Consider the following 48,651-nt stretch of genomic DNA (forward strand, 5'->3'; position numbering starts at 1 on the left):
TTAATGCATGCTTAAAGCTCACGCTATTTGGCAAACTGTAAGCAGGAATCATCTTTTTGATATAGCGTGCGACAAGGTTAACCACTGGTCCTTTGATCGTTCCTAGCATATCGCCAATCTTACAGACGATGACATGCTTAACTTGACCTTTATCTTCTGCTTCTTGGTATGTTTTTGCAAAATTTTCTACAATGAATAAGGCTTTTGTACCACTGTCATGCAGCTGATGCGATAACTCGCGGCTGGTATACAAAGGGTTGACGTTGACCAGCACCATACCTGCGCGGATAATCCCCAAAGCAACCACTGGATACTGCAAAAGGTTCGGCATCATTACGCCAACTTTATCGCCCTTAGCCAGTCCTAACGACTGCAAATAGCTGGCAATCTGGCGACTGTATAAGTCTAATTGCTTAAAGCTGATGGAAGCGCCCATACAGATATAGGCCGTTTTTTGTCCATAACGACTAAAATTACGCTCAAACACCTCAAGTAAAGAGGTGTTGTCATCTGGCATATCGATAGTAGCGTCAATACCATAGCGCTCATAAGCGCTCAACCATGGGCTGTCGCTAGGTATCGTCGGCATAGTAGGAAATACATTGTCTTGATGAGCGTTGTCTTGATGAGTACTGATTTTATGGTTACTGTTTTCTTGGTTACTGTTTTGTTGAATACTATCAGACGCATTGCTTTTATTGCTGGTCGCAGCTTTATCGTTTGTCGTCTTTTTATCGATTGTGTCGGTCATAACTTTCCCTAAATGTTACCGTTAAAAACGTAAAATAATCTCAGGTATGTCCTCATTTTGAAAATGATCATAAAAATGAGGACACGCCCTAATGAACACACCATTATTTTTTGTGAGTGGTCAATGACAGCAAAAACTTGTGAATAATAAACGTGGTAACACTCTAAAGTTTGTCATTCACAAGCTTTGTCGATCAAAGCGTCAGCTAAGCCAAATAGAGATGGCGTCATACTTCGGTAGCACCGAATCAAATAACTTTTTTCCATGACAGTTTTACCGGAATCAGAGCGTAAAACTGATGACATTTTGTAGATAAATACAAAAATATGTCGCTGAGCACTATAGCAGTTTTGCTAAACATTCTCTATCTATACTGGCGTCGTCCTAAGGCTAGCAAAGTGGCAAAGACAAAAAAATGATAAGGCAGCCTATAAGCAACCTTATCATTTTTGATTGGACTGTCATTCTGTTTGGTGCCTACCACTCATAGGCACTCGTAATAAACGTTATAAGTTCAATATGGATGGATTAACCGTGATTCTTTTCTTCAAGCGTGCGTAAATCTTTATGTAAAATCTTACCGACGTTTGACTTCGGCAACTCATCGATGAACTCAACATAACGAGGACGCTTATAACCAGTTAAATTTTCTTTGCTATAAGCAAGCACTTCTTCTTTAGTCAAACTGTCATCACTACGGACGACATAGATTTTTGGTACTTCGCCGCTCTTTTCATCTTCGACACCGATGACGCCACATTCCAGAATCTTTGGATGACCTGACATTACATCTTCGACTTCGTTTGGATAGACGTTGAAGCCTGATACCAGAATCATATTCTTTTTGCGATCGACAATCTTAAAATAACCTTCTTCGTCCATCACACCGATATCACCCGTACGGAAATAGCCATCTGCTGTCATGACTTCAGCAGTTGCATCATCACGTTTCCAGTAGCCTTTCATTACCTGCGGCCCGCGGACACAAATCTCACCGCGCTCTCCAAGTGCCACTTCATTGCCTTCTTCATCCAAAATAGCCATATCAGTCGCAGGCATCGGTAAACCAATATTACCAGAGAACTCACCAGTGCCATGTGGATTTGCTGACGCAACAGGCGATGTCTCTGACAAACCATAACCCTGCACGATAACGTTGCCTGTTATTTGTTGCCATTTAGCAGCGGTGTCTTTGAGTACCGCCATACCGCCGCCCATAGACATCTCAAGTTTGCTATGATCCATACCTTGGAACTCTTCATTATTAGCAAGCGCATTAAACAACGTGTTTACTGCTGGGAAAAACGCTGGCGGATAATCTTTGTAGGCTTTGATTAAGCTTGGTAAATCACGTGGATTCGGCACGAGCAAACCAATACAACCACGGTACAGGCCATACATACCACACACGGTAAATGAGAAAATATGATACAACGGCAGTGCGGTCATAATCACTGGTTGCTCATTTAACGTTTCAAACTTATCAAAGGCATTGCCCAAATACGTATCACATTGGATGAGGTTGGCGACCAAATTACCGTGGGTGAGCATTGCACCTTTGGCCACGCCTGTTGTACCACCGGTGTATTGTAGGACAGCCACATCGTCAAGACTGATATTGTTGGGACGCTTGTAGTTTTCGGCAGAAAAACGATTTAGGGCTTTTTTGAATTTTACACTGTCCTTGATATGATAATCAGGAACCATTTTTTTGATATGACGAACGACTGCATTGACGATAAAACCTTTGAGTGGGCTCATTAGATCGCCCATCGACGTGATTACCACATGGTCGACCAAATCTTTACCAATATCGTCATACGTTTTGGCAAAGTTTTCAAGCAAAATCAGGGCTTTGGTGTCAGAGTCTTCTAACTGATGGGCAAGCTCTTTTGTGGTATAAAGCGGATTGACATTGACCAGCGTCATGCCAGCTCTTAGTACACCCAACACAGCAACGGGCAGCTGCAAAATATTGGGCATCATCACCGCCACTTTATCACCCTTTTGTAGCCCAAGTGACTGTAAATAGGCAGCAACTTGTTTACTGTAGCGGTCTAATTCTTCGTAAGACAGTTTGACATCCATACATACAAATGCAGTTTTGCCTGCATGGGTAATGAAGTTCTGCTCAATGATATCGATTAATGAAGTATTGGCAGCTGGCATCTCAATATCGTATTGAATGCCAAGTTTTTCATACGTATTGACCCATACTTTATCATTGCGACGAATTAGGTTACCGTGATTTTCCATAATCTTTTTTCTCCTAGTAATAATGCGCTACCGTCAATCCATACCAATCACAGTGTGATAAAAATACGACAACTCAGAACACAAACTTGTCATCATAATGGCAAGCAAAGCTGCGACGTAATCGTATCGTGACGGACAAACGGTATAGCGGTAAATAGCCCTTTATTAATTAACATACACACTTTATATAGACTACTCAATACAAAAGATTGTTACTTGAGTTCGCAAACTGGCTTGACTAACCATTATCCAATACATATCAATCATTTAGCCATAGGTATCGAACAAATTACCAATGGTTTTTTGACGAACATTTATTCATGAAAATCTGTTAATTTTAAATTGAATCGGTCAGTACAGATGACATAATGGGCAATCTATATTATAAATAGAAAACCACATGAGCACGTCATACACTGTCGTCTATTCTGACTTATGCCTTTTTAATTCGGCCAATATCCTTTACGATAGCACTATTCTATTTGCTCGATTGCCCCAATTGTTGATACCTATTAAAACTCATAAGTGAACCCTATTTTATGTCCGATGTTATTGATCATACGATTGCCCCTATTATTCCTAATGAACCAATGGATACGCGCTCGGTCGCGGAGTTCACTGAGCAAGCCTATCTCAACTATGCCATGTACGTTATTATGGATCGGGCGCTACCCAATATCGCCGACGGTCTAAAACCGGTACAACGCCGCATTGTCTACGCCATGAGTGAGCTGGGGCTAAAATCAACAGCCAAAGCCAAAAAGTCAGCTCGTACGGTCGGTGACGTCCTAGGTAAATACCATCCGCATGGTGACAGTGCCTGTTATGAAGCGATGGTGCTCATGGCGCAGCCGTTTAGTTATCGTTATCCGCTCATTACGGGTCAAGGCAACTGGGGCAGCCCCGATGACCCCAAATCATTTGCCGCGATGCGTTATACCGAAGCCAAAATGTCTGCTTATGCCAATACATTGCTTGCCGAACTCGGACAGGGCACGGTTGATTGGCAAGATAACTTTGATGGCACGATGCAGGAGCCAACCACCTTGCCTGCCCGCCTACCTAATATTTTATTAAATGGTACGACGGGTATCGCGGTCGGTATGGCAACCGATATCCCGCCGCATAATCTGAATGAAGTAGTACGCGCGGCTATTCGTTTGCTCAAAAACCCTGAGCTTTCTGTTAAACAATTAACCCAGACCATACCCGCACCTGATTTGCCGACCCCAGCTGAAATTATAACCAGCAAAAAAGACTTACAGGCGATGTATGAAACGGGGCGTGGCAGCTATAAAATGCGCGCCACCTTTCATATCGACAGCAAAGAAAAAAATCTCGTTATCATTGATGCGCTGCCTTACCAAGTCTCAGGCAATAAAATCCAAGAGCAAATCGCCAAGCTCATGACCGACAAAAAGCTGCCTTGGATTACCGATATTCATGATGAGTCAGACCACGAAAACGCGTGCCGTATCGTGCTCGAACTGCGATCGGCGCGCGTCGATGTTGAGCGGGTTATGAGCCATCTGTTTGCCAGTACTGACCTTGAAAGCAATTATCGGGTCAATATGAATATGATTGGCCTAAATGGTAAGCCGCAGGTCAAAAACCTCAAAGAAATCTTAGAAGAATGGCTCATCTGCCGTCGCTCAGTGGTCACGCGCCGTTTGCAATATCGCCTTGATAAAATCGATAAGCGCTTGCATATCCTCGCGGGCTTACTGATTGCTTATCTTAATATTGATGAAGTGATACGTATTATTCGTGAAGAAGACGATCCAAAATTGTCTTTGATGCAAGACTATGATCTCACCGAGATTCAGGCCAATGCCATCTTGGATATTCGTCTGCGTCAGCTAGCAAAATTAGAAGAGATTGAGCTACGCCGTGAGCAAGATGAGCTGGCTGCCGAACGTGCCATTATTCAAGAATACTTGGACAACCCAGACAGTCTGACCAATCTGATGATCGATGAGATGACCGCCGATATGAAAGAGCACGGCAACGAGCGCGTATCGCCATTAGCAGAACGCGAAGAAGCACAGGCATTAAAAGAATCCGACCTCGTCCCGAGTGAGCCTGTTACTGCGATCCTATCAAAAGCAGGCTGGATTCGCGCCGCTAAAGGCCATGACGTCGATGCCGCTGGTATGAGCTATCGCTCAGGTGACAGCTATCAAGCGCACGTGCGCGGTAAATCCAATGAAAAAATCTACGTGCTCGACAGTACTGGACGCAGCTATAGTATCGATGCGCACAACCTTGCCTCTGCCCGTGGTCAAGGCGATCCGCTGACCAGCGTACTAAAACCACCAGCAGGTGCCAGCTTTGAGCAATTATTAACCGGTGACGATAATCAGCGCATCATCCTTGCCAGCTCAGCAGGTTATGGTTTTATCAATACGATTGGCAATCTCGATAGCAATCAGAAAGCGGGTAAAAACATCATTAACTTAGCGGCTGATAGTCGCCTGCTTCCCATTGTACGTATCGAGGCACCAGTAGATATGACTGCTAATAACAATGCTGAAGGCGAAAACAGCAACGCACGTATGGCGCCTGACCATATCGCTGTCGTCACCAATGCGGGATACTTGTTGATGTTTGCTCTTGATGATTTACCTGAACAGGCGCGCGGTAAAGGCAATAAATTGATTAAATTAAAAGAGAATGAAGAGGTATTAGTGATCACACCACTCAATCAAAAAGATAGCCTCGTCATTACCGCTGGCAAACGTCATGTGACCCTAAAGCCCAATGATTTAGCCAACTATACGGGCACTCGTGGTAATCGCGGCGGACAGTTGCCAAGAGGCTTTCAAAATGTGACGAGTGTTGAGGTTGGGTAGAATTTAATTCAAATTTGGAGTTATAAGTTTTATGTTTTTAAGAAGAGGTAAAACAAAATCAACCCTAGAAAGTTCAATTGATTCAGCTCTACTTGCAGTTGAAATTTATAATAAGCCAAGAACTCCATTTAGAGTAGAAGCATATATTACACATATGATAATGGCGTGGACGCGATTATTCCATGCCCACTTTCATCATACAATTGGGGATAAATACTACTATAAGAATATAAAAGGACATTATGAAAACATTGATGGTGAAAGAAAAGCTTGGGAACTAAGAACTTGCATCAGCAAGTATGCAAAAATCTCAATCCCAATAGAACATAATCTTTTATTTTTTATAAAATTAAGAAATAAAATCGAGCATAGACATATAGATAAAGATGAAGTTGGAGTAATGATTTTTGGTGAATGCCAGTCTCTACTTTATAATTATGAGACTATGCTAATTAATTTTTTCGGAGAGGAATATGCTCTGAATGAGAGTTTAGCATTTTCTTTACAATTTTCTAGGATGAGACAATCCTCACAACTAGAGTCGAGTAAAAAATTGCTTTCGAAGGAAGTTAAAGAACTCAAAAACTTCATAGAAACTTATAGGTTTTCATTAACTGATAGTGTCTTCAACACTTTAGAGTACAGTATTAAGCTGATTGAAGTTCCAAAAATATCTAATACTAATAGGAATGATTTATCAGTAGACTTTGTAAACTGGAACTCTATTTCTCAGTCTGATAAAGACAGCTACGATAAGCTTACTACTATTATAAAAGATAAAGTTATTAAAAAAGAGGTTATTAATCCAGGCAAAAGTAAGCCTGGTGATATAATTAAGACTGTTAATTCGAAAAGTGCATTCAAGATTAACCAACATGATCATATGTGCCTATACACATGTTTCAAGATACGTCCAACAAAAAAAGATGATAAAGATCCTTTTGATACCAACACTAATTACTGTCGCTATGATGAGGTACATAACGATTATGTGTATCAAGATTTATGGGCTGAGTTTATAGTCAAAGCTATTAATTCAGGTAAACTTGATCAAAACTTATGGAAGAGCAAACATAGTAAGAACCAATATTTAAATATTAAAGACTTTGAGTAATAATACTGTTCAGCTTGAAATGTCTTTCATAGAATCAAGACCTAAATATATAGACTCTCTTCATAGGTCGGAACTTTTACCTATATATGTAACCTGCTCTCATTAAAAAGCCGCCTATACACAATATATAGACGGCTTTTTTATACATTAGCTAAAACAACCAAGGCATCAATACCGACCCATCTCAACCGTTGTCTCAGCAAGTACCATATCGCCTTGCCACGCCTGCACATCTACCGTATACAGATGGTTTTTACCGCCTGAACAGGGTGGTTTATACGCTCCTCCCACTTCGCCTGCACGGCTACGGTATTCGGCGACCATTTCAATACCGACTGGCACTTCATAAGTATGACCAAATACGCGTGGTATTTCTGCGCTCGTGGCACCTTTCGGTAATGCAAACTCTACAATGCCATGTCCACCATTTTGCATACGTTTATTGCTCACATCGTTGTAAACGAATACCAAGCTCTCCGCGCCTACCGGAATATCTGTGACTGTCATGCTTGGCGTGGCTGGACTTTTGCCATCATAGTTTAGGCACTGCTGACCTTCAGGTATTTTTTTACCGTTCCAAGAGGCATCAGCAAACTTAACATCCATAGCGAATGTGCTGGCAGATAAAGCAAGTGCTGTTAGAGCGACTACTTTTTTGAGGGTAAAGACTTTCATATTTCTTCCTTTAGGTAGTTGATGCCTTAATAAAGAGAGACGCTATTATCTTGTTAACCGATATTGATCGTTAATCCTAACCTTATAATAAATAGATACTGTTAAGATAATTGGAATATGAACATATTCCGGCAGTAACATCATAGTATCAAGTTAAAAATCATGGTTTTTCGGTAAGTCGATAAGTGTTGCAGCATTTATTGATATGATTTATGAGAAGCAGGCTATGCCGATTCAATCAATTTATGATCAAAAAATAAGAGATTTTTTCGTCTTATATCTGATATAAGTTCTTTTAAATTATGCCTCTCAAATTTTTTCTTAAAAGTTTGGGCTAAAATCTCAGCCTACGCATAATTCTATCTCATATAATTTTTATTAAATTAAATGACAGTCACAGTTAATTGATATCGCTATCTTTAGATATGGTTAGACCTTTCTCTTCAAAAATCGATTGCATAAAGCCTGTGATTTGTGTTTGTTTCATTAGATAGGGGTTGAAGTCAGCACCTGCTGAGAAACTCTTTAATGTATATTCTTCATCTTCAGTGCTTGACGTTAAATATTTGATTAAATAGCCATTCCATTTACGTACGTCTATCTCCTCAACCTCAACGATATGAGGTAATACAGACAAATATTCGTTAATCAACTTTGCCAAAACTTCGTTGATAGCAGGCCTTGATCCCTCGAAACTTTGAATAAAATAATGATCGTTAATAGCAACCGCTGAGCTTACATCCATTTCCATCAAATATCTTCGCCAATGCTCAAGAGTGCGAGCCAGTTCTATTCCTGAATTTTCTTCGTTGTTTTTGCCAATATAGGTCAGGCTCATAAGAATATGTTCGCCATCCTTATTACTATTTTCTGAAATATTTTCTGTGATTGTTTGCATAAAAAATCCAATTAATAGAAAGTGAATTTAAAATATTCTTTATAACCGTGTTACCTCAACAATATTTTAAATATGAAATATAGTACTCAAACCTTCATCGGATAGATATTGCGAGAGTCGACCACTAACATCAATTAACGTCTTATGCCGTTGCTCAGAAAACGCTTCATTAAAACCAATGTCAGTTAAAAATAGCTGACCTCATCACCTTGGGAATCTCTGTCTTCAAAGATTGCTTCCATAAAGCTTATAATTTGATTTTTTTTCATTAAATAGGGATTGAAATCGGCACCTGCCGAAAGGCTTTTGAGTGTATATTCCTCATCTTGGGCGCTTGAGGTTAAATATTTGATTAAAAAGCCATCCCACTTACGCACCTCTATTTCCTCAACATCAATGACATGAGGTAAGAAGTACGAGTATTCATTAATCAAGGTTCCTAGTACTTCATTGATAACAGGTCTTGAACCCTCGATATTTTGAATTAAATAATGATCGTTAATGACAAGGGCTGAGGTTATCTCACTTTTTTCATTATTTCTTCGCCATTGTTCAAGGATACGAGTCAACTCTACTCCATTATTCTTTTCACTGTTTTTACCAATATATTTGCCAATATAAGTGAGGCTAACGAGAATATGTTCGCCCTCTACATTATTGCTTTCTGAATTATCGGTTATAATTGTCTGCATAAAAAGCCCCATTCATAAAAACTTTATTTAAATTAAGATACTCTTTAAAGTAGAATATAATCAACAACATTTTTTGTATTTTACTGCCTTTTTGCCTTTTAATGACAATAAAATAACCTTAAAAAAATTTCCAATCCTATCGACAGCATTACCCTAATCGTCAATGAGTCTGCACGGTATATCCCTATAATTTTAATTTAAACCCAAAATAGGAATCACCAAATCTTCTTCATCGGACAAATGCTGCGAGAGCAAATTACTAACATCAATTAATGTCTTGTGCAGTTGCTCACCCAGCACCTTATTTTCACCCTCACTGGTCGCCAGTTGACCATTCAGTGCTTGCAACTCATGCAATAGGCCATCCAAACGCACATGGTCACGGTCCAATATCTCAAAACCTGTTTTTAGTGGTGGATACATGCGAATAAAAGCTGGGAAATAATTGTTATCTTCGATACTGTGGTGTTGATGTAATTTGAAAATGTACTGATTTATCCGTGGTAAGATTTGTGAGCGGTACTGTGCCCAGTCAATATCACCAGACTGATAAGCGTCACTGATTTGCGTAAGGATATGCTGGCGTTTGCGTATATCGGCATGAATATTTAGCCAGCCCGACGTTTTGTAAACATACTCTGCACTGAACCACTTAGTAGGCGGAAGCGTCTCATATAGAAACAACCAATCTGCCTCAAGCCGAGTGTCAGGATGACGCGGTAATAGCGCGTCTTGAGATTTCATATTTTGAGTAGAAGCAGTCATGGTATTGTTCCTATAGGTGGTTTTTGCTTATTCAATTTTTTACTGATGCTAGGGCGTGTCCTCAATCTGAACGAGCGTGACTAAATGGTTTAAAATGGCTAAATATTGAAATCAAACAAAATACTCATTAGCCATGCTAAAAATTCGCGACTATATATGTAGAGTATATATAGAGTTGAAAGATGCGAAATCAATGGTGTACTTGGTTACGTGTTATGAATTTTTCTCATGGTTAACGTTAAAAACTCATTAATCAGCACGTTACACAACTTAGTCAAAAATTCTATTATTTTTGGCTGACGAGCCTGTAGGATAAAACGAATAATAACGAACAAAAATGGCATATAAAACACAAAGGACAACTATGTTTATTGTTGATAAAGCAGCGACAGCCAGTACGAATCACAAACTTCCCACACCCAAAATTATCTTTTTTGATATTGATGATACTTTGAGCCGTAACGGTATTATCGCCGAGCACAACAAAGCGACCCTTGAGCAATTGTCCGAAACGGATATTAAGCTGGTGATTTCAACTGGACGTTCCAAAGCCATCATACCTGATGATATTTTAGCACTGCTTGATGCTGACGTTTTAGATGCCATTATCTGTATGAATGGGCAATATAGCTTTGATAAAAGGGGTCGCATCAGCCACTATCCACTGTCCGCTGAGCAGACAGATAACATTGTCCAGCTTTGCCAACAGAGTGAGCTGATTCATAAGTTTGACTCTGCCACTCATATCGCTTGGTCCAGCGAAAATGAACGCTTACGCGAATACAATGCCAGAACGCCAAACTCTATCGTTGATCCAGTCTATTATCAATCAACCCCTGTGTATCAATGTTCGGTGTTTTTTAATAATCAACAAGACAAAATGCAAGACGTCAACTTTGCCCAGCATGATTTAAAACTGGTGCATTGGCATCAGATCGGTGCAGACATATTGCCAGTGGATGCGTCTAAAGCTCGAGGCATCAAAGATGTGTGCGAGTACTATTCGGTAGATGTCAGTGAGTGTATGGCGTTTGGCGATGGCATGAATGATTTAGAGATGTTTGACTTAGTTGGATTTGCCGTGGCGATGGGGGATGCGCAGCCCGCATTGATAGCACGGGCAGATTTTGTCACTGGCACGATTGAAGCGTTTGGCATACAAGCGGTGCTTGAGCAATTGTGTATAAAGCAAAAGGCTTAAGAGAAACCTCTGTAGACTAGATTTTTAGCTGTTGTAGGCTGATTTTTTAACTCAGCTTACAACCTACAACGTCCTAAGCTGAGCGATAGATCCAGCCTGCGTCACTCCATAAAATCTGTCCTGATTGATGTATACCTCTTTAATCTAGTAATCATTCTCGTCCAGTCATCTGATCATAAGCCCAAATACCGATTTTATAAAGTCTCATAATAATCAAAACGAATAATCCAACTGTGAGAACATAAACTAAAGTTGTCGATACACTCGTCAGTGTATCAATACTAGAGGCCACACTAAGATAAGCCTCTAACGGCCAGCTTTCTATTGCAGTCCCAGTGCCTGCATTAAAGTAGGCGATAATGCCGAACAGACCTATAAGGATAGTGGTCATACCAGCAAGTCTACGATTGTCCATTTCATCTCTCTTTTATCAAATTTCTTGGTGTTCCTAATAATTAGCTAACGCTCTCAGTCCCTTCTCACAACCAAACCATAAACCCAGCCGCCAACTTTATAAAACCCTATGATCATAAGCATAAGCACTAGCGCTGCCAGCACATAAGCCAGCCAGTTTGGTACGTGGCTCAACCAACCAATCGTAAATGCCAAACCCATATAAGTCTCAACTGGCCAATGGATGATAGGCATTGGTGAGCCAGAATTGAACAATGTCATAAAGGCAACCATACCGATTACAGCGACAATGAGTCCAGCACGCTTGCGATTATTCATCTTTTTCCTCTTCTATATTCATTATGCAGTGCTTATCGAATGTTCACAAATAAGCGCTAAGGCATCGTCAAACCACCATCGACAGCGATAGATTGTCCAGTGATAGCCGCACTTAGATCAGAGGCCATCAACAGCACTGAATTGGCAAAATCAGCCACTGAGGTCGCTTGACGCAGCGGGGTCGTCGTAGCAATATAATCGAACACCTCTTCAGTCGTTAGGCGGCTCGCATCCGTCGTTTTCAGTAGGCCACCTGCCAGCAAATTAACCCGAATACCATACTGACCAAGCTCAGCTGCTAGGTTGCGTGTCAAGCCAATCAATGCAGATTTGGCCGTGGTATAGTCGTAATAAGTGACCACTGGATTATAGACAAGGTTGATTGAGATATTGATAATCTTGCCCATTTTTTGCGCTTTCATCTGAGGTAGTACTGCTTGCACGGTGTTGACCGCACCCTTTACGATGCCGTCTATTTGCTGGGAAAAATGCGCCCATTTTACCGTTTCAATACTGGTATAGTCAGCATTAGGATTAAACTGGTAGCTTGGCAACGCATTATTGACCAATATATCAATGCGACCATAGCGTGCTACTACTTCTTTTGCCATATCTTGCATCTGCTCAAGCTCCGTAACATTAGCCTGATAACTAAATGCCTGTCCACCTACCGCAATGATGTCAGCAACCACCGTTTCGGCGGCTTCTTTGCTATTGAGATAATTGACACAAACGCTTGCGCCAGCTGCCGCCATTGTCTGAGCAATTTGTGCGCCAAGTCCGCGACTGGCACCAGTGACGATAACCACTTTATCGGTCAACAAGGCAGGTATAGCAGCGTTGGTCTGAGTCATGATGGGTCATCCGTTATTATGTTATGGTTGGTATAGCAGCATGGTGTCATATAAACCTGCGCTCATCATATAGTCAATCCACTATAAAATAAATACATAACGTCATATGCATCAACTTGCGTGATTGTTCACTCATATCTCAGTGACAGTGCTTATGACGCCCCTTTAAATTTTTAGGCGTCGTGACCATAATATAGTTACAATACTGTAAAACGCTACAGCGCTAGTGGGATGAATTTTTTGCAGCATCAAAACGTGCCAAGCACACCGCAAGCAAGAAAAAATTGATACCAGTAGTACAAAATTATCGATTTTACTTTTCATTGACTAGAATATGATCGCTTGTATTGAATGTTTATTATTTACCATATTTTACTGACTGCCTTATCTTTACTTAGGAGAGAGATTTTGACCCATTTATCGTCGCGCCATTCAGCCGCAAACACCCCAGCTCGTGTCGGTCGCATCGTACCAAAAGCATTATTGGCCGTGGCTGTTGGCTTGGCGCTTGCCAGCTGTAGTAACTCTGACAACGCCGCTGCTGATGGTAGTACCGCAACGAGTAATGAGACGCTCAATCTATATAACTGGTCAGAATATATGCCCCAAGAGATTCTCGATGGCTTTGAGGCAGAGACTGGTATTAGCGTTAATTACACCACATTTGACTCTAACGAAGCCATGTATGCCAAGCTCAAACTGCTCGATGACTCTAGTCAATATGATTTGGCCATTCCATCAACTTATTATGTCGAAAAGATGGCCAAAGAAGGTCTGCTACAAGAGTTGGATAAATCAAAGCTGAGCAATTTTAAGAATCTGGATACGTCATTTACTAACACCAAAGTTGATCCTGAAAACAAATACTCTATACCTTATATGTGGGGCAGCACCGGTCTGGCGATCAATGGCGATACTGTAGATCCTTCGACGGTCAACAGCTGGAATGACTTATGGCGTCCTGAATACAAAGGTCAAGTGATGCTGACCAATGACGTACGCGAAGTATTTGGTATGGCTCTACTGACGCTTGGCTATTCAGGCAACAGTAGCAACCCTGATGAGATTAAAGCCGCTTACGATAAGCTCACCACATTGATGCCAAATGTGAAAACCTTTAACTCCGATGCCACTCGTATGCCCTACATCGAAGGCGAAACAGCGCTTGGCATGACATGGAATGGCGAAGCCGTTATGGCCAATGATGAAGGCTTAACCAGCTTGGTTTACAAGTACCCTACTGAGGGTGCCATATTATGGATGGATAATTTTGTCATTCCAAAGAATGCAAAACAGGTCGATGCGGCGCACAAATTTATTGATTATCTATTGCGTCCTGAAAATGCCAAAATCGTCAGTGAAGAGATTGGCTATGCGTCACCAAACGTAGCGGCCCGCGAGCTAATGGACGAAGATGTACGTAATAATCCCACTATTTATCCAAGTAAGGAAGTGCTTGCCAAAGCCGAATTTCAAGAAGACGTGGGTGATGAAGCGCTACAATTGTATCAACAATATTGGGATAAGCTAAAAACTGGTCGTTAATAGTTATGGTGTAGCATTCACTCTAAAGATAAAAAACGCTGACACTCAACTGTCAGCGTTTTTTTGTGTGTTATAAATGCAAGTCTGTCTCGCCGCCTTGCTGTTTTATTCTGCGCTGCTCACGGCGCTGATAGCCCAAACCAGACGCTGCATACCAATTTGGCTTGGTCGCTTGCAACAAGTCACTCAATTGCTGCAACTGGGTTTGCAAGGTTTGGGTTAACCAAAAATATCCCTGCCATTCAAACGCCAAATGTTGGACACTTGGATACTCTGAGACGGCAATGCGAGTAATGGGGCGAAACATCTCATCGCTTGGACTACGCAGTACCGCTGCTATGTGTTGCATGGCTTGAGTCAGCTCATGTTGGTAATGTAACAATAAGACATGGTTCTCATCATCGATGTCAATGTTTGCCAAACGCGGTGCCGCACTCAAGAGTAAATCAATCGTACCAATGATATTACGGTGAGTACGCTGAATGGTCTCTAATGTCTCTTTCTTAATTCCTGACTCACTAGCCGTTGCAGCGATGTGAGGGCGTACGGCCAGTAGCCGTTTATTTATCTGTTGTAGTGCAGTGACCAACTGCTTATTCACAGGCACGCCATCAGCGAGAATAGCCACTGGATTCAGTGATTGAACAGCAGCATCCTTTATTACATCAGGCGCATCAATGTGATTGCCCACACCAGCATAAAGACTGCTACAAGCATCGAGATTACTACTCAATAAAAAACGCCACATCAAGGTCGACTTTAATGGCAACACCAGTGTCACTGCTACCGAGACGCCCGTTCCAAGCAAAATATTCAGAGCACGGTAAACACCATCTTGACCAATGTTATTATTGCCCAAATCTGAGACAATCATCAGCATGGTGATACCCGTCAGCAGCCCTGTATACCCAAGCTGTCTGACTGCTAGATAGCCAATGATGCCACTAATCAGACCTATCAAGGCATAATCTACCCACAACCATGCGCTCACATTTTGACTGAACCACAAAACACCAAGAGCAGCGCCGATTCCCAATAAAGTGCCAAGGACTCGCTCTTTTGCTTTGGTATAGATAGCCCCTTGATATTGCAACAACCCCAAGATGATAAAAACAGTAATAGTCGTCCACTCCCCATGTGGGAAGTTGGTGATTTTATTGACCAATAGCGCAAGTATGACGGCCGTACCCAAACGTATGGCATGCAAGGTATCTGCATATTGATAGCGGACATAAGGCTCAACAAACAGCGCGGTAAATCGCTGCCACATAGTTAATTTCACGCAGGGCTACTCTTCTTAGTTGATGGTTAGAATGATAGCAGCAATTATATGCTAACAATTGACATCCTAGCAGTAGCACCGCCATTTACAAAGTCATTCCCAAAAAAAACGTCTTTTGCCCATTAAAGACAAAAGACGCTCAAAATCAGAGCATACTTATCACTGATGTAAGTTAGACGCGCTTAATCATACTTCCAAGAAATCTAAAATACCTTCAGCCGCTTCACGACCTTCCCAAATGGCAGTCACTACCAAATCAGACCCACGCACCATATCACCACCCGCAAATATTTTAGGATTTTGAGTTTGAAATTTAAAGGTTTGTTTTTCTGCTGCCAACACACGGCCAGAGCTATCCATCGCTACTTGCTGCGACTCAAACCAGTCAGCAGGGCTTGGTCTAAAGCCAAAAGCCATAATTACCGCATCACAAGGGATAATTTCTTCTGAATTGTGAATTGGCTCAGGGCGTTGACGACCACGGTTGTCCGGCGCACCCAATTGAGTAGTGACGACTTTGACTCCCTTAACCTTACCATTTAAGCCAATAATTTCTGTTGGTTGACGGTTGAACAAGAATTCAACACCCTCCTCACGCGCATTGACCACTTCACGGCGTGAGCCTGGCATGTTTTCCTCATCACGGCGATAGGCACACACCACTTTTTCAGCGCCTTGACGGATGCTGGTACGGTTACAGTCCATCGCTGTATCACCGCCGCCCAATACCACCACTTTTTTGCCTTTGAAATCGATATACTCTTCGGGATTCTTTTCCCAATCATTGCAACGATTGACATTGGCAATCAGATAATCTAGTGCATCATAAACACCGTCTAGCTCTTCACCCGCAAAACCGCCGCGCATGTAAGTGTACGTACCCATACCCATAAACACGGCATCATAATCACTGAGCAGCTCATCGATGCTAACATCTGTGCCAATCTCTGTTTCAAGGCGAAACTCAATACCCATGTCCTCAAAGATGACACGGCGATTGCGCATCACGTCTTTTTCCATTTTAAACTCTGGAATACCAAAGGTAAGGAGGCCACCAATTTCAGGACGTTTATCAAAGACGACCGGTTTGACGCCATTTCTCACCAATATATCCGCACAGCCAAGACCTGCTGGCCCTGCACCGATGATTGCAACTTTTTTGTCGGTCCAAACCACATCTGACATATCTGGACGCCAGCCGAGCGCAAAGGCGGTGTCATTGATGTATTTTTCAACATTACCAATCGTGACCGCGCCAAAACCATCATTTAGGGTACAAGCGCCTTCACATAGGCGATCTTGTGGACAAACACGCCCACACACTTCAGGCAATGTATTGGTGCGGTGACACAACTCAGCCGCTTGAAATATCTGCCCTTCGGTGGCCAGTTTCAGCCAGTTGGGAATGTAATTATGCACTGGACATTTCCATTCACAGTACGGGTTGCCACACTCAAGACAACGATGCGACTGCTGCGCAACGGCCTCACTCTCAAACGGTGTATAAATTTCAACAAACTCCGTTGAGCGTGTTGCAATGTCTTTTTTGATTGGCTCAAGACGTGGTACATCTAAAAACTGAAAACTATTTTCTATGCGTTTTGCCATGGTGCTATCTCTTTTATATAAGGCTCTTTTATAGTGGGCGGTGACAGCGAACGATGCTCAATGAATTGTCACATTAGAATGTGTAAATCGCTGCTGTCACTTACCTGCTCAAAACCTGTGAGTTAAAGCGTATCTAAAAATCTATTGTCGGGTAACCCAATCCGCTATTGTGGGTCCGCCATAGTCGTTTTTAGAAGGCTCGCAATGTTCGCAGCTTTTGGTTTCACCAAGTAAAACTTACGGACGTAGTGTTCAAAGTCAGCCAATATCGTCTGACCCCATACACTACCAGTTTTATCTATATGCGTTTCAATCACTCGTTGCAAATGAATACGATGTTCCTCGGTTTGCTCGCTGGAGATACGATTCAGATCGATCAGCTCATGGTTACAACGATCAAAGAAATCACCTTCCATATCGAGCACATAAGCGAAACCACCAGTCATGCCTGCCCCAAAGTTGAGACCAGTACGTCCAAGAATGGTGACGATGCCGCCAGTCATGTATTCACAGCAATGGTCGCCTGTGCCTTCGATGACCGCATGCGCGCCAGAATTACGAACACCAAAGCGCTCGCCTGCCGTGCCAGCAGCATACAATTTGCCACCAGTTGCACCATATAAGCAGGTGTTACCGATAATGGCTGTCTCTTGTGCGACAAAGTTTGAGTCTTTGGGCGGATAAATAACAATTTCACCGCCTGCCATGCCTTTACCGACATAGTCATTGGCATCGCCTTCAAGCTCGATATTTAGGCCACCCGCATTCCAAACTCCCAAACTCTGTCCTGCTGTGCCGGTTAGATTCAATTTAATAGGCATATCACTCATGCCAAGGTTGCCCCATAGTTCTGCAATCTCGCCAGAAATACGAGCACCGATGGAGCGATCACAGTTGCCAACATCATAGCTATAATCTCCGCCTATACCTTGGCGAATATTCAATAACATATCGCTAATCATCTGTTCAGCGAGCAAGCCTTTATCAAATGGCGCATTGCGCTCTACTTGACACGTTTGCGCTTTACCAGCACTGGCTGGATGACTGAATAGCAACGGCGTTAGGTCAAGGTGACGCTGTTTCTCAGTCGTTCCTTCGAGTATTTCGAGCAAATCAGTACGTCCGACCAACTCTTCCATGCTACGGACACCCAATGCTGCTAGCCACTCGCGCGTTTCGGTCGCCACAAACTTAAAGAAATTGATCAACATCTCAGCTTCACCAATGAAATGCTCATCGCGTAACTTGGCTTTTTGCGTGGCAACGCCTGTTGGACAGTTATTCAAATGGCAAATACGTAGGTATTTACAGCCAACCGCAATCATCGGCGTGGTACCGAAGCCGAAGCTTTCTGCGCCAAGAATCGCCGCTTTTACCACATCGAGACCTGTTTTTAGGCCACCGTCGGTTTGTATACGTACTTTGTCACGCAGTCCATTGACGCGTAGCGACTGATGAGTCTCGGCAAGACCCAACTCCCATGGCGACCCTGCATGGTGAATAGAAGATAACGGAGAAGCTGCTGTGCCACCATCATAGCCTGAGATGGTGATTAAATCGGCGTAGGCTTTTGCAACGCCTGTGGCGATTGTACCGACACCAGGACGTGATACCAATTTAACCGATACCAAAGCATCTGGATTGACTTGTTTTAAATCAAAAATTAGCTGCGCCAAATCCTCGATAGAATAAATATCATGGTGCGGCGGCGGAGAAATCAACGTCACACCTGGTACAGAATAACGCAAGCGCGCAATCAAAGCATTGACCTTACCGCCCGGTAGCTGACCACCTTCACCCGGCTTGGCACCCTGTGCGACTTTAATTTGCATGACTTCTGCTGAACGTAGATAAGCTGGCGTGACGCCAAAACGACCCGAGGCAATCTGCTTGATTTTTGAGTTACGCAGTGTGCCATAGCGTACTGGATCTTCACCGCCCTCACCAGAGTTTGAACGCCCACCAATGGTGTTCATGGCCATGGCAATCGCTTCATGGGCTTCAGGAGACAGTGCGCCTAATGACATGCCAGCAGAGTCAAAGCGTGTCAGAATCTCAGAGATATCCTCGACGTCATTGACATCGATACTGTTGTCTGTTTTTAGCTGTAATAGATCACGCAATGTGGCAACTGGACGACTATTGACCAGATTTGCATACTGGCGATAATTTTCATAATCACCCGTTCTTACGGCGGTATGCAAGGTGTTGATCACGTCTGGATTAAAGGCATGGTATTCTTTGTTAAAGACAAACTTCAGCAAACCGCCTTGATCCAGTGGCGCGCGGCGTTTAAAGGCATTAGCCGCCAACTGTGCCTGATCGGCAGCCAAGTCTGCAAAGGTAGCACCTTTGATACGACTTTGTACCCCTTTAAAGCACAAGCTAACGACCTCTTCAGAGAGGCCAACAGCTTCAAATAACTGAGCACCGCGATAAGACACCACAGTCGAGATACCCATTTTTGATAATATTTTTAATAAGCCTTTATCCAAGCCTTTACGGAAATTCACCCGCGCTTGGATCGGATCACCAAGCAGCTCACCAGTTGCTACCAAGTCATCGATGACATCATATGCCAAGTATGGATAAACGCAGGTCGCACCAAAGCCAATCAATACAGCCACTTGATGCGAGTCGCGAGCAAGACCCGTCTCAATGATCAAATTAGCATCGGTACGAATACCTTGCGCGATGAGATAATGATGCACAGCACCCGTAACCATAATAGCGTTGGCAGGGACTTTGTCTGCATTAATGGCTCTGTCAGATAATACGATCAAGGTATGGCCAGCACGAATGCTAATCGCCACTTGCTCACAAATAGCGGTAATGGCATCGGACAATTCTAGCGTACGGTCATAGTTCAAATCGATACGAGCCATCTTGAATGCAGGATCATCCAAAGTTTCAAGCTGCTGCATTTTACTGGCTGACAGTACAGGTGACGATAAAATAATACGATGCGCGTCTCTCGCTGATGGCGAGAACACATTGGTTTCAGCGCCTAGGCATGTTTGTAGCGACATCACAATCGATTCACGCAATGGATCAATCGGCGGGTTGGTCACCTGTGCAAACTGCTGACGAAAAAAGTCACCAACATGGCGGATTTGCTGCGACAGCACTGCCATCGGCGTATCATCGCCCATTGAACCGACGGGCTCTTGACCATTTTCAGCATTGGGACGAATGATTTCTGTGCGCTCTTCATTAGTGATGTGATACATTTTTTGCAAGGCTTTTAGCTTATCTCCGCGGCAAGCTTGCGTTGCTAATGTTTCCTCTAAACGCTCATCATCACGAATGCGTGTCGCTTCATCACGTAACCATTTGCGGTACGGATGGGCATTTTTGAGTAAAGTTGCAATCGCCTTAGTATCTAAAATTTGACCGGTCAAGGTATCGATAACCAGCATCTGACCCGGCCCAACCCGGCCTTTTGCCAACACATCTTCTGGTGAGTAATCCCAAACGCCAACCTCAGAAGCCACCGTGATATAACCATTTTTGGTAGTGACCCAACGCGACGGACGCAAACCGTTTCGGTCGAGCATACAAACAGCATAACGCCCATCTTGAATCACCAAACCTGCTGGGCCGTCCCATGCTTCCATGTGCTGTGAGTAAAATTCATAAAACGCACGCAAGTCCATGTCCATGCTATCGACATTCTGCCACGCTGGCGGCACTAGGATTGACATGGCATGGAACAGATTCATGCCGCCTGACATCAGGACTTCGAGCATGTTATCTAAGCTTGATGAGTCTGAACCCGTACTATTTACCAACGGTGTCAACTCATTCAAGTTGGGCAGTTTTTCTGATTTTAATTTTGGCGTACGGGCTTCAGACCAGTTGCGGTTACCCGTGATGGTATTCAATTCGCCATTGTGGGCAAGATAGCGGAACGGCTGTGCCAATGGCCAGCGTGGTAAAGTATTGGTCGAGAAACGTTGATGGAACACCACGATATGCGATGCCAACCGCTCATCTTGTAAATCTAAAAAGAACGCGGGTAAGTCTGATGGCATCACCAAACCTTTATAAATAATCGTCTGGCAGCTCAATGAACAAACATAAAACAACTCGTCATCGCCCAAACGTTGCTCTGCTTTTTTGCGAGCAACAAACAGTTTACGATTAAAGTCGTCCGCAGCCAGATCATCAGGCGCATTGACAAACACTTGCTTAAAATCTGGTAGTGTCTCACGGCCAATTTCACCAACAATACTTAGATCCAGCGGTACATCACGCCAACCCGCAACGTCTAAGCCTTGGGCCGCAATCTCATCGCTCAGTATCTTTTGGCTATGCTTGGCTTTAGCTTCATCTAAATTGACAAACACCATACCAACTGCAAAGTTATCAGTAATGGCTAACTGCTGCTCAGCTGCAATTTTTCTAAAAAACTCAGTAGGCATCGCCAGTAATAGACCACAACCATCACCAGTTCTACCATCAGCAGCCACGCCGCCGCGGTGTGTCATACAACTTAGACTATGAATGGCAGTTTTTACCAAATTATGGCTGGCTTGGCCTTCGATGTGAGCAATCAAACCAAAACCACAATTATCAGAAAAGTCATCTGGCGTCGCCAGGTGGGAGTGCGAGGAAATCATTGACATAGCTGGTCCTTTTAATTAAACGGGCAGCTTATATATCCAATGCGGCACATAAGCTGGCACCCGTAAGCAGAACGGGCTGATAGTGAGTATTCATATATTCGAATTAATAAATCGTGCGAGACTCATAGACATCATCGTTCAAGAGCAAGGTAAAACCTTTAACTCTCCTATAAATAAGTAATGTCTTAACAGATAATTCGCGTATTAACAGATAGTAAGTCATAGACTCTAGCAGTAGGATAAAGTACAACCCTATATGCCAGTTACTTAATCACCAATAACATCATGTCGTTATGTTGAGTCTCGCCTGTCATGATGTCATGCCTAGCGCTTAAAGAGCGCTGGCTGGACATTGAATAACAGCGCATTTGATTAATGTTGAATATCTGACGCTCTATACTCAAGCGCTTTATGAACTCTAAAGAGAGTGACAATAAGAGAGGTTGCGCCACTTGTCATGGCTTCACTGTGAATGACAAGTGGCTTCGCTTGAGACAAAAAATGCTAGTAAGGTAGCTTATAAATAAGAGCTGCTTACTAAATGCTTGTTAGATAAATAGTTTTTTACGATAACTATACAGAACGTCGCCCTCAGTTATATTAGTTAATGCCACACAAAAAATCTAGTCTTTTCTATCGATTCATTAGCCATATTTTGTAAGAGAACTTATTACTATTGGTTATAGGACGACTAAAAACCTTGTGCAGATTTTAATAGAAACGAATAATAACGAGGTCTGAACGAGGACACTTATTCAGACTGGCGACATCTATCACCAATCCTAACTGAAAGATTGATAACCATCATAATGCATCGCTAGAATAATATTTTCTTGCTTGCTGTGCCTTCGCAGGCAGAGGCTACGAAAATATTATTCTAGCAGCACTGTATTTATTTTATAGTGGCTTGACTATAAACCTTCCTTTTTAACATTGGTAAAGAATTTATCATATCCTACAAAAAAACCCACCAATCATTTCTATTAGTGGGTTTTAAAAAAATACAATCACCGCTTCATCATAACGGCTATTAAACGCTAATTACTTTTGTCTTCTATCAAGGTTTTTATACTGTCGGTGCTATTCTTAGGAGCGCTGCCATTGGTATTGCTTGGCGGTTTAGGCGTTGGCACTACTGGTGGTTTTTTAGTCGTGCTATTATCAGTGTTTGAGGCCGCAGGCTTACTCGCACCCTCTTCATTTTTAGGTGACGTAATAGTTGTCTGTTGTTCATAGCCGACGATACGCTCTTCATTGACAGACAAGGTCTCAGAGGTATCAGCTGATTGACGAATACTTTCTGCTTCACTATTGGCATTTGCTGATTGTTGACTACTGCGATCTGTACTGTTACCTGCTGTCTGCTCATTCACACTATCACTGGCTGCTGGCGTAGCCTGACGCACAGGCACTTCACGTTTGGTCGGTTTTAAATTCACAGAACGTGTACGCTTGGTACTTAAATCTTTTACTGGATCAGGGCGTTCATAATTATCGATAATACCGACATAACGATTGATCTCTTCTGGCAACACACGCACATCAGCAGGCAATTTAAAATCGATGAGTTTGGCCGCTCCGACCGCTTCTTGCGGACTGCTCATGAGTCCATAAGTCAACATATAGCGCACTTGGTTTTCATCATCGAGATAGCGGAAATAGGCAAATTTATCACGATCCGCGCGACCTTCTAAATAGCTGACAATGACCTCATTTTCAGCGACATTCATTACCTGAACAGTCCATTTTCCTTTATTAGTCAACAAATAACGCTTGTCTTTAAACTCATCAGGGTAATTACGCAAATCCCGAACCGTGGTATCAAAACTAATCGGCTGTACGTCTGTGTCCAGCTCGTGTAACGACTCAATACTTAAAGGCTGCTCAAGCGCCGTGCTCAATGATTGCGGGGCGGATATCGGGGCATTTTCGATTTTGGCGCCCATCGCTGGTGTTTGACTAAGCATCCAAATTAGCGCGGTGACCACGCCCAACAGCAAGGTCATTATCAGCCAAATCAACGCTTGACGACGATATGATTGGCGAGCGTTACGAGGCGTTGGTCTTGAAGCTGCCATGAGGATGTCCTTGGTAAAAATATATTTAGCCGCATTAGATACAAGCGTATGCAAACGAGATGACGATGACACAGTGCACTTTGAGTAGTTTATCTCTATGAGTATTAAAGTATGTTTGACAATTCAACACGCTCTAATGATAACTAAAATTTTGATACGTTATGTACTATGTTGTGACAATACGTCCGTTAAAATCTCGGCATCAAAATCATTGGTCAGTACGGCGTCACCCAGTGATTTTAACAAAATAAGGCGGATTTGTCCGTGTTTCACTTTTTTGTCATGACCCATCAAGCTCAACGCAGTTTGTACATCGATAGACGGCGGCGTGATGGGTAAGTTGGCCAACGTCAAAATGCGCTTGATACGCACCACCTCTTCAACCGTTAACCAGCCAAGCTTTTGTGACAGCTCGGCGGCTTGTACCATGCCAGCAGCAACCGCTTCACCATGTAGCCAATTGCCGTAGCCTTCATGCGTTTCAATCACATGCCCAAAAGTATGGCCAAAATTTAACAATGCCCGTACACCCGACTCTCTTTCATCTTTCGCGACGATATCAGCTTTGTATTGACAGCAGCGCTTTACCGCCTCACCCAATATGGCCAAATCTAATGCCATCATTGCTGGTAGATTTGCCTCAAGCCAAGTCAAAAAGTCTGCATCCATAATCAGCGCGTATTTTATAACTTCAGCGAGTCCCGCCGATAGCTCCCGTGCAGGCAATGTTTTTAGGGTGCTCATATCAGCAAGCACCATCTGCGGCTGCCAAAAAGCACCAATCATGTTTTTGCCTTGCGCATGATTGATACCAGTCTTGCCACCAACGCTTGAATCCACTTGCGACAATAGCGTCGTTGGGATCTGGATAAAATTCACCCCACGCATAAAGCTTGCCGCCGCAAAGCCTGTCATATCTCCGACCACACCACCGCCCAAGGCTACAAGTGTGACATCACGATTGAAGTGCGACGCCATCAATGTGTCGTAAATTTGATTGATACTGGTCTGGTTCTTATATTGCTCTCCATCGGGCAACACACAGACCTTAACGGTAAATTGCTCTGTTAACTCTTCTTCCAACACTTTTAGATACAAAGGCGCAACGGTATCATTTGTCACAATCAATACTTGGCGGCCACCAATATGGGGTGCAATTTGCTTTGCCATACTGTTGTTCTTTATCGCACTGTTTTCAGTAATGACAATTGGATAATCATGACTCTGCGTATGAACCATTAAACCATTATGAAATAGTGGCACTGCCATGAGATACTCCTAAACATCTTTAATGGGATTAAAATAGCATATGTTAAATCATATGATTTATGACTTATGTTCTGGTGTTATAACAGTAGATAAACCAAACGACTGGAGTTGCTGTAAGAGTTGATTGACCATATGACGTGGGTAAGTATGACCCGTAGGCATAATAATATGCGCCACTTGCCGATATAATGGATCGCGAGTGCTGTATAAGTCTTGCAGTATTTTTCTGGGATTGGGCTGCTGTAATAATGGTCGTGATTTGTCTTTGGCAGTACGCGCCATTTGCACATCGACAGCGGCATTCAGATAAACTACAATGCCACGCTGTTTGAGAAAGGCTCGATTTTCGGCGCACATCACGGCACCGCCGCCAGTCGCCAAGACTATTTGGGATTGCTGAGTCAACTCGTCAATGGCGCGGGTCTCACGCTCCCGAAAGCCAGCTTCGCCTTCTTTGGCAAATATCCAAGCAATATCCGCACCAGTTTGTGATTCAATATACCAATCACTGTCTACAAAAGGGCGCCCTAACTGCTTGGCTAGCAATTTACCGATCGTGGTCTTTCCCGCTCCCATCGGACCTACTAAAAACACCGACGGTAATTCCTCCACCATAATAATCACTCAGCTAAATTAGATATGATACAACGTCATTGATATTCTGGCTAGTAATGAGCGGTGATTATTATTTGCCATCCTTAAATTTTGTGCACAAAAAAAGCAAGCACGACGCTTGCTTCTTTGTTTAAGTCAATCGATAACAGACTAATCCAAACGGCTGGTACCATCATTGATCAATTTAGGTGTCACAAATATCAACAGCTCTTCCTTATTGTTATTGCGCACATCTTTACGGAATGCGCGACCAACATAAGGTAAATCTCCTAAGAAGGGCACTTTACTCACCTCATTGTTAGTACGGTTTCTAAAAATACCACCCAATACTACGGTTTGGCCATCTTCGACGGTCACATTGGTTGATATAGAGTCTTCATTGATAGCTACGATACCATTGGTAAATACTGGTGTGCCATTGGTAATCAGCAACTGCAAACCAATCTTACCATCAGGCGTAATATTTGGTGTCGCCTCTAGACTCAACGCCGCTTCTCTAAAACTGGTCGTAGTCGCGCCACTGGCTGATGCTTCTTGATAAGGAATCTGGGTACCAGAAGAGACTTTTGCCGTTTGCTTGTCAGCCGTCAAAACTTTTGGGGTAGAGATAACCTCACCGCGGTTATCAGCTTGCAATGCTGACAATTCAAGATCAAGCATTGCATCGGATATACCAAGCAAACCAAAAGCGATACGGCCAGCAGGATTGGCAACGCCCAAATCAACGTTTAAGTTATCAGGGCGAGTGATATCATATGAAGGATAAGAAACCGTCTGACCATTGACTGTCGTCGTCTCTATATCAAAATCCTTTAAATCCCACAAGGTTTGATTACTACCGCCTACCAGTAAACTGCGATTATTGGCAGCGCCGTTTGATAAGATTCCCCAACGAACCCCAATCTCCTTGCTGAAACTATCTGTAGCGCTGACAATACGCGCTTCGATCATAACCTGACGGACTGGAATGTCGATTTTGCTAATTAACTTGTGAATATTTTCGATACTTTTTGCCACATCTTTGACAATCAGCGTATTGGTACGCTCGTCGACGGTTACTGTGCCACGATTGGATAACAATGTATTGTTGTCATCAGCACGATTGGCAATGCCGCCAGTAGTAGAGCCAGATGACCCAGACCCACTACCTTGAGAAATAAGAGTCAATACATCTTGGGCTTTGGCATAACTTAAGCGAATATATTCCGTACGCAACGGTGCAAAGGATTCGACCGCTTGTTGCGCTTCAAGTTCACGGGCTTCTTGTTCAGCAAGCTCAGTAGACGGTGCGACCAAGATGACATTACCGTTTTCACGTTTGCCTAGATTTTTACTTTTTAAGATAATATCTAGTGCTTGATCCCATGGAACATTGATCAAACGCAAGGTGATATTACCAGCGACCGAATCACTGGCCACGATATTCATTTCGGTGAACTGCGCTAAAATGTCTAAAACACTGCGAATCTCAACATCTTGGAATTCCATAGACAGTGCTTCACCGCTATATACTCTTTCTTCAAGCGTTGGCTCACGTAGCAGCTCAGGCTTATTGATACTGATATTGAGCTGGTTGCCTGATTGATAAGCTTGATACTCGTAATCATTTTTCATGTTAATGGTGATCACACCATTTTGGCTTTGGTTCTTGGTATCAATACTCTCAACGAGACCACTATTAATATTCAAGCGGCGTAATAGGTTTCTAGGTACGGTACTGCCCGTTAAGCGCACGACCAATTTATTGCCTTGGCGTTGTACATCAACCGGAATCGCTTCATTGGCAAGGGTGATACTGACATTACCGCCACCATCGTTTCCTGCTGAAAAATTCACCGCACTCAGACCATCATAGCTGTATTGCTTACTCACCTGTGAGGATGCCAGTTGTGGATTTAACAACGGATTAACTCTGACCACCATGGTATCGGCTGGTACTTCTTTTTTCACTACTGTCTTACTGGTTGTACGCACAGCTGCCACAGGGGCGCTACTGGTTTCTACAATTGGGGTAACAACTGCGGTAGTCGTGATGGTATTGTTATTATTAAGTACGTCTTGGATAGGATCATTGGTAATCACAGAGCGGCTAGGATCCGTAATCGTCAGCAATAAATCATTACCGTCAATCGCTGTCGTATAGCTGCCAGTTTGTTTGAGTCCCACAATAAGACGGGTTGTACTGTCGCTGTTTAAAGTGGTGACATCATTGACCATACCAATGTTATATTCATTAAAGCGATTAGCAAGTCCGTTTTGCACTTGCTCAAAATCCAGAACCAAACGGCTCGGATCATCAAGCTGATAAGCTGCAGGTAATACGGGTAACCCTGCAAAGCCCAAACGCATCTGTGTTACTGCTGGTGCTGTTTGTACCACAGAAACATTGTTAATACGCTGTGCAGCATGGGCACTATTGCTCACTGCTACCATGCTGATTGCCAATGCTGAAATGGCAAAAGCAGAAGACACGCGGTTGCTCATCATCATTACCTTGTTAGTGCGTACTGTCATTATTTATTCCTCAAAAAATCTGCCGACTTAGCTGATGGGGGAAACCAGCGACTGGGGTTTTTCAACGAACCCTGCGCGGCTGTCTGGCACAATTTCAATCAAATTAATCTGGGTCGGCGTGATTTCCACAATACGGCCGTCATTTAATCCAAGATAATCACCTACTTTGACACTAGCAACTGAACCATCAGGACGTTGTATCAATGCATATTGCTGGCCTTCAGGTGAAATCACCACCCCTCGAAAGACCAGTTGCGATAACTCATATTGCTCAAGAGGTTCTTTTACCCTTGTTATATCAGGACGCACACCATCAATAGAGGTGGTAGGACCGTCCACATTGACTAAACTTGGCGGCAAAAACGGACTACGTTGTGCGCTAGCGCTATAGACGAAGTCTTCTACCAGCTCGGCCTTAGGCGGTGGCTCAATAGGCTGTGCTGGCTGATTACGAATATCTACCATCGCCTGCTCTGCCATACCAATACGGTCCGTACAACCCGTTATTGATAAAACAGTAGCACTTAAAATAAGTAGCATGGGCAGTTTTTGGGTGCGCATTAATTGCCTCCTGCAGTATCAGTGGTAGCGGCGGCATCTGTAGTAGTGGCTTCTTCACCCTCAGGAGTGGCTTCTTTTGAGCGATACGTTTTGGTTTGTAGTACCAAATTAAGCTCTGGTAAAACATCCAAAGTCGGCTGCGGGTTACTCACCTCAAAGTCGTGCATAGTGATAATCCGTGGTAAAGCCGCAAGTCCACTGATAAAGCTACCAAACTGATGATATTCGCCTAAAGCAGCAATACGAATAGGCTGTTCAATAAAGAATTCATTTTCAATTTCAGGCTCTACCGAAATATCTTGGAAACGAATATTACTGCCAACGCCCGTCATGTTTATCCCTTCTACCAGCTCTGATACTCGCGTATCCTTTGGTAACTGATCCAGTAACGTATTGAACTCCGTTTCCATCTGGACAACTTGTTCCTGATAAGCAGTTAAATGACGGGCACGCGATTCTTTTTCACGGTAGCTATCAAGCAAGGTTTTTTGCTGACTTTCGGCGGCCTTGATCTCATCAATCTTGCTACTGATCGGTAATGCCCATGCCAATGCCGCTATAAAAGTGATGATAAGTCCAATCACGGTTACTTTTACTGGTAGCGGCCAGCTGCCATAGTTTTCGGAATCTAACGACTCAAAACTGCGACGGAATTCCTTTAGATCAAATTGTTTCTTTGGTTTCAAAGCCGTTTTCTTGGTTTTTATCAGACTTTTTTTGCGGATAAGCTTCATAACTCACCTCCAAGCTCAGGATCGGCATCAGTAGGTTTGGCCGTCTCTGACTGGACTTTGGTCGTTACTACAAATTGAACATAACTGTCTTCAGGATAAACGGGGCGTGGCTGCTCACCAGTGGTGACCGTATTATTGAGAACAGGTGCAGATTCATAAGCACTAATATTCTGTTGAATATTACTGACCGCTGAATTGTCCATCCATTTACTATTATCAAGGTTACGAATCAAGCTTGACACAACATTGGGATTGTCAGCAAGACCGGTCAACGTTAGCGTATCGCCTTCACGTTTGAGATTATTCAAATAAAGCGCAGGCGGAATGGCTTTAGCAAGATCATCCCATAGACGGACAGGTACAGGACGCCGACCCTGCAGGTCTTGAATCACCTGCATGCGTGAGATGATATCTTCACGGCGCTGCTCTAAACTGTCTATTTCAGTCAGAGCCGTATCTAGGCGTGTATTCTCTTGTTCAATCAAGGCATTCGCATCGAGCTGTTCATCAAGCTCATTATTGAAATAGCTCCATGAGGCAAAGGCCGCCAATAGAGCAAGCAAAGTCACAGCGACAACGAGCGTCATGAATTCTTTATTGCGACGTTCGCGTTCTTCTTGTCGCCAAGGTAAAAGGTTAATACGAGCCATTAGTCGAAGCTCCTTAACGCAAGACCGCATGCTGCCATTAAGCTTGGCGCATCAATGGCCAGTTGCTCATTATCAATATTTGGGGCAATAGTCATATTGGTAAATGGATTGGCAACACTGACGGACACGCCAAGTTTTTGTTGTGCCATACCTGCCAGACCAGCTATAGAGCTACTACCACCCGCAAGCACTATGTGATCGATAGTACTATATTGGCTAGAGGAGAAGTAAAATTGCAAAGAACGAGTGATTTGTTGAATGGTGTTTTCGATAAAGGGGGTTAAGACATCAATATAATAATCATCAGGTAAGGTGCGCTCACGCTTACTAAGCGTGGCTTCTTCAGCAGATAGTCCATAACGATTTTGTATCGCTTCTGTCAATTGGACGCCACCAAAGAGCTGTTCGCGGCTGTATATAAACTCACCATTCTTAGCAATATATAAAGTCGTTTGATTGTGGCCGATATCAACCAAAGCCACCAACTCTGGCGTGCCTGGCAGGTTATTTACCATCAATCCAAAGGCACGCTCAATGGCATGAGACTCGATATCCATCACCTTGGTTTGCATACCACCAAACGTTAGGGCGTCGACCCGTTGGTCGACATTTTCTGAGCGAGAGGCCGCAAGAAGCACCTGTACCATATCATCACTTAATAAAGACGGGCCTAAAACCTCAAAATCCAAATTGACGTCTTCCAGTGGATAAGGCACATATTGATCGGCATCTAGACGAATTTGAGCTTCGCGCTCTACATCGCTTAATGCCATGTCCATATCAATAATTTTGGTGATCACGGCCGACCCTGAGACTGCCGTCGCGGCTTGACTCCCAGTCGCTTGGCAACGTCTAGCCAAACTGGCAATAATATTGCCAACTGCTTCAGTGTCGACTAAGAGTTTATCGACGACCACACCTTCTGGAAGTCTCTCAATTCCATAAGATTTTAAGTGAAACATGCCTTGTTGGCGCTGTATATCGACCAACTTTACTGAAGTGGCACAAATATCTATGCCAATCAAATGTCGACTCTTTGAAGTAAATAGCCTCACAAACCCTATACCTTATATTAAGTGTACACTTTGATAGTTATTTGTAATAATTGAACACAATACTTTACTTGATAGATAGATTCAAGCGTTTAAATAGGTTATTAAGGCTAACTTACACATTTATTATGACCTCCCTATTTTGTTCAAGGTATAATGCCCCATCTGTTGCAAATTTTAATTGATAAGTCTTACTATGATCAAAAATACTGCTACCGCTCGTCTCATTCAATTTTTGGTGGGACTTTTTATCGCCTGCTTAGCGTTGGCAGTTATTTTAGCCCTTGCTGTGCCTATTGGTTTTTATGGTATGGCCATGTATCTATCGCCTACTTTACCCAGCACTCAAGAGATTAAGACCGCAAATTTTGAGATGCCATTACAGATTTATAGTAGAGATGACAAATTAATCGGTCAATACGGCAATCGCTTATCACTACCGATTACGTTTGAAGACATTCCTGAAGATTTGACGCATGCTTTTTTAGCAGCAGAAGATGCCTCATTTTTTCAACATAGTGGGATTAGTATTAAAGGGCTTGGACGCGCTGTTACCGAGGTAGTGACCGATGATGATAGCCAAACAGGTGGTTCCACCATCACCATGCAGGTTGCCAAAAACTATTTTTTGAGTCCAGAACGCACCTTGAATCGTAAATTAACCGAATTATTTTTGGCACGTAAGATCGAAGATGAGCTCAGCAAAAATGACATCTTGACGCTTTATGTCAACAAAATCTATTTGGGGGAAGGCGCTTATGGCGTCCGTGCCGCTGCCAAAAAATATTATAGTAAATCATTAGAAAATCTGACCATTGCTGAGATGGCAATGTTGGCAGGTCTGCCAAAAGCACCTTCTAAATATAACCCTGTGGCCAATCCTAGTCGCGCGCTGACTCGCCGCAACTGGATCATTGGGCGCATGCATGAGCTGGGTTATATCAGCAAAGCACAACGTGATGAAGCGATTAGCTCCCCAGTCGGTATCAACCTTTATCAAGAAAAGCTTGATGTCAATATGCCCTATTTGGCAGAAATGACCCGCTCAGCTTTGGTCGATCGCTATGGCGATCAAGTAATGCATAGTGGCTGGCGCGTACGTCTTACTGTCGATAGCAAAGCACAAACAGATGCAGAAGCGGCCATATTGACAGGCTTGGTTGCTTATGAACATCGTCATGGCTGGCGCGGCGCAGAAGCAAATGATGAACCTCTAGAAAATTTTCGCCGCTACAGCAACATGTCCCCAGCCAAAGTTACCAAAGTCAACGCTCGTAGTTTTGAAGCAACACTGGCATCGGGTGAAAGTGTCACCGTGAACTGGTCTGGGATGAGCTGGGCACGCAAATACATTTCTGCCGATCGTATCGGTTACTACCCTGATAATGCCAGCCAAATTGTCAGCCAAAATGACATTATCCGCGTGATACCTACCGCTAACGGCAACTGGCAGTTGGGACAAATCCCTGAGGTACAAGGCAGTCTTGTATCGTTAAACCCAGAAACTGGAGCCGTTAACGCCTTGGTGGGTGGCTTTGATTTTAATCACAGTAAGTTCAATCGAGCCTTACAAGGCTGGCGGCAGCCCGGCTCAACGATTAAGCCACTTGTCTATACAGCTGCTTTAGAAAAAGGCTATCGTCCAGATAGCATCGTCTCTGATCGGCCTATTCAAGTAGGTGACTGGAAACCCAAAAACTCTGATGAGCGTTTTTTAGGCGACATTACTCTACGTCGCGGTCTTTATTTGTCTCGTAATTTGGTGTCTATCCGTTTGCTACAGGCCATCGGTATCTCTGATGTGCGCAATCTATTAGGTGAATTCGGCCTTGATAAAGAAAAGCTACCAACGACTTTATCGTTAGCATTAGGTGCAGGGCAAGCAACGCCGTTACAAATGGCCACTGCTTACGCAACCTTTGCCAATGGTGGTCATCGCGTACAACCTTACTTTATTGAGCAAATCTATAATTATAAAAATAAGCTATTGTTTCAAGCCAATCCACGCCAAGCTTGTGCGTTATGTTTTAACGAACAACTCGAAGCGCTCAATAAAAAATCAATCGAAGATTATAATCAATCAATTGCGAATAAAGACGGTACTACTGAAGACAGTGTTGCTGAAAATGAAGTAACTACCGAAGAACAAGATTTAGAAAATAACAATGCCGCCGAACAAAGCGATAAAACTATTGATTTGACGATTTATGACGCTAGTCCACAATCGGACCGTCTAAAGGCACCTGCAGTACAGTATGTGATAGCCAAACAAGCACCTCGAATATTAAAATCTAGAGTGGCTTTTGACATGGCAGATATTTTACGCGATGTGATTCAACGTGGTACAGCAGTGCGCGCAAAAGCATTGGATCGTGATGATATCGGTGGAAAAACGGGAACGACCAACGAAGCTAAAGATGCTTGGTTCGCAGGATTTCATCCTACCAATGCGACAGTAGTATGGATGGGTTTTGATCAACCAGCTACCATGGGTCGCCGTGAATATGGCGGTGTGGCAGCACTACCCGTTTGGATGGACTTTATGAAAGCCCAGCTTGAAGACACGCCTCGTCAATGGGTATCGATTAATAACCGCGCCAAATCTGAAAAGCAAAAACAGAAAATCATAGAAATGACTGATGAAGGTATTGTGGCTAATGATGACGAAGACATAGAAGACAATTCATCCGCAAAACCTGTCAGAACCCAAACGCAACAGCGCAGATCACCCATTGCGGAACCTGCTGAAGAGCCAAATACATCACCAACAGTCAGACCCAATAGTGAACGTAACGATAGTGTCGCGCAAAATCCACTATCCGTTACGCCCGCTGAGCGCATGCCACCAATGCCTGAGTAAGTCAGACAGTTAGATGATATTGTCTTCACTTAGGAGTCCTGTCGTTCAGTAACCGCCTTCCCTAAAACTCAACCATACCAGCACGTAATTGTTCGATTAATTCCAAAAGCTGCTGACGCCATTCACGTATGGTTTCCTCATCTGGCAACCACTGATTTGATAAAGTGACGACGTTAACAATAAGATCAGGGGCGTCCACCATGTCACTACTTGGTCGATTCTCTATGATAGTATCTGGTAGTACCGCATACAAACAGCGCTGATAAGCACGTTCTATATTGGCAACGAAACCTTGTTGTTGTAACTGCTGCAATCGCTGAACCTCAGGTGACACTTGGGTACGCTCACCCAATGCTTGCTCAATATCTAACAACGTTGGCGCATTCATGTTCAAACTATAGAAATGACCAAGCTCTTGTATGAATGCCAAAAAGCCACCGTATAGATGAAAGATAGCGGTCTCACAATGCGCTTGATATAGCTGTTTATCATTGGTACTTCCCGCAGCTTGACAAGATAGACGACAGAAATACAGTTTTTGATTGGTTCGATCTGCTTGATATTTGGCAACGCGCGTTTTACCTGCCATTTGCTACTCATCCTTATATTGAACATATATGTTATTCAGTGAAATCATGATAACTTATCACATCAATTTTTTGGTGTATAGTCGATACCAAATAAAATGGATACACGACACTATGATGCAAGACTCTTTTTTTATATTGACCTGACTATACTATTAACCAACTTACTTTTCATAGAAAAATATAGTCAATAGCCTGACAAGACAATCTCAATGTTAGACAAACATAAAAAAGCCTGCAGACATCTGCAGGCTTTTCAATTTTACGAATACTAACTGAGTTAATTAAGACTGGCTGTCTTGATTCAACTCTTGGGCAAAGGCTTCATCAAAACTTGCAAAGTCCTTGCTGTCAGTGCTTGCCGTCATATCAAACGCTGCATTGCGATCTTTGTCTTGTAGCTTCTGATCTGCTTTTTCTTTACGAGCCTTGTGATAAGCAAGACCAGTACCTGCAGGAATCAAGCGACCAACTACTACGTTTTCTTTCAGACCACGTAACTCATCCACTTTGCCAGTAACGGCAGCCGCAGTTAGTACACGGGTCGTTTCTTGGAAAGACGCTGCTGAGATAAAGCTTTCTGTTGCTAGACTTGCTTTGGTGATACCTAGCAACTGACGCTCAAACTGTACTGGGAACTTATCTTCCGCTTCTAGTTTGGCATTCAATGCTTTGATATCAGCATACTCAACCTGATCACCTTTGAAGTGATTTGAGTCGCCACCGTCGGTAATTTCAACTTTACGCAACATCTGACGAATAATAACTTCGATGTGCTTGTCGTTGATTTTTACGCCCTGCAAACGATAAACGTCCTGTACTTCATTGACGATATAATCAGCAAGCGCTGTCTGTCCTTTCAAACGCAAGATATCATGTGGGTTCTGTGGACCATCAGCGATCACTTCACCACGTGCTACCGTCTCGTTTTCAAAGACGTTGATTTGACGCCATTTCGGGATCAGCTCTTCATGCACTTCACCATCTTCATTGGTAATAATGAAACGGTTTTTACCTTTGGTCTCTTTACCGAAGCTCACCACACCTGTCATTTCTGCCATGATGGCATGATCTTTCGGACGACGTGCTTCGAACAAGTCAGCAACACGTGGTAGACCACCGGTAATATCTTTGGTACCAGAAGACGCTTGTGGTACACGGCCTAGAATCGAACCTGCTGCTACTTTTTCACCATCGCTTACACGAATGATGGTTTCAGCTGGTAAGAAGTAAACCACTTCTTTGCCTTCGTCTGTGTTCAAGATGATCGCAGGACGCAAGTCTTTTGCTGAGCTTGAACGGTCACGCGTGGCTAGAATCTCAAATGAGCTCATACCAGTCGCATCATCAACCTTCACAGTAGCAGTCATACCATCAGTGATGTCACTAAAGCGTGCTGTACCCGCGAATTCTGTGATAATAGGATGCGTGTGCGGATCCCATTTGGCGATAGTCTGGCCACCTTCAACCTGCTCTTCGTCTTTCACCAATACGCTTGAACCGTACGGTACTTTATAGCGCTCACGCTCACGACCAAGCTCATCGGTCAACGCAATTTCGGCTGAACGCGATACAATAACTAAATGACCGTCAGTATGCTGAACAGTTTTCATGTTTTCGAAATGCGCTTGACCGGCATTACGTACAGAGATACTGTTGTCTACAGAGGCTGAGCTAGCTGCCCCGCCCACGTGGAACGTACGCATGGTTAACTGAGTACCTGGCTCACCAATAGACTGGGCTGCCATAACACCCACTGACTCACCGATGTTCACTTTATGACCACGAGCAAGGTCACGACCATAACACTGTGAACAAACGCCATGCTCAACATCACAAGTAATAACTGAGCGTACCCAGATATCATCAATCGCATTGCTGTCAAGCACGTTTACCCAATGCTCATCGATCAATGTACCAGCTGGAATCAATACTTTATCAGCATCATCGTTATAATTGACATCACGTGCAGTCACACGACCAAGAACTAGCTCACCTAGCTTTTCAATGATCTCACCACCTTGGATATGCGGTTTCATGAGCAAGCCTTGCTCAGTACCACAGTCATCAGTGGTGATAACCAAATCTTGTGCCACATCGACCAAACGACGAGTCAGATAACCTGAGTTAGCCGTTTTTAGTGCTGTATCCGCTAGACCTTTACGTGCACCATGCGTTGAGATAAAGTACTGTAATACCGTCAAACCTTCACGGAAGTTGGCTTTGATCGGTGTCTCAATGATTGAACCATCTGGTTTCGCCATCAGACCACGCATACCAGCCAACTGACGAATCTGTGCCGCACTACCACGAGCACCAGAGTCTGACATGATGAAGATAGAGTTGAATGATTTCTGCTCTTCCTCAACGCCTTTGGCGTTCATGATTTTATCAGTAGCCAAGTTATCCATCATCGCTTTAGCGACTTTGTCATTGGTACGTGACCAGATATCAACCACTTTGTTATAACGCTCACCAGCCGTCACAAAACCTTGTTCGAATTGATCTTCGATCTCGCGGACTTCACCTTCTGCCACTTCGATGATCTGCTTTTTACTTGGCGGAATGACCATGTCATCGATACCGATAGACACGCCAGACAGCGTCGCTTGAGCAAAACCAAGATACATCAATTGGTCAGCAAACATAACGCTTTCTTTAACGCCCACTTTACGGTAGCAAGAGTTGATCAGACGTGAGATGTTTTTCTTCGTCATCTCTTGGTTACACTCATCAAACGCCATACCTTTAGGCATGATGTTCCAGATAAGTAGGCGACCAGCAACGGTTTCCTTCATGCTGACTTCTTTGGTTTCGTTACCATCTTCATCGATATGCGTTTCTGTGGCACGCACTTTAATCTTAGCATTTACATGCAAATCATTTGAGCCAATCGCCCGCAATGCTTCATTAACGGTGGCAAAAATCATGCCCTCGCCTTTGGCATTGATTGATGAGCGGCTAATGTAGTACAAGCCCAATACCACATCCTGTGAGGGGACGATGATTGGTTCACCGTTCGCAGGTGATAAGATGTTGTTGGTAGACATCATTAGCGCACGTGACTCTAGCTGTGCCTCTAACGTCAATGGCACGTGAACGGCCATTTGGTCGCCATCAAAGTCGGCGTTAAACGCTGTACAAACGAGCGGATGCAACTGGATTGCTTTACCTTCGATCAATACTGGCTCAAATGCTTGTAAACCCAAACGGTGAAGGGTTGGTGCACGGTTAAGAAGCACTGGATGCTCACGGATAACCATGGCCAGCATGTCCCAAACTTGTGGCTCTTCACGCTCTACCATTTTTTTGGCAGCTTTAATCGTCGTCGCCAAACCATGAGACAATAGTTTGTTATAAGTAAATGGCTTGAACAATTCTAATGCCATTTTCTTAGGTAAACCACACTGATGTAGACGTAGTGTTGGGCCTACAACGATAACCGAACGGCCAGAGTAATCGACACGTTTACCAAGTAAGTTTTGACGGAAACGACCCTGCTTACCTTTGATCATATCAGCCAGAGATTTCAATGGACGCTTATTACTGCCCGTAATCGCACGACCACGGCGACCGTTATCTAGCAACGCATCTACTGATTCTTGCAACATACGCTTTTCGTTACGTACGATGATGTCAGGGGCACTCAACTCAAGGAGACGCTTTAGACGATTGTTACGGTTAATCACACGGCGATAAAGATCGTTTAGATCTGAAGTCGCAAAACGACCACCTTCTAGTGGTACTAGCGGACGTAAATCTGGTGGTAGTACTGGTAAGATGTTCATTACCATCCACTCAGGCTTGTTATTAGAATCACGGAAGGCTTCTAATAATTTAAGACGCTTAGACATCTTTTTAAGCTTGGTTTCAGAACCAGTTTGCGGAATCGCTTCACGCAGCTCATCAACTTCAAGATCGATATCGATGTCTTTTAATAAGTCTTGAACGGCCTCAGCACCCATCTTGGCAGTGAATTCATCGCCAAACTCTTCAAGGGCTTTGTAGTAATCTTCATCATCAAGCAACTGATACTTTTCTAAGCTGGTTAAGCCTGGCTCAGTTACAATGTAGCTTTCAAAATATAGAACGCGTTCGATATCACGTAGCGTCATATCTAGCAATAGACCGATGCGGCTTGGTAATGATTTTAAGAACCAAATATGTGCCACTGGACTGGCTAGATCAATATGACCCATACGATCGCGACGAACTTTAGCAGTGGTGACTTCTACACCACATTTTTCACAGATAACGCCTTGGAATTTACGGCGCTTATATTTACCACATAGACATTCAAAATCTTTTACTGGGCCAAAAATTTTGGCACAAAAAAGACCATCACGCTCAGGCTTGAACGTGCGATAGTTGATGGTTTCAGGCTTTTTTACTTCACCATGTGACCATGACTTGATGACGTCAGGTGAGGCTAAAGTAATTTGAATGCTATCAAACTCTTGATTACCGTTGCCGGTAGGGCTTTGCATGATATCGAGTAAATCTTTCAAGTTGCTTCTCCGTTATCTTTATAATCATCTGACAGCGCACTATTGACGCGGATAAGATGAATGAAGGCAATGAATAGGGTTGAGACAAATCACTAAAAGCAGCAGCAATAAAGCAGACTGCCTTTAGTGGACAACTAAGTTAAACAACGAATTAGTTGCTTTGTTTTAACTCAATATTAATACCCAGTGATTTGATTTCTTTGGTCAGTACGTTGAATGACTCAGGCATGCCTGGGTCCATATACTGCTCACCATCAACGATGTTTTTGTACATACGGGTACGGCCTTCAACATCATCCGACTTCACAGTCAGCATCTCTTGCAGCGTATAAGTCGCGCCGTAAGCTTCTAGTGCCCATACTTCCATCTCACCGAAACGCTGACCACCAAACTGAGCTTTACCGCCCAATGGTTGCTGCGTGACCAGTGAGTAAGAGCCCGTAGAACGCGCATGCATCTTGTCATCAACCAAATGGTTAAGTTTGAGCATATACATGTAGCCAACGGTGACTTGGCGGTCAAATTTCTGACCAGTACGACCATCATACAATGTCTGCTGACCATCACGTGCCATACCAGCAAGCTCTAGTAAGTCTTTGACTTGGCTTTCTTTCGCACCATCAAACACTGCCGTACCCATTGGTACACCGCCACGTAAATTATCTGATAACGCCATGATGTCATCATCACTCAAGCTATCAAGATCGACTTGTTCGCCGCCTACTTTGTTATAGATTTTGTCTAAGAAATCACGCAACTCTTTGATCGCTGCTTGAGATTTGAGCATACCATCAATCTTCTCGCCCAAGCCTTTCGCGGCCATTCCTAAATGCGTCTCTAGAACCTGACCGATGTTCATACGTGATGGTACACCAAGCGGGTTCAATACAATATCAACGGTATTGCCATGCTCATCATACGGCATATCTTCAACTGGCATAATGCGCGATACCACACCCTTGTTACCATGACGACCAGCCATCTTATCACCAGGCTGAATACGACGCTTAACCGCTAGATATACCTTAACGATTTTTTGTACGCCATGTTGTAAGTCATCACCTGCCGTTAACTTGCGTTTTTTCTCAGCAAACTTCACATCGATGTCTTTTTGCTTATCAACCAAATAATCAGCGATTTGCGTGAGACGCTCCGAGATTTCTTCTTCTACTGGCTGGATATCCAGCAAAGTCTCAAGGCTCATATCTTTCATATCAGCCAATGCCATAACCGTACCAGCTTTTAGACCAGAACCACCACTGACTTTTTGGCCATCTAACAGCGTACCAATACGGCCACGGGCTGCATCTTCAAAGATACGTAACTCTTCTTTTAAATCTTTACGGTAGCTGTCAAGTTGTGATTTTTCAATCGCTCTTGCACGAGCGTCTTTTTCAACGCCATCGCGAGTGAAGACCTGTACATCAATAACGGTACCTTTACTAGAAGTCGGTACACGTAGTGATGTGTCTTTCACATCAGCCGCTTTTTCACCAAAAATAGCCCGTAGCAGTTTCTCTTCTGGCGTCAGTTGCGTCTCACCTTTTGGCGTGACTTTACCAACTAGAATATCACCAGCGTCAACTTCAGCACCGATATAAACGATACCAGCTTCATCAAGACTTGATAGTGCTGCTTCGCCAACGTTTGGAATATCAGCAGTAATCTCTTCTGTACCGAGCTTGGTATCACGTGCCACACAAGTCAGTTCTTGAATATGAATCGTGGTGAAACGATCTTCTTTAACCACTTTTTCAGACAGCAAGATTGAATCTTCGAAGTTGTAACCATTCCATGGCATAAATGCAATGCGAATGTTCTGACCTAGTGCTAGCTCACCAAGATCTGTTGATGGACCATCAGCCAAGATATCACCCAAAGCGATCTCGTCACCTTGGTTAACAATGATACGTTGGTTGATACAAGTATTTTGGTTCGAGCGTGTGTATTTGATTAAGTTATAGATATCGATACCCGCTTCACCAGCAGTCATCTCGTCTTCGTTGACACGAACCACGATACGCGATGCGTCAACATCTTCAATCACACCGCCACGCTTAGCGATCACACAAACACCAGAGTCACGAGCAACGTGACGCTCCATACCAGTACCTACTAACGGCTTATCAGCACGTAACGTAGGAACAGCCTGACGCTGCATGTTCGAGCCCATCAAGGCACGGTTAGCATCATCATGCTCTAGGAATGGAATTAGGCCTGCTGCGACCGATACTACCTGACTTGGCGACACATCCATATGCGTCACTTTTTCTGGCGGCATACGAACGAATTCACCATAGCTACGCACACTAACCATTTCATCAGACAACGCGCCTTCTGCGGTTACTGGTGAATCAGCCTGTGCAATGACCGTACCAACTTCTTCAATTGCTGATAGATACTCAATAACGTCTGTTACTTTACCATCAACCACACGGCGATAAGGTGTCTCTAAGAAACCAAAGCTGTTGGTTTTAGCAAAGGTCGCTAATGAGTTGATCAGACCAATGTTTGGACCTTCCGGAGTTTCAATCGGGCAAACACGACCATAATGGGTATCATGTACGTCACGTACTTCAAAGCCTGCACGTTCACGAGTCAGACCACCGGGTCCTAATGCTGATACACGGCGTTTATGCGTCACTTCAGATAATGGATTATTCTGATCCATAAACTGTGACAACTGGCTTGAACCAAAGAATTCTTTAACCGCAGCCGCTACTGGCTTTGAGTTAATCAAATCTTGTGGTGACAAGTTATCTGATTCTGCTGAGCTTAAACGCTCTTTCACCGCACGCTCAACACGTACTAGACCAACACGGAATTGGTTTTCTGCCATCTCGCCCACTGAACGAATACGGCGGTTACCTAGATGGTCAATATCATCAACATCGCCGCGACCGTTACGAATCTCAATCAGCTCTTTTAGAACGTTGACGATATCATCGTTGGTCAATACACTGCGTTCGCGTTGAATGTCAGGATCATCGGTATTGTCAAACTCAAGACCCAAACGACGGTTGAATTTCATACGACCAACATTTGATAAATCATAACGGTCTGCATTAAAGAACATGCTTTCAAATAATTTTTCAGCAGTCTCAACCGTTGGTGGCTCACCTGGACGCATGACTTTATAGATTTCGATCAGTGCTTCTTCGCGGCTTGACGTGCTATCGGCACGTAGCGTATCAGCAATATAACTGCCTTGGTCGATATCGTTAGTAAATAGAATACTAAATTCTTTGATAGACTCACTGGCTTCAAACGCACTGAGCTTGACCAATAATTCATGGTCAATTGGTGTATTGGCTTTAGCGATGATTTCATCGTTAACAACGATATCTTCCGCTAAGATACGCTCGTACAAATACTCATCAGGTACTGAAATCTTCGTCATACCCGCTTCTTCAAGCTGACGAATACGGCGTGCATTAATACGCTTGCCTTGTTCAACAATCACTTCACCTTCAGGCGACAAGATATCAAACTGAGCCATCTCACCACGTAAGCGATCAGCAACCAGATCAATTTCAAACTGCTCTTCGCCTTTATAGACGGCTACTTTGTCAAAGAAAAGATCTAAGATTTCAGAAGTAGTAAGGCCTAGTGCACGTAAGATGATAGAAGCAAGTAGCTTACGACGACGGTCAATACGAGCAAAAACTAAATCTTTTGCATCAAATTCAAAGTCTAACCAAGAACCACGGTAAGGAATGATACGGGCGTTATAAAGCACTTTACCACTTGAATGCGACTTACCTTTATCATGGTCAAAGAACACACCAGGCGAACGATGTAACTGAGATACGATAACACGCTCAGTACCGTTGATAATAAAAGTACCGTTAGCTGTCATCAAAGGCATCTCGCCCATGTAAACGCTTTGCTCACGAATATCTTTGATCGCCGCTTTGCTATCTTTATCTTTGCTGTCTTTGTCTTTGATGATCAAACGGATTTTGACACGCATAGGCGCAGCAAACGTTGAACCACGTAAGATACACTCACGCTCATCAAATTCTGGCGTACCTAAATAGTACTCAACAAATTGTAACTCAGCATTACCAGAGTGACTCTCAATTGGGAAAATAGAGGAATACGCAGCTTGCAAACCAGTATTCTCACGAGCTTTTGGCTTTTTATGCTCTTGCAAAAATTGCTCGTAAGAATCTACTTGGATAGACAGTAAATAGGGAATGTCCATCACAGTGGGCAATTCAGCAAAACTTTTGCGAATACGCTTTTTTTCAGTATAAGAATATGCCATCGAGAGTCCTTACAGTAAACGTGGAAACAAATTAAAAGCGCGGCCAGTATGCATAAATACAATGCAAACGTAGCGACGTAAACGATAATATAAAACGGGTGTTCGTGTTCAGCTCATATCTTTTTATCAATTACTACTTTACTAAACAGTGTCCATTTAGCACACTGCCTTTAATCTTATAATCGGTACCTAAGTCACTCTATATGACCACCCATACCAAAAAATTCAATATCATACAATTTATTGCCGTTACGGCATAACTCACAAATAACTTTACGGAAAAATAATTTCTACTGGGGTTTTTCCACGCTATCTGTCATCAAGCCCCATTTTGCATTTAGACAGTTCGCCATTAAAACTCATATTATCGCTGACATATACCGTCTACAAGACTACATACTGACAGCAAACCATGCTAAATGGATAACCTAAGATCAGCAGCTTTTCAGAATTAATAATAGGGGTAACTATAACTTTTAGAATCAGTATAAACTATAGTGTTAATGGGAAAGCATGCAGACACAAAAAAATGCCAAACATCTACAGACGTTTAGCTCATATTAACTGATTTTAAAAACTGGCATGTGTGCTTGCATGTATATCGTCTGTCCTTTTGATGGGTATCCACCGTGTTGTTGCATACGTATGTTGGCAGACACAAAAGGTCAAGCTACGAATTATACTAAAAAAAAGCTGGCAATGCAAGGCATTACCAGCTTTTTTCGTACAGTGTTTAAACTATTTTAGTTCAACAGTTGCACCAGCTTCTTCAAGTTTCTTTTTCAACTCTTCAGCTTCAGCTTTGTTAACGCCTTCTTTGATTGGAGCTGGAGCGCTTTCAACCAAATCTTTCGCTTCTTTCAGGCCAAGACCAGTTGCTTCACGTACGGCTTTAATTACGCCAACTTTCTTCTCGCCAAAGCTGGCAAGAACTACGTCAAACTCGTCTTTTTCTTCAGCAGCAGCAGCAGCAGGACCAGCAGCAGCAGGTGCAGCAGCAACAGCAGCTGTTACGCCGAATTTTTCTTCCATAGCGCTGATTAATTCAACGATATCCATTACTGACATTTCAGCGATTGCGTTTAACACATCATCTTTAGATAGTGCCATGAGAACTCTCCGTTTTCTGATAAAAATTAATTGATTTTAAAATCGCTTTGATTGCTTGCCAATTTTTAAAATAGGCATGACAATTAGGTGCAAATAGCGATGTAAAATTTACGTTAAAACAAGCAATTAAGCAGCTTCTTTTGCGTCTTTGATTGCTGCAACAGTGCGAACGAACTTGCCAGGAACTGCGTTCATAGTCTGGACAAGCTTGGTCACTGGTGCGTTCATAGTAGCCATCAAGATAGAGAGTGCTTCGTCGCGAGTTGGTAGCTTCGATACGCGCTCTAGCTCTTCTGGACCATAAACAACACCACCAACTGATACCAATTTGGTCTCTAAAGCTTTGTTATCTTTGCTAAAGTCGAAAACGACTCGAGCCGCAGATCCCAAATCTTCCATAGAGAAAGCCAAAAGTAATGGACCAGTCATACGGTCTGACATGCTCTCAAACTTAGTGCCTTCAAAAGCGCGTTTTGCTAGGGTATTTTTTACCACTTTCAAAATCACGCCTTTCTCACGGGCTTGTTCGCGCAGCTTAGTAAGCTTTGCAACACCAATACCATGATATTCGGCAGCTACTGCTGAGTAAGCATTAGCAGCAACTTCAGACACTTCAGCCACAACTTGTTGTTTTTGCTCTAGCGTTAATGCCATAAGTTGACTCCTTTAATCTTATCAATCAGCGCAGTATTTCAATGCTCAAAAACCTAAGTTTTCAATTATGAGACATCTGGCTTGGACTGACTTGATACGACACGTTAGTCATAAATCATATAAAAATAAAATTTACTCATAACGACTGATTACGGCACCGTTATCAGAATGACATCAAGTGATAGAATAAACTATCGGCTCTTATCAACAACTGGGTGGGTCACCGTCTGCGTAGGACAACTAAGATTTTCATCTGTCATCGATTAACAAAACCAGCTTATTGTTATAAAAAACCATTTAACAATCGTTGTTTATACCGTTAAACCAGTTTCTACCTACGGTCTTAGACAGCATAGCGTTTGCTACGCTGACCTAATTCTTTAAAATATTGTTGTCGCCTTTATTTAAAATCGTCAAATAAAGGCACATATTTAACTATTTTGCTGTGCGATATGGAACTGGATCAATACTTAGACCAGGACCCATCGTGCTAGACAAGGTGATTTTCTTGATGAAAGTACCTTTAGAAGTAGCAGGTTTAGCACGTTTTAGATCTATAATTAGTGCTTCAGCATTTTGGATTACTTGCTCAGCAGTAAAACCAATTTGACCGATAGTCGTGTGGATAATACCTGCTTTGTCTACACGATACTGTGCCTGACCAGCTTTAGCGTTAGTAACCGCTTCAGCAACGTTAGGTGTAACCGTACCGACTTTAGGGTTAGGCATTAGACCACGTGGACCTAGGATAGTACCTAGTTGACCAACAACACGCATTGCATCAGGAGCAGCAATAACGATATCAAAGTCCATGTTACCGGCTTTGATTGATTCTGCTAGGTCTTCGAAACCAACGATATCTGCACCAGCTTCTTTGGCGGCTTCAGCAGCAGCACCTTGAGCAAATACAGCAACGCGTTTAGTCTTACCAGTACCAGCAGGTAGGTTGGTAGCACCCCGAACGACTTGATCAGATTTACGTGGGTCTACGCCCAAGTTTACTGCGATGTCGATAGACTCTTTAAACTTAAGAGGAGGCAAATCATTTAGAATTTGTACTGCTTCTTCGATAGTGTATTGTTTTTCGTGCTCAATACGGCTATTGATTTCTTTTTGACGTTTGGTTAGCTTAGACATTATACACCCTCCACGGTAATACCCATTGAACGTGCAGTACCAGCGATGGTACGAACAGCAGCATCAAGATCAGCAGCAGTTAAATCTGCATCTTTGGTCTTAACGATGTCTTCTAGTTGTGCACGGTCAACTTTACCGACTTTAGCGGTATTTGGTGTACCAGAACCTTTAGCAATACCAGCAGCTTTACGTAGCAAATACGCAGCTGGTGGTGATTTCATGATGAAGGTAAAAGACTTATCGCTATATACAGTGATCTCAGTAGGAATCGGTAGACCCGGCTCTTGGTTTGAGGTCGCAGCGTTAAATTCTTTACAGAACGCCATGATGTTCACGCCTTTTTGACCCAATGCTGGACCAATTGGTGGTGAAGGATTTGCTTTGCCTGCAGGCACTTGCAGTTTGATGTAACCATCAATCTTCTTAGCCATGATTCTCTCCTAAATGGGTAATAGCGCCAAATCAGTATTAAATATAATATTGATTAACAGCTCCCCGGTTGATGAATTTGTTACTGGTTTAGTCTAGCTTCTCAACTTTACTAAACTCAAGCTCGACCTGAGTCGGTCGATTAAATACGTTCACAGTCAGGTGTAACTTAGATTTTTCGTAATCCACTTTCTCCACCAACCCTTTAAAGTCGGTGAATGGACCATCGATAACCAACAACTCTTCGCCCGGCTCAAATAGCGTCTTAGGACGTGGATCAGCTTCAGTCTGGTTAAGACGGTTTAAAATACGATCAGCTTCTACTTGCGTAATGGGTGCTGGGGTTTCAGGTGTACCACCGATAAAGCCCATAATACGAGGACAATCTTTCACAATGTGCCAAGTATTGTCGTTCATTTCCATCTGGATCAATACGTATCCTGGAAAGAATTTACGCTCACTCTTACGTTTTTTGCCGTCTTTCATTTCAACGACTTCTTCAGTAGGCACCAATACATCACCGAATGACTCAGCAAAGTCACTACGATTAATACGATCAGTTAAAGAACGTTGTACTTGTTTTTCATATCCTGAAAACGCTTGGACAATATACCAACGCATATCACGCTCCTAATCGTTATAAGTAAAAATTTGAGTCATAATATTTAAATCGAAGCGCATTACAATATACGATACTGCGCTTAGACTGAAAATATCTAACCAATAAATATGCCAACAAACCAATTAAAAAAGTTATCCAATAACCAAATAAAAACCCCAACAATAGCAATCACGACAATGACTTGCCATGTGTATTGAACGGTTTCGTCTTTACTTGGCCATGTTACTCGGCGAAGCTCAACACCAGCATCTTTTAATAATATTTTAAAAGCACGGCCTTGATTCGTTAATGCTAAGCATATTACTGCAAATACAATAAGGGCGACAATGATACCAATACGTACCCATACATCATTGGCTGGTTGCCAATAACCGGGTAAATACTGGTTGACTAAAGTCGCCCCTATCAAAAATACTGCGGCAAGTAACCACAACATCAAATCTTTTATTGAGCCAGTCTTGGCAACTTCAACAGCAGAAGTATTAACCGCTGAAATGTGCTTATCTTTAGACAGCATCCCACCACCAACCGCCTTGGCATCAGATAACTTATTCTCGAGGTTATCTTGATTATTGCTCATAAAGAACTCGCTTCGGAGATGGTGAGGTACAACAAAGAGATGATAAAAAGATGGCAGGCGATGTAGGACTCGAACCTACAACCCTCGGTTTTGGAGACCGATGCTCTACCAATTGAGCCAATCGCCTATGGGTGTAAAGGACAGCATTATACAATATTTGGCATAAAATGCAAGCCTTCAGAGATAATTTTTTATCTCGCTTTCCTCTTATTTAAGGTCGTTACGTTTATCAGTGAGTTTTTAAATATACTAACTGTATAGGTAGGTATGTCAACTATATATACATACGACAAGAGTGAGCGCTAATATAGCAAGCTATCTAATAGATTACAATAGAACAAGAGATAAATTCATTATCCTCACCTATAAAACTGTATAAAAATAAAAAGGGCTGTAAGTAGATAGGCGTATTTGAATTTTAGATACACGTCCTTATTTGCAAAAAAAAGCCACCCTCTTAGAGGGTGGCTTTTTCATGACTAACTGATAAGCTCATTACTGAGAATAAGTGATTAGTTCAATACGTTAGCAACAACACCAGCGCCTACCGTACGGCCGCCTTCACGAA

Annotated in this window: 34 protein-coding genes and 1 tRNA gene (1 of these 35 running past the window's edge); 5 read left to right on the top strand and 30 right to left on the bottom strand. The window is 43.1% G+C overall.

Going from position 1 to position 48,651, the window contains the following annotated elements; translation table 11 throughout:
* Both JMY02_RS05060 and JMY02_RS05065 read right to left on the bottom strand, forming a co-directional pair.
* On the bottom strand, nucleotides 1–589 hold the 5' portion of the coding sequence (locus JMY02_RS05060) for an AMP-binding protein (protein ID WP_406947725.1). 1,109 nt of this gene lie to the left of the window's left edge; 589 of the gene's 1,698 nt are visible here — the first part of the coding sequence; its start codon is at nucleotides 587–589; the stop codon falls past the left edge of the window.
* A 690-nt stretch (nucleotides 590–1,279) separates the two neighbouring features.
* Nucleotides 1,280–3,007, bottom strand: coding sequence for an AMP-binding protein (locus tag JMY02_RS05065; protein ID WP_201595908.1), 1,728 nt, complete (start codon nucleotides 3,005–3,007; stop codon nucleotides 1,280–1,282).
* A gap of 539 nt (nucleotides 3,008–3,546) precedes the next feature.
* Between JMY02_RS05065 and parC the strand changes: the two genes are divergently transcribed.
* A complete protein-coding gene (parC, locus tag JMY02_RS05070) occupies nucleotides 3,547–5,859 on the top strand; it encodes a DNA topoisomerase IV subunit A (RefSeq protein WP_201595910.1) in 2,313 nt (770 codons plus the stop codon).
* Between the two features lie 31 nt (nucleotides 5,860–5,890).
* Nucleotides 5,891–6,973, top strand: a complete 1,083-nt coding sequence (locus tag JMY02_RS05075; RefSeq protein WP_201595912.1) for a DUF3644 domain-containing protein — start codon at nucleotides 5,891–5,893, stop codon at nucleotides 6,971–6,973.
* 168 nt (nucleotides 6,974–7,141) lie between these two features.
* On the opposite strand, the gene JMY02_RS05080 is transcribed toward JMY02_RS05075, so the two are convergent.
* The 4 genes from JMY02_RS05080 to JMY02_RS05095 form a co-directional block, all read right to left on the bottom strand.
* Nucleotides 7,142–7,648, bottom strand: coding sequence for a hypothetical protein (locus tag JMY02_RS05080; protein ID WP_201595914.1), 507 nt, complete (start codon nucleotides 7,646–7,648; stop codon nucleotides 7,142–7,144).
* A gap of 400 nt (nucleotides 7,649–8,048) precedes the next feature.
* Nucleotides 8,049–8,546, bottom strand: coding sequence for a BLUF domain-containing protein (locus JMY02_RS05085; RefSeq protein WP_201595916.1), 498 nt, complete (start codon nucleotides 8,544–8,546; stop codon nucleotides 8,049–8,051).
* 185 nt (nucleotides 8,547–8,731) lie between these two features.
* Complete coding sequence (locus tag JMY02_RS05090; RefSeq protein ID WP_201595918.1) at nucleotides 8,732–9,238, bottom strand: BLUF domain-containing protein; 507 nt, start codon at nucleotides 9,236–9,238, stop codon at nucleotides 8,732–8,734.
* A 192-nt stretch (nucleotides 9,239–9,430) separates the two neighbouring features.
* Nucleotides 9,431–10,003: a hemerythrin domain-containing protein gene (locus JMY02_RS05095; RefSeq protein WP_227678421.1), complete on the bottom strand. Its 573-nt coding sequence runs from the start codon at nucleotides 10,001–10,003 to the stop codon at nucleotides 9,431–9,433.
* 364 nt (nucleotides 10,004–10,367) lie between these two features.
* Between JMY02_RS05095 and JMY02_RS05100 the strand changes: the two genes are divergently transcribed.
* Nucleotides 10,368–11,204: a Cof-type HAD-IIB family hydrolase gene (locus JMY02_RS05100; RefSeq protein ID WP_201595920.1), complete on the top strand. Its 837-nt coding sequence runs from the start codon at nucleotides 10,368–10,370 to the stop codon at nucleotides 11,202–11,204.
* Between the two features lie 151 nt (nucleotides 11,205–11,355).
* Here JMY02_RS05100 and JMY02_RS05105 read toward each other — a convergent pair whose 3' ends face one another.
* The 3 genes from JMY02_RS05105 to JMY02_RS05115 are packed head-to-tail and all read right to left on the bottom strand — an operon-like array spanning nucleotide 11,356 to nucleotide 12,790.
* Nucleotides 11,356–11,619, bottom strand: a complete 264-nt coding sequence (locus tag JMY02_RS05105; protein ID WP_040641711.1) for a hypothetical protein — start codon at nucleotides 11,617–11,619, stop codon at nucleotides 11,356–11,358.
* Nucleotides 11,620–11,672: 53 nt separating this feature from the next.
* The gene (locus tag JMY02_RS05110; protein ID WP_201595922.1) at nucleotides 11,673–11,936 is read right to left on the bottom strand and encodes a hypothetical protein; all 264 of its coding nucleotides are present in this window, start codon (nucleotides 11,934–11,936) and stop codon (nucleotides 11,673–11,675) included.
* A 56-nt stretch (nucleotides 11,937–11,992) separates the two neighbouring features.
* Nucleotides 11,993–12,790, bottom strand: a complete 798-nt coding sequence (locus JMY02_RS05115) for a 3-oxoacyl-ACP reductase (protein WP_201595924.1) — start codon at nucleotides 12,788–12,790, stop codon at nucleotides 11,993–11,995.
* A 408-nt stretch (nucleotides 12,791–13,198) separates the two neighbouring features.
* On the opposite strand from JMY02_RS05115, the gene JMY02_RS05120 reads away from it, so the two are divergent.
* Nucleotides 13,199–14,335: an ABC transporter substrate-binding protein gene (locus JMY02_RS05120; RefSeq protein ID WP_201595926.1), complete on the top strand. Its 1,137-nt coding sequence runs from the start codon at nucleotides 13,199–13,201 to the stop codon at nucleotides 14,333–14,335.
* A gap of 70 nt (nucleotides 14,336–14,405) precedes the next feature.
* Here the strand turns inward: JMY02_RS05120 and JMY02_RS05125 are convergent, their stop codons facing one another.
* The 11 genes from JMY02_RS05125 to JMY02_RS05175 all read right to left on the bottom strand — a co-directional run bounded on the left by JMY02_RS05125 (nucleotide 14,406) and on the right by JMY02_RS05175 (nucleotide 31,329).
* Nucleotides 14,406–15,617, bottom strand: a complete 1,212-nt coding sequence (locus JMY02_RS05125) for an FUSC family protein (protein WP_227678422.1) — start codon at nucleotides 15,615–15,617, stop codon at nucleotides 14,406–14,408.
* 186 nt (nucleotides 15,618–15,803) lie between these two features.
* Complete coding sequence (locus tag JMY02_RS05130) at nucleotides 15,804–17,225, bottom strand: FAD-dependent oxidoreductase (protein ID WP_021813141.1); 1,422 nt, start codon at nucleotides 17,223–17,225, stop codon at nucleotides 15,804–15,806.
* A 164-nt stretch (nucleotides 17,226–17,389) separates the two neighbouring features.
* Nucleotides 17,390–21,853 carry a glutamate synthase large subunit gene (gene gltB, locus JMY02_RS05135; RefSeq protein ID WP_201595928.1) on the bottom strand — a complete coding sequence of 1,488 codons (4,464 nt, stop codon included), beginning with the start codon at nucleotides 21,851–21,853 and terminating at the stop codon, nucleotides 17,390–17,392.
* Nucleotides 21,854–22,890: 1,037 nt separating this feature from the next.
* A complete protein-coding gene (locus JMY02_RS05140; RefSeq protein ID WP_201595930.1) occupies nucleotides 22,891–23,931 on the bottom strand; it encodes a hypothetical protein in 1,041 nt (346 codons plus the stop codon).
* A 159-nt stretch (nucleotides 23,932–24,090) separates the two neighbouring features.
* Nucleotides 24,091–25,200: a 3-dehydroquinate synthase gene (aroB, locus tag JMY02_RS05145; RefSeq protein WP_201595932.1), complete on the bottom strand. Its 1,110-nt coding sequence runs from the start codon at nucleotides 25,198–25,200 to the stop codon at nucleotides 24,091–24,093.
* Between the two features lie 57 nt (nucleotides 25,201–25,257).
* Nucleotides 25,258–25,815, bottom strand: a complete 558-nt coding sequence (gene aroK / locus JMY02_RS05150) for a shikimate kinase AroK (RefSeq protein ID WP_201595934.1) — start codon at nucleotides 25,813–25,815, stop codon at nucleotides 25,258–25,260.
* A 150-nt stretch (nucleotides 25,816–25,965) separates the two neighbouring features.
* A complete protein-coding gene (gene pilQ, locus JMY02_RS05155) occupies nucleotides 25,966–28,329 on the bottom strand; it encodes a type IV pilus secretin PilQ (protein ID WP_201595936.1) in 2,364 nt (787 codons plus the stop codon).
* Nucleotides 28,330–28,356: 27 nt separating this feature from the next.
* Nucleotides 28,357–28,890, bottom strand: a complete 534-nt coding sequence (locus tag JMY02_RS05160; protein WP_201595938.1) for a pilus assembly protein PilP — start codon at nucleotides 28,888–28,890, stop codon at nucleotides 28,357–28,359.
* On the bottom strand, nucleotides 28,890–29,624 hold the full coding sequence (pilO, locus tag JMY02_RS05165) for a type IV pilus inner membrane component PilO (protein WP_201595940.1): 735 nt from the start codon (nucleotides 29,622–29,624) through the stop codon (nucleotides 28,890–28,892). The genes JMY02_RS05160 and pilO overlap by 1 nt, the downstream gene beginning before the upstream one ends.
* On the bottom strand, nucleotides 29,621–30,274 hold the full coding sequence (locus tag JMY02_RS05170; RefSeq protein ID WP_201595942.1) for a PilN domain-containing protein: 654 nt from the start codon (nucleotides 30,272–30,274) through the stop codon (nucleotides 29,621–29,623). Before JMY02_RS05170 ends, pilO begins: the two co-directional genes overlap by 4 nt.
* The gene (locus tag JMY02_RS05175; RefSeq protein WP_201595944.1) at nucleotides 30,274–31,329 is read right to left on the bottom strand and encodes a pilus assembly protein PilM; all 1,056 of its coding nucleotides are present in this window, start codon (nucleotides 31,327–31,329) and stop codon (nucleotides 30,274–30,276) included. Before JMY02_RS05175 ends, JMY02_RS05170 begins: the two co-directional genes overlap by 1 nt.
* A gap of 193 nt (nucleotides 31,330–31,522) precedes the next feature.
* On the opposite strand from JMY02_RS05175, the gene JMY02_RS05180 reads away from it, so the two are divergent.
* Nucleotides 31,523–34,186, top strand: coding sequence for a penicillin-binding protein 1A (locus JMY02_RS05180; protein ID WP_201595946.1), 2,664 nt, complete (start codon nucleotides 31,523–31,525; stop codon nucleotides 34,184–34,186).
* A gap of 61 nt (nucleotides 34,187–34,247) precedes the next feature.
* On the opposite strand, the gene JMY02_RS05185 is transcribed toward JMY02_RS05180, so the two are convergent.
* The 10 genes from JMY02_RS05185 to JMY02_RS05230 all read right to left on the bottom strand — a co-directional run bounded on the left by JMY02_RS05185 (nucleotide 34,248) and on the right by JMY02_RS05230 (nucleotide 48,210).
* Nucleotides 34,248–34,775 carry a DUF6586 family protein gene (locus tag JMY02_RS05185; protein WP_201595948.1) on the bottom strand — a complete coding sequence of 176 codons (528 nt, stop codon included), beginning with the start codon at nucleotides 34,773–34,775 and terminating at the stop codon, nucleotides 34,248–34,250.
* A 282-nt stretch (nucleotides 34,776–35,057) separates the two neighbouring features.
* Nucleotides 35,058–39,281, bottom strand: a complete 4,224-nt coding sequence (rpoC, locus tag JMY02_RS05190) for a DNA-directed RNA polymerase subunit beta' (protein WP_201595950.1) — start codon at nucleotides 39,279–39,281, stop codon at nucleotides 35,058–35,060.
* Nucleotides 39,282–39,432: 151 nt separating this feature from the next.
* Nucleotides 39,433–43,551: a DNA-directed RNA polymerase subunit beta gene (gene rpoB, locus JMY02_RS05195; RefSeq protein ID WP_021813155.1), complete on the bottom strand. Its 4,119-nt coding sequence runs from the start codon at nucleotides 43,549–43,551 to the stop codon at nucleotides 39,433–39,435.
* Nucleotides 43,552–44,289: 738 nt separating this feature from the next.
* The gene (gene rplL / locus JMY02_RS05200; protein WP_011514491.1) at nucleotides 44,290–44,661 is read right to left on the bottom strand and encodes a 50S ribosomal protein L7/L12; all 372 of its coding nucleotides are present in this window, start codon (nucleotides 44,659–44,661) and stop codon (nucleotides 44,290–44,292) included.
* A 126-nt stretch (nucleotides 44,662–44,787) separates the two neighbouring features.
* The gene (gene rplJ / locus JMY02_RS05205) at nucleotides 44,788–45,315 is read right to left on the bottom strand and encodes a 50S ribosomal protein L10 (RefSeq protein ID WP_021813157.1); all 528 of its coding nucleotides are present in this window, start codon (nucleotides 45,313–45,315) and stop codon (nucleotides 44,788–44,790) included.
* A 435-nt stretch (nucleotides 45,316–45,750) separates the two neighbouring features.
* On the bottom strand, nucleotides 45,751–46,452 hold the full coding sequence (gene rplA / locus JMY02_RS05210; protein ID WP_201595952.1) for a 50S ribosomal protein L1: 702 nt from the start codon (nucleotides 46,450–46,452) through the stop codon (nucleotides 45,751–45,753).
* Nucleotides 46,452–46,883 carry a 50S ribosomal protein L11 gene (gene rplK / locus JMY02_RS05215; RefSeq protein WP_010201717.1) on the bottom strand — a complete coding sequence of 144 codons (432 nt, stop codon included), beginning with the start codon at nucleotides 46,881–46,883 and terminating at the stop codon, nucleotides 46,452–46,454. Before rplK ends, rplA begins: the two co-directional genes overlap by 1 nt.
* An 88-nt stretch (nucleotides 46,884–46,971) precedes the next feature.
* Complete coding sequence (gene nusG, locus JMY02_RS05220; protein ID WP_021813160.1) at nucleotides 46,972–47,502, bottom strand: transcription termination/antitermination protein NusG; 531 nt, start codon at nucleotides 47,500–47,502, stop codon at nucleotides 46,972–46,974.
* 95 nt (nucleotides 47,503–47,597) lie between these two features.
* Nucleotides 47,598–48,083 carry a preprotein translocase subunit SecE gene (gene secE / locus JMY02_RS05225; RefSeq protein WP_021813161.1) on the bottom strand — a complete coding sequence of 162 codons (486 nt, stop codon included), beginning with the start codon at nucleotides 48,081–48,083 and terminating at the stop codon, nucleotides 47,598–47,600.
* Nucleotides 48,084–48,134: 51 nt separating this feature from the next.
* Nucleotides 48,135–48,210 (bottom strand) — tRNA-Trp (locus tag JMY02_RS05230).
* Nucleotides 48,211–48,651 lie beyond the last annotated feature (441 nt).

Source organism: Psychrobacter vallis, assembly GCF_904846715.1.
Classification (GTDB): Bacteria; Pseudomonadota; Gammaproteobacteria; order Pseudomonadales; family Moraxellaceae; genus Psychrobacter; species Psychrobacter vallis.

Coding starts and splice junctions, on each gene's coding strand:
- JMY02_RS05105 (WP_040641711.1), bottom strand. CDS start 11,619: ATGGACAATCGTAGACTTGCTGGTATGACCACTATCCTTATAGGTCTG.
- JMY02_RS05140 (WP_201595930.1), bottom strand. CDS start 23,931: ATGGCAGCTTCAAGACCAACGCCTCGTAACGCTCGCCAATCATATCGT.
- secE (WP_021813161.1), bottom strand. CDS start 48,083: ATGAGCAATAATCAAGATAACCTCGAGAATAAGTTATCTGATGCCAAG.
- JMY02_RS05075 (WP_201595912.1), top strand. CDS start 5,891: ATGTTTTTAAGAAGAGGTAAAACAAAATCAACCCTAGAAAGTTCAATT.
- gltB (WP_201595928.1), bottom strand. CDS start 21,853: ATGTCAATGATTTCCTCGCACTCCCACCTGGCGACGCCAGATGACTTT.
- rplJ (WP_021813157.1), bottom strand. CDS start 45,315: ATGGCATTAACGCTAGAGCAAAAACAACAAGTTGTGGCTGAAGTGTCT.
- parC (WP_201595910.1), top strand. CDS start 3,547: ATGTCCGATGTTATTGATCATACGATTGCCCCTATTATTCCTAATGAA.
- JMY02_RS05090 (WP_201595918.1), bottom strand. CDS start 9,238: ATGCAGACAATTATAACCGATAATTCAGAAAGCAATAATGTAGAGGGC.
- JMY02_RS05100 (WP_201595920.1), top strand. CDS start 10,368: ATGTTTATTGTTGATAAAGCAGCGACAGCCAGTACGAATCACAAACTT.
- JMY02_RS05110 (WP_201595922.1), bottom strand. CDS start 11,936: ATGAATAATCGCAAGCGTGCTGGACTCATTGTCGCTGTAATCGGTATG.
- JMY02_RS05170 (WP_201595942.1), bottom strand. CDS start 30,274: ATGGCTCGTATTAACCTTTTACCTTGGCGACAAGAAGAACGCGAACGT.
- rpoB (WP_021813155.1), bottom strand. CDS start 43,551: ATGGCATATTCTTATACTGAAAAAAAGCGTATTCGCAAAAGTTTTGCT.
- JMY02_RS05130 (WP_021813141.1), bottom strand. CDS start 17,225: ATGGCAAAACGCATAGAAAATAGTTTTCAGTTTTTAGATGTACCACGT.
- JMY02_RS05160 (WP_201595938.1), bottom strand. CDS start 28,890: ATGCGCACCCAAAAACTGCCCATGCTACTTATTTTAAGTGCTACTGTT.
- JMY02_RS05080 (WP_201595914.1), bottom strand. CDS start 7,648: ATGAAAGTCTTTACCCTCAAAAAAGTAGTCGCTCTAACAGCACTTGCT.
- JMY02_RS05180 (WP_201595946.1), top strand. CDS start 31,523: ATGATCAAAAATACTGCTACCGCTCGTCTCATTCAATTTTTGGTGGGA.
- rplL (WP_011514491.1), bottom strand. CDS start 44,661: ATGGCACTATCTAAAGATGATGTGTTAAACGCAATCGCTGAAATGTCA.
- pilO (WP_201595940.1), bottom strand. CDS start 29,624: ATGAAGCTTATCCGCAAAAAAAGTCTGATAAAAACCAAGAAAACGGCT.
- JMY02_RS05115 (WP_201595924.1), bottom strand. CDS start 12,790: ATGACTCAGACCAACGCTGCTATACCTGCCTTGTTGACCGATAAAGTG.
- JMY02_RS05095 (WP_227678421.1), bottom strand. CDS start 10,003: ATGACTGCTTCTACTCAAAATATGAAATCTCAAGACGCGCTATTACCG.
- JMY02_RS05065 (WP_201595908.1), bottom strand. CDS start 3,007: ATGGAAAATCACGGTAACCTAATTCGTCGCAATGATAAAGTATGGGTC.
- JMY02_RS05185 (WP_201595948.1), bottom strand. CDS start 34,775: ATGGCAGGTAAAACGCGCGTTGCCAAATATCAAGCAGATCGAACCAAT.
- JMY02_RS05085 (WP_201595916.1), bottom strand. CDS start 8,546: ATGCAAACAATCACAGAAAATATTTCAGAAAATAGTAATAAGGATGGC.
- aroB (WP_201595932.1), bottom strand. CDS start 25,200: ATGGCAGTGCCACTATTTCATAATGGTTTAATGGTTCATACGCAGAGT.
- rplK (WP_010201717.1), bottom strand. CDS start 46,883: ATGGCTAAGAAGATTGATGGTTACATCAAACTGCAAGTGCCTGCAGGC.
- aroK (WP_201595934.1), bottom strand. CDS start 25,815: ATGGTGGAGGAATTACCGTCGGTGTTTTTAGTAGGTCCGATGGGAGCG.
- nusG (WP_021813160.1), bottom strand. CDS start 47,502: ATGCGTTGGTATATTGTCCAAGCGTTTTCAGGATATGAAAAACAAGTA.
- pilQ (WP_201595936.1), bottom strand. CDS start 28,329: ATGACAGTACGCACTAACAAGGTAATGATGATGAGCAACCGCGTGTCT.
- rplA (WP_201595952.1), bottom strand. CDS start 46,452: ATGTCTAAGCTAACCAAACGTCAAAAAGAAATCAATAGCCGTATTGAG.